The organism is Shewanella maritima, assembly GCF_004295345.1.
Taxonomy (GTDB): Bacteria; Pseudomonadota; Gammaproteobacteria; order Enterobacterales; family Shewanellaceae; genus Shewanella; species Shewanella maritima.
The window spans coordinates 2655001-2712671 of sequence record NZ_CP036200.1 but is presented as its reverse complement, the minus strand read 5'-3'; the positions used below and the strand labels follow the sequence as shown (position 1 = coordinate 2712671).

The window sequence follows — 57671 nt, the reverse complement described above, 5'->3', positions numbered from 1 at the left end:
CTGGCTATTTTCAGAAACAAATTCTTGCTTAAGTTGTTCGAGTGCAATATCTAAACGCGTTAACGGCGTACGTAGCTCATGGGACATATCAGCAATCAGCTGTCGCTGGCTAATAATTTGTTCGCTAATTCTCTCGGCCATTTGGTCAAAGCTAGTCGCAAGATCACCAAACTCATCACGACGCTGCCCCATTAGCTCGCGGGCACTTACGTCCAGCTGCCCACGGCTAAAGTTTCGCGTTGCTTTCTGTAATTGCGCCAGTGGCTTCATAATGTAGCGATACAAGAATATAGTGAGTAGGATCAGCAATATCGTCGGTACAATCACTTGCAGGGTTAACTCAACATAGCGCCAATAACCGCCAGGGCGCATACGCTCAGGTAACTGGATCAAAAAGCTGGCCTGCTTGTCTTTAAACGGCACTTCCATGGTTGGGTTTTCAGCAAAATACAGATGGATTTTCCAATCCACGCTGCGCCCCATGTTGTAACCATCGTAATAAGTGGCTCTCGTGGCATCACCGGCAATATGCTCGACCTCAAAGTCCACCACACTTACATAGGTGTCCTCTTGCTGCTTTAACTCGGCAAGCCACTGTTCAAGCTGCTCAATATCGCCAGCAAGATATAATTGCTCGGCGTGTTGCCCCCATTGTGTAATGGTATCGCGGTCAGCCTGAGCCAATAGGCTCATGCCCTCTTCCGTTTCAGAGGTGATCTGATCTATGAGATAAAACAAGGCCACCACGCCAGTGGCAATCACCAAACATAGCTTCCAAAACAGCTGCCGACTTAAATGGCTCATATAAAACAGTATCCTTTACCATGACTGGTTTGCAGTCGATCGCCTGGGCCGTCAACTTCGTTAAGTTTGCGCCGTACTCGGCTCAAATGCATATCAATACTGCGGTCATAAGCGCTAATACTGCGATTAAGTACACGTTGGTACAGATAGGCTTTACTGAGCACTTCACCTTGATTAGCCAGCAGCTCCCACAGTAATTTAAATTGGGTTGGAGTAAATTCCAGCGCTTGCCCAGCAACTGTCACCTGATGAGTCTTGCTGTTTAGTGTCAGCTCACCAAAACAAAGCTCGTCGCGATTAGACTCTTGGTTGGTTTGACTGCGCCTTAAAATGGCTTCAATACGCAACAATAGTTCGGTGGTATTAAATGGCTTGGCAACGTAATCATCTGCGCCCTGGCAAAAGCCAGCAATGCGTTCTTGCTCGGCATCTTTAGCGGTAACCATTACCACTGGGGTTTGGCAGGATTTTCTCAGCACTTTGAGCATGCTTAGTCCATCCATGACTGGCAGCATCACATCGAGCAAAATTAGCTGAAACTCTTTGCTAACGGCCTTAAGAAGTCCCGCTTCGCCGTCATAACTTTGCTCGACTTGATAACCTTGATTGGTTAACAGTTGTGATAGTTGCTCGTTTAATTCTTGATCGTCTTCAACAATAAGTACTCTTGTATTAGTGGCCAACATAGCTGTGACTCTCTTGTTATGGGTCGGTAGGTCGGGGTTAGCTCAGGAGTTGTTATTATGAAAAAGGTGCCACGAATGGCACCTCTATAATTTGCTGCTTAAAACGCCGCGCTTAAGGTCACGCTAAATTGGCGCGAACGACCAATCTGGTGCTGACCATAGCTGGTGCCTTTACCTAAATCATCAGCTTCAGAGAAGTAGTTTGAAATGTATTCCACATCAAACAGGTTCTTCACATCTGCGCGAATAGTGTAGGTGTCGTCCCAGGTGTATGAAGCGTTAGCGTTGACTAGTACGCGGGCATCGTTTTTAGGATCGCTATCAATGGCATATTTGTCTACATCCAATGATGTTTCCGGATCAAGGTAGGCATAGCTCTCGCCCTTGTAATTGGCATTAACGCCCACTTTGATACCATTATCAAAGTCATAGTTGGCTGCAATATTGGCTGTCCACTCAGGTGAATCAGCGAATGAACGACCAGCAAGATCCTTAACTTCACCCGTTCTTTGTACTACGTAATCGAATTTGTCGAACTCTGTCTTAGCTAAGCCCACACCTGCAATAATCGACAGCTGCTTGGTTGGGTAGTAAAACAGCTCAGTTTCAAAGCCTTTGATATTCGATTCACCTGCATTAACCGTTTGCGTATCAAACGATGCTTGTGACAATTGAATGGCGATTTGCTGATCTTGCCACTTGGTGTAGAACAAGTTGGCGTTAAGCATTAAGTCACCACCTTGCCACACTGAGCGATAAGATAGCTCGAAGTTATCTGTGTATTCAGGGTCATAGGTAAACACTTGCTGCTGCGCAATATTGGTGCCCACACCGCCAGAGCGATAACCACGCTGATAGATAAAGCTGGTAGTGACATCGTCACTAAAGTGGTAACTCAAACCCAGTTTTGGCAACCAAGCACTAAAGTCTGCCGACGCTTGAGGTTCAACTCCAGAGGCACTGGCTGCCATGCCATTTAGCGTGCCATTAATACCGGCAACGATTTGATCAAGTGGCGCGGGTACACTGGCAGGATCAGGCATGTTATTTAGAATTGAGTAATTGGCGTACGAGGCATTTTGTTGATCTTCACGGTCGTAACGCAGGCCAGCAAGCAGGTCAAACTGATCGGTTAGCTTCCACTTCAAATCTGCGAAAAGCGCCATCGTTTCAACTTTTTGCTCCATGCTGGAATCAAGGCCTAACATCACAGGGTCGATGTCTGGATACATAGGCACAATCATCGCGGCATATTCTGCTGGCAAACCAAAACCACCCAGCTCTGCTGGCGCAGTTAGTAATACTTCAAGCGGCGGTAGACCAAGGTCGGCGAACGATAAAAAGCGCTCACCAGCGGCTTTATCATCCACATCTAGTTTTGAGAAATATGCACCTGAAACCAACTGAATGTCGCTAGTTTGGTAAGTAAAGCGCAGCTCCTGGCTTAGCGTTTTGTCGTTGCGTACATATTGGCTATCAGCAACAACTTGAACTGGGGTCATATCGCCATCCCAGTTATAGCGGTACTCAGAATCGCTGTAGGTAGTGATGGAGTCAAACGTCCATTCATCGTTTATATCCCAGCTGATCTCTAGGTTATAAATATCAGTGTCGTTTTTCTCAAAAATGTGCGAGTTGTTCCAAACCGTGCGCTGAAACGGATCTTGACCGTAATCAAACAGCACCCACTGAGGGCCAAACTCAGATTTAGCGCGACTTGCAGTTAACAGCGCATCGACATTGTCAGTCGGTTCAAACAGCAATTTAGCGCGAAGGGTCTGGCTATCGGCATAGTTAGAGCCTTCATTACGAGTAATATTGTCGATATCACCATCGTATGCTGTATCTTCCACAGCAACACGAAATGCCAACATATCCTCGACAATCGCGCCGCCACCAGCAAACGCATATTCACGCTGACCATGCTCACCAAAACCGACTTTGGCTTTCGCACTGTACTCATAAGTTGGGTCTTGAGTGCGCATCATAATTGCGCCAGCTAACGCATTGCGACCTTGCAAGGTCGATTGCGGGCCACGGAACACCTCTACCTGTGATAAATCCCAAACGGATGTGGTACCACTGCGCACAACACGAAACGGCAGTGGTGCGCCGTCAAGATACACACTGGTTAAATATGAATTACCACCACCTGAAACGTTATCGTACGTAATGCCACGAATGGTAAAACCCTGATTAAAGTCACCAGAAAGGTTTGGCACCATGTTGTAAACGTCAGCCATATTCTGCACGTTTAGCTTATTCATCTCTTGTGCAGTGAGCACAGATACACTGTTAGGTGTTTCTTTAAGCGAGCGATCAATCTTTTGCCCTGTCACCACGATTTTTTCGATGTTTTCATTTACTTGTTCATCATCTGCCACCGCAGCATTGGCAACAAATCCCATCGCTAGCGCCAGGCTAATTGTAATTTTATTAAGTTCCATTTGAGTCACTTTTGGTAAAAGGTCCTAATCAAAGCCCACAGTCAATCAAAGCTACAGGCTCATAATTACTGCCTAGGACACCCATAGCAGCGATTGCAAATGTTAATCATTATCATTACACCTGTAAATAGAGATAAGCCTGGATGAAATAATTTTGTGAAAACACGCTAAAAATAGAAGTAAACCTAAACACCGCTTCGCTAGCTTTAAGCTCGGCACTCAGATGTAGCCTTTGCACTTAATGCTGCACCAAACCAAAAGCGTTAGAGGGAGTTGAGAGTAAAACAACTTTACATTGAGAATGATAATGATTATCGTTACAACTTTAACTAATACGGATATTAAACATGTTGGCTAAATTATTTACTGCTGGTGCACTTGCCCTAACCCTTTCAACTAACGCTTTTGCCGCTGAACACGAAGTTAAACTACTCACCGCTGATGCTGCTGGGCAAACCATGATTATGGAGCCTGGCTACCTAAAGATTGCCAAAGGCGACACGATAAAATTTACCCCTGCAGACCCAACCCACAATGTGGAGTCAATGGTTATTCCAGAGGGTGCTGAAGCGTTTAACGGGCCAATGGGACAACCATTTAGCGTAACTTTCAACAACGAAGGTGTTTATTTGTATAAGTGTACTCCGCACTTTGTCATGGGCATGCTTGGTGTCATTCAGGTTGATAATGCGGTCAACATTGATGATGTGAAGCAGCAGTGGACCACCATTGAACCAGGCGTAATGATGAATAAAGAGCGCATCGCACAATACCTTGAGCAAGCTCAATAGCCCGAGTTTAGGTTAAGTAACTTAGAGCTAAACTCGCAACTGCAATCCAAGCTAATTACTGTTAAGGAGTCTTTATGACGCAGTCATGTTCAGGATGCTTTCACAAAGACACAAGTCACGATTACCAATGGCAACTGTTGCTGATACAAGGCAATGAGTATTTTCAAAACCAGCAATGGCAACAAGCTGAGCAGCAATATAGTGAAGCATTTGACCTACTCGCCGCTCAGTTTGACGCACAACTAGGTAATGGCGACATCATGATGGCATGGATATGTACCTGCCATAACTTGTCCTCACTGTATGAAGCTTGGGGTCGACAGGACGACGCTCTGCGTTTTTTGCTTGCTCCCCACGAGCATTTACGTCAACTGATTGAGACTCTTGATTCTTCTGAGCAAATCCGTTTGACGTTAATGCGTGGTATATCGATAACCATCCCCGCAATTCAAGCATTTGCCACCAAATACCCGATATGCGAGGGCTGTATCGCGCTTTACCCATCGCTAAAAACAATTGTTGAGCAAACTAAGCACGTTATTCACTAAGGAAAAGGAGTCACCAGTGAGAGTTTTTGTATTAATCGTTTTATCCTTCTTACCCACTTTGGCTAGCGCTCACCCAGGGCATGATCATTCAAGCCCATACGCTGGGTTAGTTCATTTACTTTGGTTGGCACCAGTGATCATTGCTGCTGCACTGCTCCACAGCAAATCACGCAATAGCAAAAACAATCATTCAAACGAGCAACAATAGGAGCAATACTATGATGTATAAACTATTGGCTAAATTGGATGCGAAAAAGCCATTTAACCGCGCGTCAGCGCACTGTGATATACCTTGTAAAATCTATGATCCCAGCGCCGCGCAAATTGCTGTGTTGAGCATGATAAGAATGGTTGACCTATTGGATGAATTAACCGCTGCAGAAACACTTACCACTAAACAGCAAGCCACTTTCGCGCGCTTAGTTAACGAGAAAGAAGCCGAAGGCAAAAAGGTCAAAGAAGAAGTACTCGTCATCTGGGGCGACTACTTCAAAAAGCCTCAACTTGAGGCTTTTCCTGAGATCCACCAGCTAACTCACGAGATTATGCTTGCCACTTCATTCGCCAAGCAACATATCGACCGCGCCGCAACAGTTGAACTGCTTAACAAGGTTAATCGCTTCGCGGATATCTTTTGGCAAACTAAAGGGGTCAACACCTATACAGCGACTTGCCCATACCCACCAGCAGAGCAAGTTATCTACCCAGACCTAAAAGGCTAGCATTGTGTTTGGCTTTCGAATCTGGCGAGTAGACGGACAGAGCATGCTGCCGGCAATCCCTCCTGGCAGCTTTGCTTTGGTGCGCACCTGGTTCAACAAAGCCAAATTGAAACCGCAACAAAAGCTGCTAATCAAACATCGCCGCTTTGGTTACATAGTAAAGACCCTGGTCGACATTGATGCCGACGGCCAACTTTGGTGTCGCGGTGAAAACGATGCGAGTGTCACTATGGAGCAAATAGGTCACGTCAATCCCTCCCAAGTTTTAGGCCAAATTGTTTATATATTTAAGCCGAACTAATCTACTGACGCCTATTGCTACCTCCCCTCCCTCCTAGCATAACTAAATCACTAATTTTGATAACAATTATCATTTTTACATTAGAGGTTCAGGCTGCATTAAACCAATAAACTGAGAGTAAAATCACAGTAATTTTCAGCCTTCCACCTGTGCAACTTTTATTCAACACTGAGATCACAATCTGCTTAATAACTGCTCTACATCCACTATCAAAGGCGCATTATTAAATAGCCATAAAAAATATAAGGCTATTAAGGGTGATGAGTATGAAAAAGATATTCAAATATGCCATTCCAGCAATGCTTGGATTCAGCTGTTTTGCCAGCCAAGCCGCCTGGGACGACGATAAAGGATGTATGAGCTGTCATGAGGGGATTGAACAATTCTCTGATGTCGACATGATGGCAGACTTAACCTGTGTGGATTGCCATAACGGTAATGGCAAAGCCACAGATCAAAAAAAGGCGCACACAAACATGTGGGCCAACCCGACTGACTTACGAGTTGTTGATGAAACCTGTGGCTCATGCCACGCCGACGAAGTAGAAAAAGCTAAGACCTCAATCCACGCGACCATGTCAGGGATGATCTCAGGCACTCGCTACAACTTCGGCTCGCAAACTCGCGACTCCATCTACGCTACATACGATGTTAAAGCGCTGAAAACCGGCCGAGAAGGCACGGTAGCGAGTCTGAAGCAATTACCGAGCTACCATCCCAACAAACCAGAATCTGACACTAACTCACCAGGTGATGACTACCTCAGAAACCAATGTTTACGTTGCCATTTATGGAGTGATGGCCACCAGCGTGATGGCGACTACCGCGCCTCTGGCTGTGCAGCTTGTCACGTAGAATACAGCAATGCGGCTACCTATGAAGGTGGCGATAAAGCAATCGATAAAACCCAAAAAGATCGCCCAAGAAAACACAAGATGACCACTAAGGTATCGGTTGATCAATGTCAGCATTGTCACAACCGCGGTGGACGCACGGGTGTGAGCTACAAGGGTATGATGGAGTCAGATGGCTACGGCACACCTTATACAGAAACTGGTGGTAAACAAGGTAAGTTACATGGCAAGCACTACAACTTCTTAGAAGCTGATTTGCACTTTGATGCGGGCATGAGCTGTATCGATTGTCACACCAAAGACGAAATGCATGGCGACGGTTACCTGTATACCAAAAAGCATCTAGCAGTGGAGATCCGCTGTGAATCCTGCCACGGTAGCACCAAGTCAGATGCGACACTAAAAACCGCACGCGATAATCCGCTCAACAATGTAAAACGCGAGGGCACTAAAGTCATTCTTACCACTAAGAATGACGGTAAGCAGCTAGAAGTACCTCAGCTATTTGCTAACCCAAACCTTTCTAAAGAAGGTCAGGTCGCGATGGTGAAAATTGCTGGCCACATGGAAAAACTTGAATGCTCTACCTGCCACGCAGCCTGGGCGCCACAATGTTACGGTTGTCACGCAACCCAAAACGTTGGCAAACCAAACGGCGACTGGTTAGATGGTTCAAGTATCGATGAGTCTGCAAAAGGTAAAAAATCTAACCTGAATAAGAAAGCCTACAGCTGGAGTGAGTCACGCTCATACGTGCGCTGGGAAATGCCGGCACTGGGCATTAACAGCCGCGGCAAGGTATCCACCTTTGTACCAGGCTGTCAGGTATTTTTAACTCAGGTTGACGGTGAAAAGGCGTTAGTGAATAACAAGACTTACACTACCAAAGACGGCACCAGTGGATTGTCTCACAACCCGATTCAGCCGCATACCATGAGCAAGCGCTCACGCACCTGTGAAGAGTGTCACACCAACCCTAAAGTACTCGGCCTTGGCAGTGGTGTATACGACATTGAGCGCAACTTCCCAGAGGGACAAGCTCCAGCATTTGAGCTAGAGCGGTTTGTAGATGAAGATGGCAAGCAACTACAATCTACCTCACATGAAGGCGCACGCCCATTCAACAAACAAGAAATGGACAACATCCGCCGCGTCGGCTCATGCCTCGCCTGCCACGGCAGCGATGAAATCAATGCCAACGGCAAAGCGCCAGATGACATCACCCACATGAAAGTCATTCAGCGCATGGTAGAAAAAGCCAACTAACTATTAGCTATACAAGCCACCGGTTATAAAAGCTACTAGTTATACAAATCACTAGTTAGGCAAGTCAGAAAGCAAGCACCGTCAATCGGCGGTGCTTTTATTTTCAAAGGCCAAATTGGGTCAGAGTAAACCTTTAAACTACTGTTATTTAATAGGTTAATTTTGTTGGTTTATTACAAGTAACTTAGAAATATGATCAAGCAACAAGGCCGGTACTGCACTGGAATCTTCACTGCCCACACCTTTGCACTACTTTACTTAAACCGCACACTGTTTGACCTTGAAACGCATAAACTCATAAATGTGTTTAGCTTTTAGCCGCCAAGGATGCCGTTATGCAATACGCCAATACACTCTATTCTATCCCGCTAAAAACTATGGTCTGCCTGCTGGCGACCATTACCCTAAGCGCCTGTGCTAGCCAAAACCAGGCAGAAAATACCAAAGCGGTTAAAACTGTAAAAACCGTTAAAGTGGTTAAGGCCGCGCCAGCGCAAACCAAGGTTGTCACCGCGAAAGTCGTTACAGTGAAGCCAGTTAAGAAGAAGCCGGTTAACAATAAAGTGGCCAAGACAGTCACGCTAGTTCCTAAAAAGTACACAGTAGTTGAATTAGCAGAGCAGCATAATCGTAAAGATATCATCATAGTTAATCGGGTGATATCGCCCGCCAAACATAACCGACGCAGCTGTTGGCAGCATGGCAATCACTTTCATTGCAGTGCGTAGAAATCAAGGTCTAAAGAATATAAGCCGCAAACCAAATGGCAATTTGTAGCCAAGCAAGACAAACAGAAAAGCGACAAACGATGTCTGTGACGTATTTCGTCTCTGACATCCGCTTGCCGCAGACAAACCGCACTAATACTATGCCTGACGGTACTAAAGTAAATTAAGTACCCATCCTAATACTGTAAATGACAGCAGCAGTAAGCTAAACAACAAAGCAAGCAACTTCCATTGCATCACTTGTTTTAACATGATGAATTCAGGGAAGCTTGCCGCTACCGTGCTCATGCAGAATGCCATAGTAGTGCCAAGAGGGACGCCTTGAAGCAATAAGCTCTCCATTACGGGGATCACTCCTGTAGCATTGGCGTAGAGTGGGATCCCCATTAACGTGGCAACAGGCACTGACCACCATTGCCCTTCCCCTAAGTGTGACTCAAGCCACCCCGCTGGAACAAAGCCATGCAAAGCAGCTCCTAGACCAACACCAACTATGACCCACTTCCATACCCGAGAAAATATTTCCGAGGTTTCGGACTTTGCAAACTGGTGACGTTGCAACCAAGTCAATGCTGGTGCATCGGTTAAATGAGCTTGCTGCACGGCTTGCTTTTGTCCCATCCCATATGCCTTAGCCGCTAAAGGTTGCAACCAACGCTCCGCTCTTAATAGATCAAGCACTGCTCCACCAATCATACCGATTGCCATACCTGTCGCCACATAAATGAGCGTAACTTCCCATCCTAGTAAACTAAAAAGAAGCAGTATGGCGACTTCGTTGATCAGTGGTGAAGTGAGTAAAAAAGCCATAGTAATGCCAATCGGTATCCCTGCCGAAGTAAACCCCAGAAACACTGGAATACTTGAACAAGAGCAAAATGGCGTAATAGCCCCAAAACCAGAGCCAAGGGTATAACCAACAAATTTAGGTTTTCCCGCGAGGTATCCTCTGACTCGCTCAACATTCAGTGACGCGCGCAGCCAACCGATCGCATAAATCATGACAATCAATAGCGTAAAAATCTTAGTCGTGTCTTCAACAAAGAAGTGCAGTGCGGTACCAAATTGCGTCTGATTGGATAGCCCTAAAACTTCATAAACCAACCAATCAGCAAAGATAGAAAACCATACAAACATTGCTCTACCCCAACAACATAGGAACAATATAAAGCCAGCAATAGAAGCCGCCAGCGAGCAGGAATACACCTCCTGATGCCATGCGCGCAAGCATTTCAACCTGAGTCACTTTCTGATAAAAACTGGCAACTTTTAAACTTCCAAATTGCAATAACAGAGCAACCATCAACACAGGGATTGCCGTACCAAAGCCGTAAATACTTGGGATAAGTAAGCTAGACTGCTGTGCAATGATTAATGGCAGCAATGAAGCAAAAAACAAAGCTGCAGATGTAGGACAAAACGACAAGGCAAAAAGACTACCTAGTGATAAAGCCCCCAGCTTACCTTGACCAGCTAGCGATTTTTGAAGTCTATGAGATATAGACCAATTGCTTGTTGGCAGACTTATCCAACCCAAAAGGCACCCTCCAACCACGATTAAGATAGGTCCGATTATCACGTTCATTTGAGTTTGAAGAAAGCTAGACAACCTTGGAGCAGAAGTTGCTGTATATAGTAATAGTGCTGCCAACAAAATGTAGCTAAGCATTCTGCCAACGCAATAAAATAACCCCATTGAAATCGACTGTGCAGGCGTATCGACTTGCTTACTTAAAAATGACACCGCAGCAATATTACTTGCAAGCGGACAAGGTGATATGGAAGTGAGCACACCAAACCACAACGCGCTACTTAGCACGATAAACCACTCAGCCATGGGTAGATTTCTCTAAGTTGTGAGCTTGGATTTTAGCGCTATTGGTCGTTACAGATAGCTGATCAATTTCTTGATAAATATACTGAGTAAACTGTTCAGGCTGACTAATAAGATCCCAAACGCGATCGAGGCGGCTATATGCAACTACACCTCCCTGCTGCTCAATGGCTACCACTACTGAGCGAGTTATTAATTGAAAATCATCAATATAATGATCGTTACCTTCCTGCTCTAAGTTGACAATATTCAGTATCACTTTTTGCTGTTTAAGCTGTGATGAATAACCTGAATTAATTGATTTGTTGGTTAACTCTTCGATTCGTTTGCAAGAATAACAACGTGCATTGCCATGAAAGTAATACACATTCAGCACCTGATCTTCTTGTAATAAAAGTTTAGGAGTTTGAGTTGGAGCTGGATGAAGCAAAGTATCTGCATTAGCCACGACAACAGGCACAGCCGTACAAACTACGACTATCACCGGCAATATCCAAGCCGTTATACGATGAGATAAATTCATTAGTATCACCTTTTATAAGACAAAGCTGTCCCTTGAGCCTTTATGAGTGAAAGGCTTGAGGTCGATTAATTCATGGGAAAAGTGCGTTAATGGTGTAACGTAAAGGGAGGAGTTAGCCCGTTTGATTGATTAGCGTTTTAATTTCGTCAGCAGAAGGGATAACACCTGAACATACCACTTTGCCATCAATAACTATTGCGGGTGTCGACATCACTTCATAACCTAAAATAACTGCCATATCAGTCACTTTAGTCAGCTCAAACGTGACGCCTAACTCAGTGGCTACACTCTCAACCTCAGTAGCCAAGTTGCTACATTTTTTACATCCACTGCCTAGAATTTCAATTTTCATTTTAATGCCTCAATAAGTCTTCATAAGTGCTTCGCGAGTGGCTATTTGCAAGACAACAGCTCTGCATGTTTTGTCGCATTTTTTTCAATAACAGTCTCGACACAAGAAAACAGTTTCATTAAACATGGCGTTTCTAAACGGTAATAAACTTGCTTACCCTCACGGCGGCTACTAACAATTCCGGCATGCTTAAGCACCGAAAGATGTTTTGAAACCGTTGAAATATCGGCATCTGCACCATCAGTTAAATCGCACACACAATGCTCTTGTTGTTGTAACTTTTCTAGCAGCCACAACCGCGTTGGATGAGCGAGCGCTTTTAAAATCGCGGCTCGAGAGTCGAGTCGTAGTTGCTCCTGTTGATTCATGAAACTGCCTTTGTATAAGTGTCCGATATAAACATTTTGTCATTTGGCAAAATGACCAAATGAATGATAGATAGGATTCTAGTGTTATTTTGAAACTGGTTTTTTGATCTAGTTAACAAGTATCGATTTTCATCTCAATATCAAACGAGTTGATAAAAACAAAGTTACCTTCATCAAGATGTTGCAGCTAAAGTCAGCATGCTGCCTAATTGTGTTAAAAAACTAGAAAGCATTGTTTCAACTTAAAAATTCAATCCAATTTCATCATATAAACTTGTTTATCGATTGAAAAATAATGACTTTTATTGAATCCTACTGACTTAACTTTTACTAGTATCGGGTATTAGGGATGAGCCGATTTATTACGACATTAATATGTTGCTTGATGTTTGCTGCCCAAGTTCAAGCCACATCTACACAGAAGACTCTACAGCAGGTCGATTTAGTTAAGGTCGACAAGTCCGATCGGATTATGCAACTAGTCTCAAACAATCAAGTCGTACGTGAGTACAGTATCTCGCTTGGTGGACAACCACAGGGTCACAAGCAGCAAGAAGGCGATCAACGCACACCTGAAGGAAGCTACATTCTAGATTACAAAAAAGAAGACTCATCTTATTACCGCTCAATGCACGTCAGTTACCCCAACGCTAGCGATAAAGCCCGTGCGAAAGCTTTAGGTGTTTCGCCCGGTGGATTTATCATGGTTCATGGGCAACGCAACTATTTAGGCTGGCTTGCACCAATTATGCAACAGTTCGACTGGACTGATGGCTGTATTGCCCTTACCAACGCTGAAATGGATGAATTCATGGCGCTTGTGTCAGTCGGTACTGAGGTCCAAATTCAATGGTAAGCTGTTCTAGTTGCAACACCCTCTATGCTCAAACAACAATAGCAAAAACAACAATCGAGGAAAAACGATGAAACAGCTATTAGCCACAATCATTAGCGCGCTAGTTTGCGTTGCATCTCTAGCAGGTACACCGGCAGCTGCAAACACCTTAACTGCCTATCAAAGTTTACCAAACGGCTGGCGCACTGAAGTTATCCCATTCCCACTCGATTTTGCGCCAAATATCGAGCTTGAAGGTGTTGAAGAGCTGGTGTTTGCACCAGGAATGTATGACGCCACTAAACAAGATTTTTTCAGCTATGCCTTTGTTTGGGCGATAAAGCCACAAGCACTTGAACAAACGCGCATGCATGATGAGCTACATCGATATTATCTCGGTTTATATCAGGCAGTATCTGGTCAAAAGCAGGCTAGTACCAACTCAGTCAAAATTAGCTTCTCCGTTTACGAGTCAGACAATCGCTATCATGGCCATATCGATTGGATTGAACCTTTCGTGACGAACAAGCCACAAAGAGTGCTATTTGAAGCGCATAAATTGGAGTGTCGCGACAAGGAAGAAACACGTTGGTATTTTGTGGCATCACCACAAGAGAAAGATCATCAGATTTGGCAGCAGCTTAGAGGGCTGAAAACAACAAAATGTTAGTTCTAAATGGCATTATCTACACATAAGGCCATTGATGGCATGGATGCCACCGTTGAGCATTCAGGGATGAACTGGCCGCGAGTCTTAGGTGTAGATATTGCGGCGATACACCAACCACCCATAAAAAATGCCAGCTTTCGCTGGCATTTTATTTCGATTAAAGAAAGTGCTTTGCAAAACAGTTTCAGCGAATTAAAAGTCATCTTATCAACTTTATACCTGCTCGACTCAAAAGGAATTTAAGTAAATCATACAGCCTCTAATTGCTTTGCCTTTTTTGCAATAAGTGTAGCGTAAGCATTTGATAACATAAGAGCAGGTACCTTCATAAAACTAACTGAAATAACAATCATCATCAGAGGATCTGCATAAACGCTTAGTTCAGCCCAAGGTGTTAACGATATTGACCAGGCCAGAGTAAACCCCACTAAAACCCCAAAACTGATAACGGCATCCATCTTCCACTGCACAATTTCAACACCAATGAGCTTTGAGCCTTTTGATTTATGCTGCCTAGATAAATATAACCAGGCAAGGCAACAACCAACTAGGTTAAGCACCCCGAATATAACTGCCACGGAAGCGTTTACCGGCCTTCCTCCTGCCAGCATTGCACTCACTGCAGAGTACAAAGATATCAGCAGCAGCCCCAATAAAACTGAAGCTTTTATAACAATAACCACTGCTTCAACTTTTGTCCGACCATGTTTAGCAAGCTGACTACTTGGCTTTTTCAACTGGCTTGCTGCGACTAGTGACAATAAAGTTAACAGTAAGCCTACTAAGGAATAAGCACCATCAAACATGATAACGGTAGACCCAACGATAATGCCAAATACAACACCTCCAACGGCAAAACCGGAAGAAACTACTGCAGAAACAGAAAGTAACCTGAATTCACTTGTATTTGATGAGTAAGACATACATAAACCTTATGTGAGAAAGCCGTTGGGACTGGTTGATAATTATCCAGTCCCTTACAAAAGCAGCAATCCATACATAAGGTCGTGCGATTAACCTACAACGACAAAAAGTAAAAAAGATCTAAATATCAAAAATTTACAAAGCAAACTAAGTGTCAACATTCTTGACGCTGACTGACGGTAGATATAATTGGAAGTGAGATATTGTCGGGGATTAGGTATCTTGAAAGCTCAAAATGAAAAAATATAGTCACTTAGCTCATCAGCAAGCCATACCATTGCAGGGTGCTTCGGCATACCCGCTACCGTAAACATGCAATAATCACTTTGTGTCAAACCATAAGTATGTTTGATTACATATAAAGATTGCTCTCGGAGCAGTTGACGGATAAGTGGCTCAGGTAGCACCCCCAAGCCCTTCCACCAGAAATGGTTTTCAGCATAAATTCGAAGGACGAATAACCAATATATTTAAGTGAGAATGGCTGTAACTCGGGGTTATCTTTCTCATTAAGATAAGTAAGCAATACTTGCATTTGCTCTCGAAGCATTTGATCAGAAACACGTGGGAATTTCGCTAATTGATGATCACTGCTACATACCGACATCATTCTGATCTTTCCAAGAGGCTGATAAGTCATGCTTGGCTCATCAATAGCTTCAAAATCAACGCCAAATGCATAATCAACCTGCCCACGCTCAACTAAGTCTGCGAGATCTCCTGAAGATGCAAGAACCACATTAAATGAGGTTGCAGGATAAGTTTTATCTAGCTTGAGTGTTAATTCTTGCCAGAGCTCATCGGGAAGGGAATCATCATGAGCAATCCATATTTCGCTAGCAAACTCACCATTAACCTGAGAACAAATCTGTCGAATACGCCCTGACGTGATCAGTAGGTACTCACAATCTTTGTAGATAGCTTTACCCGCTTCAGACACCACCACGTTGTTGCCGGCCCGCACAAATAAGGCTGTGCCTAAATCTTTCTCTAATGCTTTGATAGCCATACTCAACTTGGTTCGGTTACATTCAAGTTTTCTTGCCGCAGCTGAAACTGAGCCTGTATCGACAACCGCGCAAAATGCTTCAATTTGAGAGAGATTCATCGTTGAAATTTCATGGTCAGAACAAGAAAAAATCATAGCATGACGAATGATGGATACCCAAGTTTCGAAACGATTTCACATAAAAAAGGCCAGCTATTTAGCTGGCCTTTTAGTTGGTGTGTTAACCATTATCTTGGGTGATTACACCGCTGATTGGAAAATCACATTATCTGCTTTGTCTGTGTACGACTTAATCTCATCAAAGTTGAGGTAACGGTACGTGTCAGCTGCTGTCGCATCTAACTCTTTGGCGTACTCTTGATACTCTGCTGGTGATGGTAGGCGACCTAGCAGAGCAGCAACTGCAGCTAGTTCAGCCGATGCTAGATATACGTTAGCACCTGTACCTAGACGGTTCGGGAAGTTACGTGTAGATGTAGAAACTACGGTTGAGTTCTCTGCAACACGTGCCTGGTTACCCATACATAGTGAACAACCAGGGATCTCAATACGCGCACCGACACGGCCGAAGATTGCGTAGTAACCCTCTTCAGTTAGCTGGTCTTTATCCATCTTAGTTGGCGGCGCAATCCATAGACGCGTAGGCAGTGTCTTAGCGAACTTGTCTAGCATCTTACCTGTTGCACGGAAGTGACCGATGTTAGTCATACAAGAACCAACGAATACTTCGTCAATCTTAGTATCAACTACAGATGAAAGCAGTACTGCATCATCCGGATCGTTTGGTGCACATAGGATTGGTTCTTTGATTTCGTTCAAATCAATTTCAATCACTTCTGCGTACTCAGCGTCGCTGTCAGCTTCCATTAACTCTGGGTTAGCAATCCACTCTTGCATCGCTTTAATACGACGCTCAATAGTACGGCGGTCGCCATAACCTTCGCTGATCATCCACTTCAACATCACGATGTTAGAGTTTAGGTATTCGATGATTGGCTCTTTATCTAGCTTGATAGTACAACCTGCTGCACTACGCTCAGCTGATGCATCAGAAAGCTCGAATGCTTGCTCAACTTTCAGGTGCTCTAGACCTTCAATCTCTAGTACGCGACCAGAGAATGCGTTGATCTTACCTTTCTTCTCAACCGTTAGCAGACCTAACTCAATCGCTTTGTGCGGGATTGCATGTACTAGGTCACGTAGTGTGATACCAGGCTGCATTTCACCTTTAAAGCGAACAAGGATTGACTCAGGCATATCCAGTGGCATTACACCTGTCGCCGCTGCGAAAGCAACTAGACCAGAACCAGCTGGGAATGAGATACCTAATGGGAAACGAGTATGCGAGTCACCACCCGTACCTACGGTATCAGGTAGAAGCATACGATTTAACCAAGAGTGAATTACACCATCACCTGGGCGAAGTGATACACCGCCACGGTTCATGATGAAGTCAGGTAATGTTTGGTGAGTATTCACGTCAACAGGCTTAGGGTAAGCCGCTGTGTGACAGAATGACTGCATGGTTAAATCAGCACTAAAGCCTAGACATGCTAAGTCTTTTAACTCGTCACGTGTCATTGGGCCTGTGGTATCTTGCGAGCCAACAGAGGTCATCTTAGGCTCACAGTATTGACCAGGGCGAATACCTGTTACGCCACATGCTTTACCCACCATCTTCTGTGCAAGCGTGTAACCTTTGCCAGTATCAGCAACGTCACCTGAGCGGATAAATACTTCAGAAACACCAAGACCTAAGGTCTCGCGTGCACGGTCTGTTAAACCACGACCAATGATGAGTGGGATACGGCCACCAGCACGTACTTCATCAAGTAGCACGTCAGTTTTTAGCTCAAACGTAGAGATAACTTCGCCAGTGCTGTTTGACTTAACCACACCTTCGTATGGGTAGATGTCGATTACATCACCCATGTTCATTTTGCTTACGTCTAGCTCGATTGGCAGTGCACCAGCATCTTCCATGGTGTTGAAGAAGATAGGCGCGATTTTGCCACCTAAACAGAAACCACCCGCGCGCTTGTTAGGTACATTAGGGATATCATCACCCATGAACCAAAGCACTGAGTTAGTTGCTGATTTACGCGAAGAACCTGTACCCACTACGTCACCGACGTAAACCAGTGGGTGACCTTTTTCTTTCAGTGATTCAATTTCTTTAATTGGACCAACAACGCCTGCTTCATCTGGCACGATACCGTCACGGGCATTTTTTAGCATAGCCAATGCGTGCAGTGGGATATCTGGGCGAGACCATGCATCTGGTGCAGGAGATAAATCATCGGTGTTAGTTTCACCGGTAACCTTGAATACGGTTAAGGTGATTTTTTCAGCTAGTTTAGGGCGGTTTAGGAACCACTCAGCTTCTGCCCATGAAGTTACGATTTGCTTAGCAAAATCGTTACCCGCTTGCATTTTTTCAACCACATCGTGGTATGCATCAAACATCAGAAGAGTGTTTGATAGTGCTTTAACAGCAAGTGGGGCAAGTGCATCATTATCTAGTTGGGCAATAAGTGGCTCAATGTTGTAACCACCTTGCATAGTGCCAAGTAATTCAACTGCACGGTCTGCAGAAAGAATTGGTGAACTCACCTCACCTTTGGCAACGGCATCAAGGAATGCTGCTTTTACGTAAGCGGCTTCGTCAACACCAGGGGGAATACGATTTTCTAACAGATTAAGGATCTCTGCTTCTTCACCAGCAGGTGGATTCTTAACTAACTCTACTAAATCAGCCACTTGTTGGGCATCGAGTGGCTTAGGGACTACCCCTTCTGCAGCACGTTCTTCGACGTGTTTACGATATGCTTCTAGCACGGCAACATTCCTCTTTGTTTTGCGCCTTACGGCGAAACCCAGTGCGTCTTCAATGTCGCACCGACAATTCCACAGGTTCGGGCTTGAAATCCGAGCCACAGTATACTACAGCTTTACAAAAGTATGAATCAGATCACACTCCCGAGATACGTGATTTCAGCATGTTTTTTACATCGAAGCGGTAAATTAACATTGCCAAGGCTCTGCAAAAATTAGACGATAGTTTAAAACACATTAAAAACCATTTAAAAACAAAAGCCTAAATGGTTATTCAGATTTAAATTCATCCTGGCTAACATGGATGAATAAACATCATATTATTTTTAAAAAATGATCATTATTTTGCTCTAACATAGAACCTATCCGACCAAGGTCTACATTAGGGCCTGCTGACCTTTCAAGATTATTTTTGCAGCAGCTTGTTGGAAATTTATACAAGGCAACGGCTTTGATGTGTGGTTGTTCCACATGATAAGTCGTTAACACAGTAGAAATGACAACAAGCGCTGCCTGAAAGGTTCGTTTAAAAGCACTTTACTCTTTGTTGTGAGCGAATTTGTGTAGGTGACTAGACGTCATCGCTCACGCCGCGATTAAAGTGCTTTTAATTCGAACAAATTCTAATCAGCAAAGATCAACAGGCCCTGGCAACAGTGAATAAATATAGGAAAACCATGAATATTCAAGCAATCATATTCGATATGGATGGCGTCATTATTGACTCTGAACCTGCATGGCAAGCTGCCGAATTAGTTGTGTTTAATCAACTAGGGCTTAATCTGTCAGCCACAGATGTGGAGCAGACCATTGGCTTTCGAATTGATCAAGTGGTGGACTATTGGTTTCAGCGTAAACCCTGGCCAAATTACGACAACGCCAAAACTGCCAGAGATATTGCCAGTAAGGTGGTTGAGTTTATTGAGTCAGATGGCAAAGCGCTGCCGGGGATTGTTGATGCGATAAAATGGGGCCGAGAGCATGGCTTAAAAGTCGGTCTTGCCACCTCTTCCCCCAACTATATTATTGATGCCGTGTTAAGCAAACTTGAGCTAACCGATGCATTCGATGCCATTGAATCAGCCGAGCATTTAGCCCTTGGTAAACCACACCCAGAGGTTTACCTAAACTGTGCTAACGCTTTAGGCATTAAGCCAGAAGCTTGTGTCGCCATTGAAGACTCATTTAACGGGTTAATTGCCGCCACTTCAGCCAGAATGCAGACCGTAATTATTCCAGAGCCGCGTTTTGCTAACGACCCAAGATGGGTCATCGCCCATCACCAACTGACCGACGCCACTAGCATTGCTGCGACCTTGGGTGAAAATAGTAGAGATGAATAGCACAAGAAAAACTAACCTAGCTAAATCAAAAAGCTCGCTGAGCGATAACATAAAAAAGGGCATCAATCTGATGCCCTTTTATATTTGCAGTATTGGCGTTTTAGAAGTTCTTACCGACAAACAAGTAAACTGACCTTTCACCTGTATCGGTGAAACCGAAGCCAAGTGCAGCGGGGCCCCAATCGGTATCTGTTCCTAAATAGACACTGCCACCGAAGATCAAATCTTCAATATCGACACTCGATCGCTCTTGCCAAACGTTACCGGCCTCAATACTGGTACCTAGGTATAAAGGCACATTGGTAATAAGCAAGTCACCTGCTAGATCATATTGGTAAATTAATGCACCAAAGACTTTATGTGCGCCAGTGAGCGCCTGCTTGTGATAACCAGATAAATTTAGGAAGCCACCAAGCTCAGTTGGGTGAGCAGTAAATAAATTGTCAGTATCGACAGTTGAGAAAGCAGCTTTACCTACTACCACATGATTACCAATGTTAAATGCGCCCTTCCAGTCAGCCTCATACTGCCAGTTGACGCCATCCTCTACCGGAAACAAATTAGATGTATAGCTCTCATCACGCACACGGGTTACAAAGGTAAAACGATTTCCTTGAGTTGGAAAGCTAATCGAATCGAGTGTGTCATAGGCCAGCATCACATAGCCACCCCAGGATTCATACTTAAGCACTTCGGTAAAAAGGCGGTCGGCCTCAATGCGCCCCTTTTCATAGACACTGCCAATTTCCATTAAGCCTTTATTGGAGAAGTTCAACCCTAAACCAATATTAAATTGGCCGACATTGTTATCGAGATCTTCAATCTTTTGATTATTATCGTATAAGCTCCAGGTTTTCATGTCGTACTGGAAGCGAGCCAGACTATAAAAACGCTGATCATTGTCTAGTGGTTGGTAGAACTCACTGGCAATCATAGAGCGATAACCAAGCTCTAACTCGTTACGCCATTCGCCGCCATAATAGGTTAAGTCCGTCATGGTATAAGCCAGACTTAGGCTCATGGCAGACTGATGATTAAAGTCATCCTCCCAATTAAAGCCAGCTTGGAAGTAGTTCGGCCCCATGACTTAGCTTTGGTGGTAACCGTTAATACCCGCCCGTCAGCTACATCGGTAAATTCGGCATCAACGCGCTCAAACTTATTAAGCGAATATACCCGTTTTAGCGCCGCATCTAACTCTTCCTTAGTTACCACTTCGCCAATAGGTAGACCCAGCTTCTCCCTAAGCAAACTACCGCTCACTTTAGAGTTGTTATCGAATACTACATCGACTAAAGGTCTTGATAATGGGTCACTCCACAAGTTACGGCGGGCAGCTTTGCGCGCAAGATGTTGTTGATACTCTTCTTCATCTAACGACAATCCTTGTAGCGAAGCTAACTGTTCATTGGCCGCTTCGATACCCACTTGCAGCGCTTTAGGCATAACAGAAAAATCGGTGGTGCTCATGTCATCAATTGCTGGGCGGATCAAGATGTCTTCATCTGTCAGCAGGGCTTTTTGCTTTGCGGTACTTGCTTGAGTCAAAATAGTCGACAGCTGCTCGAGCACGCTAATGGCGCTGTTAAGCTTGTCTTTATTTGCTAGTGGCGAGCCAATATCCACGGCAATAACAATATCCGCACCCATGGCTTTAGCCACATCAATCGGGATGTTATTAGCAATACCGCCATCCACCAGCAGCCTGTCGTCAATCTCGCTTGGCTGTAGCGCACCCGGCACAGTTGCCGATGCTTGCATCGCCTCAACAATGCTACCCTTGCTCAATACGACCGCTTCACTGGTGGCTAAATCGGTGGCTACAGCGCGATAAGGAATAGATAGCGCATCAAAATCACCGTACTGCTCAACTAAGTCGGTGGATTGGCGCAATAACAACGACATGGTTTGCCCACGTAACAAGCCGCCGGGCATGGTGAGTTCGCCGTTGTTAAAACCGACGTTCAGCGGGATGTTATAGCGGTCACGCAATTGCTTATCGCGATAGGTAAGATCTTCACGAGGGATAGTATCTGAGTAGCCGTCTGCCCAACTGCTGTTGAGCATGATTTTCTCAATCTCAATTGAGTCATAACCCAAAGCATACATACCACCAACATAAGCACCAATACTGGTACCTGCGACATAGTCAACCGGGATACGGTTAGCCTCTAGCACTTTTAATACACCCACGTGCGCCGCACCTTTTGCACCACCACCACTTAACACAAGGCCAACGGTAGGCCGACTTAGTGGCTCATCAATGACTGGTTTTAGCTTGATGTCAGCTGAGTTTTGCTGATGAGCCGAACGGGTCTCTGCAAAGGTAGAAAACGAGGAGGCAATCCCCAAACCTAGAATAATTAGGCAACAAATGAATGGACGAGCGAATGTCATACGGGCTTCCAATGCACATAATATTAGCGTCATTCTAACAAAAAACGCCAATAATGAGATGTTTATCGGCGTTTTTATTGGCGCTTTTTTGCTCTTATCTATGACAAACTAGCTATCGAGTTTAAGGTACGCATCGAGCTCGTGGCGCGGCATGGGTTTGGCAAAATAGTAACCTTGAATAATGTAACAACCCCGTGCAAATACTTGCTCTAGTTGCTCTAAGGTTTCAACGCCTTCCGCAACCACATCTAAACGCAGGTTACGTGCAAGCTCAGTAATACTGCTCACAATCGCCTGATCGTTTTTGTTATTGGCAATATTGATCAGGAATGAGCGGTCAATTTTTAAGGTGTTCACTTCAAAATTACTTAAATATGCCAATGACGAATAGCCTGTGCCAAAGTCGTCAATGGCAACCTCAATACCCATTTTCTTCAACTGACTTAAATTCTCATTCGCCACCTGTAGCTCTTTCATCAACACGCCTTCGGTGATCTCCAGCGCGAGGCTTTCTGGTTCCATTCCTGTTTCAGCCAATATCTCAGCGAGGGTACTAATAAAGTCTGGTTGCCTGAAATGCACGGCAGAGATATTGACCGACAGCCTAAATGGCTCAGACAGTTTTTGCTGCCAGCGAGCGCCATCAATACAGGCTTGTTTTAACACCCAGCGGTCTATGTCGACCACCAAACCACAGGACTCGGCCACAGCAATGAAGATATCTGGGCGCACATAACCATCTTGCGGATGCTTCCAGCGGATCAGCGCCTCCATACCCACAAACTGATCATCGTGCAGTATATTAATTTGCGGTTGATAATGCAGTTCAAACTCATTTTGCTCAATCGCTTTACGAAGGTCAGCCTCAAGGCGTAAGTGATACAGTGCTTCTGCATTGCGCTCTGCCGAGTAATACCTAAATAAACCTCTGCCCTCTTCTTTGGCGTGATACATCGCAAGGTCGGCATTTTTAATCAGGGTTTCAGCATCGACACTATCATCGGGCCAAATGCTAATACCAATACTGGTGGAGATAAAGAACTCTCGCCCAAGTAGGTTAAATGGTGTTTCAATCTGGTGCAGTAACTGCTCTGCAATATGGTTAATTTGATCTACTCCTTCAACGTCGCGCAGCAAAATCACAAACTCATCTCCACCAAAGCGGCACAGAATATGTTGTTCAGTTAAGCACGACTGTAATCGCTTGGCTGCTTCAACTAACAAGGCATCACCCATGCTGTGGCCGTAGGAGTCATTAACATGCTTGAAGCGATCAAGGTCAAGGAACATCAACGCGAGCTTTTCATCGCTATTAGGCTGACTGGTAATATTCTTTAGCTGGCGGGAGAACATAGCCCGATTAGCCAGCCCTGTGAGGATGTCATTATTTGCTAAACGCTTAAGATTAGACTCATTTTGCTTTCGTTCAGTAATGTCAGAGAACACCACGACGTAATGTTGCGGCGCGCCCTGTTTATTGAGCATTTTAGAAATGTTGAGCCACACTGGGCAGTTGTCGCCATCAAAACGTTTAAATTCACGCTCACCGCTCCAGTAATTTTCGCTACCGAATAGTTTATCTATATTGAGTGGCACCCGGCTACTCACTACAAGGTCAGAGAACGCCCTACCCACTAGTTCTTCAGAGCTGGCCGACAAAATGACATTCGCAGCGGCATTACTGACCTTAACGCTTTTCTGGTCATCTAAAATCAGCATACCTTCTGAGGTATTCTCGAAGGCTTCAGCCAACAAGGTTATTTCACTTTCCAATTCCTTTTGCTGAGTCACATCGGTAAAAATACCCGCAGCTCGCTCAAGACGATTATTCACAGGGTTTATCGATACCGCACGGCCACGCACACGCAACCAACGCCACTGGTCGTCTTCACGGCGATAGCGGTATTCTACGTCAATCATTTCTTTGTTGGATTTAAGTAGCGCGTTCCAGGCTTTGGTAGCACGATTTAAGTCGTCTGGGTGAATAGGAATGTCACTTAAATGCCCAGATAAACGCTGCTGACTACCTAATATGCCACCGCGATTTTCCAAATAAATCTTCTTAGTGGTATCGCGCCATTCCCATAAGTCTGACTCACTGCCTTTCAGTGCCTGACGCAAACGGTCGTCACTTTCAGTTAGCGCATGGTTAATGCTTTTGAAACGACTAATTTGATTTTGGCGAAAAATGATAATCGCAACCATGGACACCAAAGCAAGCAGGATTATCAGGCCTTTGAACTGATTCGACTGCCACCAGAATTGCTTGACATGGAACGGGTACACAAACGGCTTTGTCGTCCACAAACCGTTGCGCATGTACTTCAGCTCTAAGGTGTAATCACCCGCTTTAAGGCCTGAAATATTGATTTGCGACTTACCGTCAAGCAAGAAATAGTTACCTTTGCGCTCACCTGAGCGATTTAAACGATACTGCAAGGTCAAAGGTTTAGGGTTGAGGTAATCAAACGAAGCAATTTGAAAACTAATTAAACTGGCACCAGGGTCAACAACAATATCTGGCTTAGGCACCAGACTTACGCTAGTTTTTTCGTCGTAATACACCACGACTGACTCTAGCAAAATCTTGTCATCAACGATGCGATTTTCCAGCAAGTCAGGGTCAATGAGCATGGCGCCATTTGGCGTGCCGACAAACAGGCCTAAATCATCACGATAAAAGGTTGCGGCCTCATTAAACTCATCAGAAATAAAGCCATCACGCTGAGGGTAACCCTCTACTAGCCCGGTTTCTCGATTTACCTTAAGAATTGAGTCTTCACAGCCAATGAAAACCTCTTCTTTAGTTTGCTCAATAAAGTAAATCACGCTGCAGTTCACCTGCCATAAACGGTCGAGCTTGATTAACTCATCGGTAACTGCGTTAAGTTGAAATAGGCCATTTTGGTTCGATGTCAGCCACAACACATTAGGCTCCACCTCGATAATTTGGCTAACCTGTATCTCCCTGTCTTCAAAAACAATTTGCGGCTCTTTAGAGTGAAAATTGAGCTTGTCATCAAAATAGCCAAAGTGACTACCACTCACCCATAGCCTTTGCTGTGAGTCGCGTATGATACTGCTAAACCATAACTCACCTGCTTCGTGCCCATGGTCAATGTGTACCTGAGTTAATTCTGTAGCACCAGGCTCCCAATAAAACAAACCGGCACTACCCGGAAACCAGACACGGCCAGCAACAGCAGGGTCGATAAATGAGGAGATAACGATGCTTCCTGCAAGCGAGGTATTAACACTGGCGTAATCTGCAAACCTTTGGCTTTGATTGGTGGTTTTATTAATGGCGTGAATACCGTTGGTAGACGTGACGATAAGAGTGTCATCGGTTAAAGCGATAATGTGATATATGCTGTCTGATGCAATAAAGCCTTCAAGCTCAATAAATGTCGAGCCTTTTATATTCATATCAATCACATTCACGCCACCGTCGGCGCCGAGCCACACCTTATCGCCTTCACTGTAAACGGACCAAATCACTTCAGACTGAATATCAAACGGCGGAAAACTGGTATAAGTTTGCTTGATAAACTGCGACGGCGGGCTCATAACAGCCAAACGCCCACCTGAGCCACCCAGCCAAATTAAGCCGTTGTCATCGAGTACCAAATCGAAGATATAATCAATGCGCGCAGATGACTTAATCTCTTGTTGGTAGTTAATGATGAGCTTAGATTCAGGATCCCACTTTATCAGCCCATCGTAGCCACCCAGCCAGAACACACCCTCTTCATCAACCACCGCTGTAACCAGGTGATAATTCATATCAGGTATTTGTGTCACCCGCTGCTGGGCAAAACTGATATGAAATAAGCCCTTGCTTGATAACACCCAAACTTTACCTTGCTCATATAGCAAAGCATTAATTTCACCGTACTCTTGTGCTGAAAAATCAAGCTGTACGCTGTTGCCATCGACATCAACTTTATGCAGTAAATGCTTAGCCGCGAAAATAAACTCGCCACTGTCTAGTGCAAGAAAGTCCTTCCACTTGTCTTGTTTAGGCAATACAAAGCGCTTATCCACTTGAAACTGACTGTTGTCGGTATCAAGCCAAAACACTCTTCCTGATTGAGTGAGCGCGATGAACCGGTCATGCTTAACGGCATGAGCTTGCTCTATACGTAGGATGGACGAGCTTCCCTCCTCACCCTTAACCTTGATTTTGGTGAATTGGTTCTCATTGATCTGATACAAATAGCTAGCTTTAAATCCATTAAGAAACAGCAGATTATCGCTGAGAGGCTCAACTTGGAATAGGGTTTCATCTTCAAGTATGGTCTCGAAACCGACTTTATCGATACGTCGCACCATAGAACTGCTGGCACGGTATAAGCCCTGCTCGGTTGCTAGCCAGGTAAAGCCATAATGATCAAAGGCAATGTCATGAATTGAGGCTGTGGTCAGGCCGTCACGCGCATCAAATACGCGCTGCGTTGGTGAGGCAAAACAAGCGGTGCTAACGGCATAGGCTAACAATATAGATATGCTGACAAGTCGGAAGAAATAGTTAATAACACACTCCAAACGTGACCGAATTCAATACGCTTTAGATGTCCATTTCTACTAAGTAACCTTAACTGGGGTCGATGCATTGAAATGATTTTCATCGCAAGGCTTCATTACAACGCTTTGCTTCTAACAGCCACTGTTAGAAAACGTTTTTATTCCCAACTTAGGTTACTCACACTCCATGATGTCATAGCGTTTTAGTGACAAAAATGCCGAACCTCAACAATAACATAAGGGTAACTAGTCGCACTCCAATATAACATCCATTGCAGAGTTTAGACCAAAAAAAAGCACCCATAAAAGGGTGCTTCATACATTTGTTTACGTTTGTTATCTTAACGCTCGAGCTAGTCGATTACTTCTTCTTTTTAACCGCTTTTGGGTTAGGTAAATCAGTAATTGAACCTTCGTAAACTTCAGCAGCTAGACCCACTGACTCATGCAGTGTTGGGTGAGCGTGAATAGTTAGCGCTAGGTCTTCAGCATCACAACCCATTTCGATTGCTAAGCCGATTTCACCCAGTAGCTCACCACCGTTAACACCAACAATTGCACCACCAATCACGCGGTGCGTTTCTTTGTCGAAGATTAACTTAGTCATACCGTCGCTTGCATCAGATGCAATCGCGCGGCCACTTGCAGCCCATGGGAAAGTTGCTGTTTCATAAGCAATACCTTGCTCTTTTGCTTCTTTCTCTGTTAGACCAACCCAAGCTACTTCTGGGTCTGTGTATGCGATTGAAGGGATCACTTTCGGGTCAAAGAAGTGCTTAAGACCTGAGATAACTTCAGCCGCTACGTGACCTTCATGCACACCTTTGTGCGCCAACATTGGTTGACCAACAATGTCACCAATCGCGAAGATGTTGTTCACGTTAGTACGCATTTGCTTATCAACGTTGATAAAGCCACGCTCATCAACCTTGATACCGGCTTTTTCAGCATCAAGCGACTTGCCATTTGGCGTACGACCAATGGCAACTAATACTGCATCGTAACGTACAGGCTCTGCAGGTGCTTTCTTGCCTTCCATCGTCACGTAAATGCCGTCATCTTTTGCTTCAACCGCGGTAACCTTGGTTTCAAGCATTAGATTGAACTTCTTCTTAATCTTCTTGGTGAAGATACGCACAACGTCTTTGTCAGCTGCTGGAATAACCTGGTCGAACATTTCAACTACGTCGATCTCGCTACCTAGTGATGAGTACACAGTACCCATTTCTAGACCAATGATACCGCCACCCATTACTAGCAACTTGCCTGGTACTTCTTTTAGTTCTAAGGCATCAGTTGAGTCCCAAATACGTGGGTCTTCATGTGGGATAAATGGTAGTTGAATTGGGCGAGAACCTGCCGCAATGATTGCGTGTTCAAAGTTCACGATAGTGGTGCCGTCTTTGCCTTCAACTGCAATTGAGTTAGGGCCAGTGAACTTACCAAAACCGTTTACTACGTCAACTTTACGCATTTTAGACATACCGCCTAAACCGCCAGTAAGTTGACCGATAACTTTTTCTTTGTAGCTACGTAGCTTATCTAAATCGATTTGTGGCTCACCAAAAGTGACACCGTGAGCAGCAACTGTTTTTGCTTCTTCAATCACTTTAGCTACGTGCAGTAATGCTTTTGAAGGAATACAACCCACGTTTAGACAAACACCACCAAGCGTGTCAAAGCGCTCGATGATTACAGTATCTAAACCTAAATCCGCAGCACGGAAAGCAGCAGAGTAACCCGCTGGGCCTGCGCCTAGTACGACAACTTGAGTGCTAATTTCTTTACTCATGACTTCCTCTAATTTTTCATTCCTTTAGGGAGACGGTTCGTGGAGAGGGATCGTGCCCTAAAGGTCGCTAACGCTAGCCAGAAACGTCTGTTTCACATCCAATTTTATTTATCGCACATTTCAAAAATTGGGATGGCGCATTTTAACCTTTGTTTGACCTTGATCACAATCTCACAGCATAAAAAAGGCCACTCAATAAGAGCGGCCTGTTCGGCTTAAAGTATTAGGGTGCGAATATCAGAAAGAATCGCTGATAACGTCACGCTAAAGCGTGCTGCCATCGCACCATCGATCACGCGGTGATCGTACGATAATGACAGTGGTAGCATAAGCTTAGGCTCAAACTCACTACCGTTCCATTTCGGCTTCATCTCTGACTTAGACACACCTAGAATTGCTACATCAGGGTAGTTAACAATTGGGGTAAACGCTGTACCGCCAATGCCACCTAAACTTGAAATAGTAAAGCAGCTACCCTGCATATCTGCAGCTTTTAGCTTGCCTTCACGAGCCTTAACAGAAATCTCCATTAGCTCGCGTGACAGCTCAATAATGCCTTTTTTGTCAACATCACGTACCACAGGTACCACTAATCCATTTGGTGTATCCACCGCCACGCCAATGTGGAAGTACTTCTTCTGGATCAGTGATTCACCGTCATGGCTCAAGCTTGAGTTAAACACAGGGAATTGCTGCAGTGTTTTGGCTACCGCTTTCATCATGAACACCAGTGGGGTGATCTTGTAATCCGCTTTTTGCTTCGCCGCTAGGGTGTTTTGCTCTTTACGGAAAGCTTCAAGCTCAGTGATGTCAGCTTCGTCGAACTGGGTCACATGCGGGATGGTTACCCAGTTACGGTGCAAGTTAGGACCGGAGATCTTCTGGATACGGCTTAGTGGTTTCTCTTCTACTTCACCAAACTTGCTGAAGTCGACCTTAGGTGCATCAATCACATTCAGACCACCAGCACCGCCAGCAACTGAGGTTGCCGCGCTTGCTTTAGGGCGTGATAGCTCGTACTTAACGTAAGCTTGAACGTCTTCTTTCAAAATACGCTTTTTACGACCAGTACCTGTCACCTTAGTCAAATCAACACCAAACTCACGCGCTAAACGGCGAACTGCTGGTGATGCATGTACAACTCCGGTTGCTGATGGCGCTGCAGCACTTGGGTGATGCGGTACAGGCGGAGTCGCACGACTCGCTGGCGCAGGTGCAACCTGCTGCGCTTGACTAGCAGGAGCTGCAGCAACTGGTGCTTCAACTTTTGGCGCAGCCGGAGCTTCGCCAGCAACTTCTAGCATAAGCACGAGTGTGCCTTCAGAAACAGTGTCACCTACTTTTACACTCACAGACTTAACCACACCCGCTTTTGGTGATGGCACATCCATGGTTGCTTTATCAGTTTCAAGGGTAATTAGGCCCGCTTCTGCTTCAATGGTTTCGCCTTCACTTACCAATACTTCGATCACAGGTACGTCAGTGTCGCCACCAATGTCTGGTACTTTCACTTCCACAACTTGTGCTGCTGCAGGGGCTGCTGGTGCTGGAGTCTCTGCTGGAGCTTCAACAGGAGCGCTTGCTTCACTGGCAACTTCTAGCGTCAGTACTAGCGTGCCTTCAGAAACAGTATCACCTGTCTTGATGCTAATTGACTTAACCACACCGGCTTGCGGCGCAGGTACATCCATGGTCGCTTTGTCAGTTTCAAGGGTAATTAGGCCAGCTTCAGCTTCAATGGTTTCGCCTTCGCTCACTAATACTTCAATTACAGGTACGTCAGTATCACCACCAATATCTGGCACTTTAACCTCTACCACTTGTGATGAAGCTGCAGGAGCGGCAACCGGCGCAGATTGTTCAACTGCAGGTGCGCTTGCTTGTGCAGGCTCTGCTGCAGGCGCAGACGCTTGTTCACTTGCAGCCTCTTCACTTGCACCTTCAGCAGAAAGAAGGGCAATTAGTGTACCTTCAGAAACACTGTCGCCAACAGCCACTTTTAGCTCAGCGATTTTACCTGCAAACGGCGCCGGAATATCCATGGTCGCTTTGTCGGTTTCGACGGTAATGATTGAGGTTTCTTTTTCTACCACCTCACCCACTTCAACACAGACTTCAATAACCTGAACGGCATCAGCGTCGACATTAGGAACCAAAATCTCTTTTAAATCAGCCATTTTGAATTCCTCTTACGCGAACTGTGGGTTAGCTTTGTCTACGTCAATGCCGTATTCGTTGATGGCTTTAGTTAGCACATCAACTGGCATTTCATCACGCTCTACCAGCGACTTAAGCGCTGCAAGTACGATGAACTTAGCATCAACTTCAAAATGGTGACGTAGGTTTGCGCGGCTGTCTGAGCGACCAAAACCGTCTGTACCGAGTACCTTGTAGTCAGTTGGCACGTATGCACGTAACTGCTCGCCGTAAACCTTCATGTAGTCAGTTGCTACAATCGCAGGTGAGTCTGACGCAAGTACTTCACTGATGTACGCTTTCTTCGGCGTTTCAGTTGGGTGCAACAGGTTCCAACGCTCGGCAGCTTGGCCATCACGTGTTAGCTCGTTGAAGCTAGTCACGCTAAATACGTCAGCAGATACGCCAAAGTCTTTCGCTAGTGCTTGCGCAGCTTTACGGACTTCTTCAAGGATGGTGCCACAACCCATAAGTTGTACTTTACCTTTACCGCTACCTGCTACCGATTCAAGCTTGTAGATACCTTTAACAATGCCTTCTTCTGCGCCTTTTGGCATTTCAGGCTGAACATAGTTCTCGTTCATTGTAGTTAGGTAGTAGAACACGTCTTCTTGCTTGTCGCCGTACATGCGCTCGATACCATCTTGAACGATTACTGCAATCTCATAACCGTAAGTTGGGTCATAAGACACACAGTTAGGAATAGTGTTTGCAAGAATATGGCTGTGACCATCTTGGTGCTGCAGACCTTCACCGTTAAGTGTTGTACGACCTGAGGTACCACCAACAAGGAAACCACGTGCACGCATATCACCTGCTGCCCATGCCATGTCACCAATACGTTGGAAACCAAACATTGAGTAGTAGATGTAGAACGGAATGGTTGGCATGTCGTTCACTGAGTAGCTAGTTGCAGCAGATACCCAAGATGACATTGCACCTAACTCGTTAATACCTTCTTGAAGAACCTGACCTGACTTGTCTTCACGGTAGTAAGCAACTTGGTCTGAGTCTTGTGGCTCGTACTTTTGACCTTCGTGAGCGTAAATACCAACCTGACGGAATAGACCTTCCATACCGAAAGTACGCGCTTCATCAGGAATAATTGGCACAATACGCTTACCGATCTTCTTATCTTTAAGCAGCGCGGTAAGTACACGTACAAACGCCATAGTTGAAGAGATTTCACGGCCATTTGAACCTTTAAGCACGGCATCAAAAATCTTCAATGACGGTACTTCTAGCTCTTCAGTGAAGTTTTCGCGACGCTGTGGCAAGTAACCTTTCAGGGCTTCACGGCGCTCTTTTAGGTACTTCACTTCTTCTGAATCAGGACCTGGGTGATAGAAAGGAATATCTTCTAACTTGTCATCAGGAATTGGGATATTGAAACGATCGCGGAAGTAACGGATAGAGTCGACATCCATCTTCTTGACGTTATGGGCAATGTTCTTACCTTCACCAGCAGAACCTAGACCATAACCCTTAACGGTTTTAGCCAGGATTACTGTTGGGCGACCTTTAGTCTTCTTAGCATGATCTAATGCCGCGTAAATTTTAACAGGGTCATGACCACCACGGTTTAGACGCCAAATGTCATCATCTGACATGTTAGCAACCATTTCAGCAGTTTCTGGGTACTTACCAAAGAAGTGCTCACGCGTATAAGCGCCGCCTTTTGCTTTACAGTTTTGGTATTCACCGTCTACGGTTTCTTCCATTAGCTGTAGCAGTTTGCCGCTGGTGTCACGTGCAAGTAACGCATCCCAGTAGCGACCCCAAATCACTTTAACCACTTCCCAGCCAGCGCCGCGGAATTCACCTTCAAGCTCTTGAATAATCTTACCGTTACCACGTACCGGACCGTCAAGACGCTGCAGGTTACAGTTAATAATAAATACTAGGTTGTCTAGACCTTCACGGGCAGCTAGGCCAATCGCACCTAGAGATTCAGGCTCGTCACACTCACCGTCACCGAGGAAACAGTATACCGTTTGCTCCGAGCAGTCTTTTAAGCCGCGGTCAGTTAAGTATTTTAAGTAACGCGCTTGGTAAATAGCTTGGATAGGACCAAGGCCCATAGAAACCGTAGGGAACTGCCAGTAGTCAGGCATTAACTTAGGGTGTGGGTATGAAGACAGACCTTGACCATCAACTTCTTGACGGAAGTTAGCAAGTTGGTCTTCAGTTAAGCGACCTTCAAGGAACGAGCGCGCGTAAATACCCGGAGCAATGTGACCCTGGAAGTAAACTAAATCGCCACCGTCTTTTTCATTTGGGGCGCGGAAGAAGTGGTTGAAACACACATCATAAATAGTAGCACTTGAAGAGAAGCTTGAGATATGGCCGCCAAGCTCTAGGTCTTTCTTAGAACCACGAAGTACCATAGCCAGCGCGTTCCAACGAATGATAGCGCGAATACGACGCTCCATTTCTTGGTTGCCAGGCATGTTCGGTTCTTGGCCCGCTGGGATCGTGTTCAGATAAGCGGTCGTGGCGTCGTAAGGTAAGTGAGTACCATTGCGACGGGCTTTATCGATTAACTTTTCTAATAAAAAGTGCGCTCTTTCAGGCCCTTCTTGCTCTAATACAGCTTGCAGAGCATCAACCCATTCCTGAGTTTCTGATGGGTCCAAATCTTTTAGCATATCTTCAGACATCTCGCAGTCCTTCCTACTATATGATTGTTATGATTAATTGATATACCAATCAGCATAAGTACGTGATCATTTTTACTGGTTAAAAGCGCTTATAACTTCGTTAGGAATCTTGTAGGTAAAGCAATAGCTAGCTGTAATTCCCGCTTTGTTTTAAGCGATTTTTCCTAAGTAATTTCAGGTCACTTATTTATCCTGATTGGTATTACTAGGGAGTGAACCCTAGTAAAGTCTTGTATTTGTATTAATGCTTATTAAACGCTGCCTTTTAAGCGGCGTAGGCTTCGTTGAAGTCGGCTGTCTTCTTCACGTACCGACAGCATGACTTCTTCGATGTAACTTAAGTGTTCGTTCGAGGCTTCACGTGCAGCTTCAGGGTCGCGTCGCACAATCGCAGCCAATAAATCGCGGCGATGCTCATTAGCCATTTTTGATGCGTCTTCGCGGCGGTTAAGCAACTCTAGGTTTTGCGCCACGTTCTTGTGTAGCACTGGCGTTAGGCTTAATACTAGGTGCAGCATAGCCACGTTGTGTGATGCTTCAGCTACCGCACGGTAAAAACGCACAATGGCATCGGCCTGGTTCTCAATACCTACAGCCTGCTCTACTTCGTTAATGCATTGTTTAATGTTTTTCATATCTGCATCCGTACCACGAAGCGCGGCAAAATAAGCCATCATGCCTTCTGTGGCATGACGAAACTCCAGTAAGTCATACTGACTTTCTGAATCTTCATGCATTAATTCAACGATAGGGTCGGCAAGGCTCTGCCAAAGCTGCTCTTTCACATAGGTGCCACCACCTTGACGGCGCATTAGCAAACCTTTTGCTTCAAGCTTTTGAATTGCTTCACGTAATGACGGGCGCGACACTTCAAATTGCACAGCAAGTTCACGCTCAGGAGGTAATTTCTGACCCGGCTGCAAACTGCCTTCAAGGATCATGCGCTCGAGTTGCTCCATGATCACATCAGAAATTTTTGGCTGACTAATCTTACTATAAGCCATTAACTATGCCGCTCCATTCATATTTAGGATTGTCAATTGGTCTTACCAATTTTTATGATAGAGCGCACTTTATCAAATCATACGTGACATGTCTAGTTAATGCAGGGTTAGATGATCGTTAACTCAGAGTTTTAAACGCGCGCTGCGAAAAGCATAACGTAAAATCTAAGTGAGGGGGTCAGACCATTTGACAACGGGTGTTAAATGGTTAAGCCAATTGTTTAGGATATTTTATTAAAACAATAATTTAAATTAGCTAAAAATAAATTAGGTAAGTCAGCAGTTGGGTAAACTCAACGGCTTAAATTGCTAACTTACCACACCAAAAATAGTCAACACTGAGAGCATTGTCACTAACAATAATAAATTTCTTTTACTCAAAGCTAATAGCGCTAGCGTAGACCTTACACAAACGGGCGCATCTGATTGCTCAGGTAACTCTTCTGCCGCCATGGCCGTTTTACTGACCACATCTTTCGCATTAGCGTGCAGTGTCAGTGCTGTTCGTCGCCAAGCGCCAAACCCTTGCGAGAATTGACCGCTAAGCACATAGCCAAAACTAAAGATACGCGACGGCAACCAATCAAGTGCTAGCAGTAGTAATTCAACCCAAGTATTTTCAACTTTATGCATGGCAAGCAAATCATGGTAGTAGCGCACACTACAGTAAAGCACCGCGCCCACAGGGCCAAACACCACAAAATATAGCGCGACGGCACCATAGTAACGATAGTTAATCCAGGCCACGGTTTCACCCACTCGCTTACCCAGCTCGTTCTCATTAACGGCCTTTAAGCACTCATGGCAATCAAGTTTTCCCGCATAAATAAAGCAAGCTTGCACATCACCACGACACGCCGCTTGAATGTACTTTTTAAAGATATGACGAATAGATTGGTGACTTAAACAAATTACCGCGATGAATACCGAAAATGCCAGGCTAAATACATCGAAAAACAGACCATCTAATAAATAACGAATGGCAAATACACAAACGGCAGGGATCGCAATTGCAATCAGCGCAATGTGAGTATGTGTTAAGGAATCGACGCGCCAGAAGCTCTGCTGATATTGGCGCATAAGCTCATCGAACTGCAAAAAAGCGGGCAAGAACTTTAATCGTTCGACAAACATTGCGACTAAAAAAGAAAATAGAGCCATACACCCTCGGCGTTTTCAAGGTAAAGGTAGTTTTCGTGATGAGCAATTCACTCTTAAGCTCGGAATAACTCTAAGTAAAAACCAACCTAACTTAAGTATCAATCATACGCTAACCAAATGACAAATATAGCGATTTAACTCGAAAAGTCAGTTTTAGCTATTCGTCAAATCTTGCCTATATCGCTGCCAGTCAAAGCTATCACCAGGATCTGTTTTACGCCCTGGTGCGATATCACAGTGACCAACAATTCTGTCTAATGAAATCATAGGATACTGCAGCTGGATCTGCTGAGTTAAACTCACCAACTGCTGATATTGCTTATCGGTGTAGGCAACATCATCTGTCCCCTCAAGCTCAATACCAATAGCAAAGTCATTGCAGTTTTCACGCCCATGAAAGTTAGACACACCAGCATGCCAGGCTCTGTCGTCACAACTCACATATTGGGTCAAGCTACCATCGCGGCGAATAAGGAAGTGAGCAGAAACTGTCAGCCCTTGAAGATCTTTAAACGAAGGATCAGCGCTCACATCAATGCAACCTTTAAACAGATCATCAATATAAGGCAGACCAAAGCACCCTGCTGGTAAGCTGATATTGTGAATAACCAGTAAGCTCACTTCAGCTTGAGGGCGCTGATTAAAATGGGGAGATAAACACTGCAGAGCATTGCAATGCCAGCCCTGGTTGAAAACTGTTGAAGTTAGTTTGGATGTCATAGTTACTTACAATAGTTACTTACGATGGCTACTCTATTCGTCACTCACAGTGATGCTGGGAATTAATGCACTAACTAATGCGGCAACTAATGCGGCAACTAATGCGGCAACTAATGCGGTAAATGAAGCCAAAATTCCCACGCCTTTCTATAGGTTCAACCTTAGCAACTATGTTAGTCTAAAACCATAATTTTAAGTGCTGAAACAGGCGGTTTGCCAAAGGTAAACTTGTCTGTATATCTCCAACATTTTCAGCACTAAGTACGACAGACCAGTAAGCAAGGATCCGGCATTATGCTAGAAAATGATATTCGCCACGCCGTAAAAACCGCATTATATGAAGATCTCGGTTATACCGAACAACAAAGTGTTGAATGTTTATTAGCGGCAGACATTACCGCACAATTAATTCCGGCTGATAAATACGTAGAGAGCAGCCTTATTACCCGTGAAGAAGGAGTTTTCTGCGGCAAAGCCTGGGCTGAGCAAGTATTCAATCAATTAGGTGGCGAAGTAGCGCTGCATTGGCATGTTGATGATGGCGACCTAGTCGTTCCCAATCAGGTGCTATGTGAGCTATCGGGCCCTGCACGCGCGATCCTAACTGGTGAGCGCACGGCAATGAACTTTATTCAAACTCTATCTGGTGTAGCGAGTTTAACCAAAATCTATGTCGACCAACTTGCAGGCACTCACACCCAATTACTGGACACTCGCAAAACCATTCCTGGTCTGCGCACCGCACAAAAATACGCAGTCACTTGTGGTGGTGGCAAAAACCACCGCATCGGCTTATTCGATGCTTTCTTAATTAAAGAGAATCACATCATGGCTTGTGGCGGTATCGCCAATGCCATTGAAGCTGCGCGCAAGCTTCATCAAGATAAGCCAGTAGAAGTTGAAGTTGAGTCAATCGACGAGCTAACCCAGGCTCTCGATGGCGGAGCTGACATCATTATGTTGGACAACTTTGACGTGACCATGATGACCCAGGCAGTAGAGCTCAACCATCAATATAAAGAGAAAGGTCAAAACACCAAACTGGAAGTCTCGGGCAACGTTACCCTCGATACAATCGCAGGCTTTGCTAAAACTGGCGTTGACTATATTTCAGTGGGCGCTCTAACCAAGCATGTTAAAGCGCTAGATTTGTCGTTAAGGGTGAAAGCTTAATTTCAGTCGTTCCCGTAACGCTTTCTTATTCAGTCGTTCCCGCAACGCTTCTGAGCGGGAACCTCTCAAATCAACCAAAAAAGACCCTCGATAAAAGATCTCGAGGGTGACGGTGGAAGTATCGTTCCCCTTTAAACCAAAAGTAGTGCGCCAATTTTCAAGCCAACCAAGATACCTATTACTTAATCAAAATTTCCGAATCAAGCTTGACCAACTCTTTGCGGCCCTAATTACAGTTCAAAAAAACAGCAGTTAGACAAAATTATTTCTGCTCATTTCAATAGCAAATCTGGCCAAAACAATGAAGCAGAGAAACACCTTATTTAATGCCAGTTGCGACACTAGCCACACCTGTTGTAACTAGCTTGCCAGAGTACAAATGTAACACTTAACTCTAGTTTTGCTCGTAACAGGCAAACTATACGTCGCTCTAAAGTGCTACGGAGCAAAGGGTTTGTAACACTTTAGCCGACTAAACAGGTGTCAATTTTTTTCTTTGGCAATCAATTTGTCAAAAAAATTACTACCAACAAAAGAATGTCAACAAAATGTTAGATCGAAATAGATCGAAAACGATAACACTAAGAATTTTTTGGCTTTATTTGCCATTTTTCTGGGATTGGCTATTCCATTTGGGTTAACTTTATACTAACTTTTAAGCAGGCGAGATGGCCTTTCGGCCAAGAATTGCTAGGATTACAGAAATATGGCAATTGAATTGGATCAAGTAAAAGTTCAAGAAATTGTAACAATTACCCTCTAACTCAGTGTAAATACTCTAGTTCCTGCGGTGCTCAGCCGAAAAGTCATACTAGGTTGATAGCTTTTTGTTTCAGTATGGTGCCAACATGCCGATACAATAACTGCAATCGAGTGTAAAGGTTTGAACCCCCAAACCTAACCTATACCTAACTTTGGGGTGATTCAGGCTGATATTTTAAGTTGTTATGGTGCACCTACTTCGTTGTAGAATGTCATCGCTAACAATAATTTATACTGTCGACATTGGCATTGAAGCCGATCACTACTCGTAACAAGGATTGGATAGTCGCGGTAATTTTTGACGGAGAGAGAAAATGAAAGGTATCAACCAAGTTAAAAACGCTAAGGGTTTTACTCTTATTGAATTAATGATCGTAGTTGCGATCATCGGTATTCTTGCTGCAATCGCACTGCCTGCGTATCAAGACTTCACTAAACGTGGTCATGTTTCTGAAGGTCTTAGTCTTGCTGCAGGAGCAAAAGCTGCAGTGACTGAATATTACTCTTCACAAGGCTCTGCACCAACAACCAATGCTCTTGCTGGGCTAGCAGCAGCATCTTCAATTACTGGTAACTCAGTTAAGTCTGTAGCGGTTGGTACAGGCGGTGGCATTACAGTAACATACAACGCCAAAGTAACAGATGACGCAACTCTTATTCTGGCTCCAACTTTTACCTCTTCAGGTAACGTTACATGGGCATGTACTGGTGGTTCTCTTGACGACAAATATAAACCATCTAACTGCCGTTAATACTTAACTAGCTTAGTTTTATAAAATAGCATGCTAACGCATGCTATTTTTTTATTGTTGGACTATTAAATGCGCATTCATATCGCTATTAGTTTTTTACTCACTACCGCCTTAATCCTCTTCACTAAAACCCAAATTAACCACCAGCTAAGTGATGCATTTACTGAGTTAGCACCAATGATAAGCTCAGCAATAACTAGCGTCCCTTTTGTCACAACATTACTAACCGCAACTTTTATCGCTGTGGCAATTGTTTTCTATATCGCTTTTTTGGCTAAAGCTATGGAGAACGTGATCTCGTTGTCTAGTATTCAATCAAAGTTTATTCACGTTGCACTTGCCTGGACATTAATCTTTGTAGCCATTATTAGCATAAATAGTCTGTTATATCCGTTTTCGCCCACCAGTCATGAGCACTTTAGCAGTCATTATATTCCACTGATTTCTTCATTGAGCATTGTTGCGATAATCTTGTTGGGATGCGTAAAAAAAAATCGATATAGCATCCTTACACTTGCTTCCTCAGCATTGCTTTTTGGACCATTACTCATAACGATTAAACCGATAGCCCATAACAGTGACCAACCAAATATTATTCTGATTGGTATTGACTCCCTAAGACCTGACTATTTGGGTGAACAAGCGGCAGAACATCTGTTACTCCCAATATTGATCAATTCTTATCTGAAGCTACAAATATTCCAAACACCTACACACCCGCAGGAAGAACATTTGTCTCGTGGACTTCAACCCTTACGGGAACGTATCCCATTACCCACAACGCACGATTTAATCTAACGGAAATGTCCAAAGTGGATCGTAGCTTGGCGTTTCCACAGCAACTATCATCAATTGGCTATCAAAACATATGGGCACAGGACGAGCGCAGATTTAACAATATCGATGAATCTTTTGGTTTTGATATAATTGTTGGTCCACCTGCTGATGCAGCAGAATTTATTGTATCTGGACTAAACAACATTCCATTGTTTTCACTGTTTTTAAATCAAACTTCAATAAGGTCTTTTTTCCCTTATATCTATAACAACAGATCAGCGTGGTGGACTTACCAACCCTACGCCTTTATCGAGCAACTACTTGGTACCATAGACTCTGTAAATAGTGAAAAGCCTATATTTCTTGCAACACACCTGACTCTGCCTCATTGGCCTTTCAAAAGTGCTAAGCTGACATATTTAGAAGACCATGAGTTTATCAAAGATAGAGCAGAAGAATACTTGTACCTTACAATGCTCAAACAGTCTGATGAGCAATTCGCTCAACTACTGAATGGCCTTGCTGATAGGGGTATTTTGCAAAACTCCGTTGTCGTACTTCTCTCTGATCATGGAGAAAGTTTTGGAGGGAAAGACGATGGTCCCCAAGGGCGAATAAGCTCTGCTACGTTTGAAACCAACTCTTTGGGGCATGGCACAAATGTACTAAGTCATAGCCAGTTTAAAGTTGTTGCTGCTGTGAGGTCTTTTTCAAATGGTGTTGTCATACCTGCTATTGATCCAAAAAGCACATACTCTCTCGTTGATATTATTCCCTCCCTGGCAAATATTCTAGAAATCAAAGTAGATCATACTTTTGATGGAAAACCTTTCCACCAAGTATCTGAGGACCGAGCCATATTTTTAGAAAGCTCTCTAAATCCATTGGTTTTATCAGCCGGAAAACTAGAAGTTATTCAAACACTAGCAAAGGGGTTGAACTTCTATACTGTCGATGAAAGCGGAAAGGTTATCATAAAGCCGGAAATATTTGACTCAAGCATCGCAGCTAAACAAAGGTCGATAATTAAGGGAAATTATCAACTCGCAGCATTCCCAGATATGGAAGACGAACTTATCTTTGTCGATCTTGAGACTAACTATTGGCAACCTGCAAGTACTGTTAAAGACAAAGTTAAAATTAGGACTCTATTTTTCGCCCTGTGTGACTTTTATGAAACAGATGTATCGTCAGGGCTATTCGAAAGCTGCCAGGAACCAGAAATATTTCTTGAGCGAATCTATGACAAATGGAACTAATACTTTGTCTAATTCTATAGACTCGCTATCTGGCAAGCTCTACAGATGCAACGTGCTAATTTATTTGGTACTTTAGGACACAATTACGTTTTCTAGTTGGAAACCACTCATGCCATCGACAGCTATAAACTTAGGCTTATCAAATCTTTTCCTGAGAAAAGGGCTTTTGACTGAAGAAACGCTTTCAAGCGCAATATCAGAATCAAGAAAAACAAAGCGTACTCTTGTCTCGACTTTAGTTGCGACAAAGAAGCTGTCTGCTAGAGAAATTGCTGAGCTTTGTTACGAAGAGTATGGTACTCCATTACTAGACTTAAGCGAGTATGATGTTAAAAACATCCCTGAAGACTTACTCAACAAAAAGCTAATCGATAAGCATAAGTGTCTTCCATTGTTCAAAAGGGGAAATCGCTTATACATCGCAAGCTCAGATCCAACCAATATTTCCGCATTAGAAGACTTTCAATTTAGCTTGGGTCTTCACGCTGAAGCGATTCTAGTTGAAGATGACAAACTGTCCCAAGCAGTAGAAAAAGTGCTTGAAGATGATCTATCTAGCCTAGATCTCTCTGGAGTCGACGAGGAAGCCCTTGCTGGGATGGAGGTGGCAGAAACCGAACGTAATGATGAGCCCGAAGGCGACAGCAGTGACGATGCCCCAATTGTTATTTACATCAACAAGATTCTAACCGACGCCATCCGTAAAGGCGCTTCTGACTTGCACTTCGAGCCATATGAAAAACGCTACCGCATTCGTTTTCGCATCGATGGGATTTTACACGAGGTTTCAGAACCACCTGTAAACCTGGCAGGTCGAATCTCAGCACGATTAAAGGTGATGTCAAAGCTGGATATTGCTGAGCGCCGCGTGCCTCAAGATGGCCGCATTAAGATGAAGCTGTCACGTACTAAATCAATTGATTTTCGTGTCAGTACTCTACCTACAATCTGGGGCGAGAAGATTGTAATGCGTATTCTGGATTCATCTTCCGCTCAGCTTGGTATCGAAAAACTCGGTTATGAAGATGAGCAGCGCCTGCTTTATGAAGAAATGCTAGCCAAACCCCAAGGCATGATATTAGTGACCGGCCCAACTGGCTCCGGTAAAACTGTATCCCTTTATACTGGCCTTAATATCCTTAATACGGAAGAGCGTAATATTTCAACTGCTGAAGATCCGGTTGAGATTAACTTAGAAGGTGTTAACCAAGTTCATATTAACTTGAAAGCAGGTTTAACCTTCGCTTCAGCTCTTCGCTCGTTCTTACGTCAAGATCCAGACGTGGTAATGGTCGGTGAGATCCGTGACTTAGAAACCGCTGAGATAGCCATTAAAGCGGCACAAACCGGTCACTTGGTTTTATCAACTCTCCATACAAACTCAGCAGCAGAGACCTTAACCCGTTTGGTTAACATGGGCGTACCTGGCTACAACATTGCCAGCTCAGTCAACCTAATTATTGCACAGCGTCTTGCAAGGCGTTTATGCCCTGAGTGTAAAGAGCCTGAAGACGTGCCTCAAGCAGAGCTAGTAAAGCTTGGTTTTACTGAACAAGATATCGCAACAGGGTTCACCGTATACAAGCCTGTTGGTTGTGAATTCTGTTCTGGAGGTTACAAAGGCCGTGTAGGTGTCTATGAGGTAATGAAAATGAGTGATGAAATCGCCCGAACTATTATGGAAGGCGGTAATTCACTGCAAATAGCTAATCAAGCAAAAGAACAAGGCATGAATGACTTACGTCAATCAGGGCTGCTAAAGGTCGTTCAAGGTGTGACGAGTATTGCTGAGATTAACCGCGTAACTAGTTTCAATTAACCAAAAAACTATCTAAGCTTAGCATTAAGCTCTAGTTTTTAAACGAATAATACATAAGGACATGCCAATGGCTACTGCAAGAGCCAACAAAAAAGCAGGCAGCAATGTAAAACACCAGCCGAAAGTTTTTACCTTTGAGTGGAAAGGTACCAACAAGGACGGTCAACGTACATCTGGCGAATTACGCGGAAGTTCTATTGCAGAAATCCGCAGTGTTTTAAAAGCACAGGGGATTTCTCCAAAAGGAGTACGTAAAAAGGCTGCCCCATTATTTAAGACTGAGAAAAAGATCTCTGCAATGGACATTGCAATGATCACTCGTCAAATTGCAACTATGCTTGCCGCTGGTGTTCCCTTGGTAACAACAATCGAACTATTAGGCAAAGGGCACGAAAAAGCTAAAATGCGAGAGCTCTTAGCGACTATTCTTTCTGATGTGCAAGCAGGTATTCCTCTTTCTGACTCTCTTAAGCCTCACAGGCAGTATTTTGACGACCTTTATGTCGACTTAGTTGCAGCAGGTGAGCATTCAGGTTCTTTGGATGCAGTCTTTGATCGAATAGCGATCTATAAAGAGAAAGCTGAAGCCCTAAAATCAAAAATTAAGAAAGCTATGTTTTACCCTGCAGCGGTTGTTGTTGTGGCAGTCGCTGTTACAACATTACTGCTTTTATTTGTAGTGCCACAATTTGAGGATATTTTTAACGGCTTTGGTGCGGAGTTACCCGCTTTCACCCAAATGATCATTAATATCTCACGTTGGCTGCAAGGGTCTTGGTACTTCTTTGTCATTGGGATTGCAGCTGCAATATTTTTGTTTAGGCGAAGCCATAGAAATTCTCAGGTATTCCGAGATCAAGTTGATACCTACATATTAAAAATACCTGCTGTTGGCGACATTTTACATAAAGCCGCTATGGCTCGCTTTGCCCGAACGCTAGCAACCACCTTCGCAGCAGGTGTTCCACTAATTGATGGCTTAGAATCTGCGGCGGGCGCATCCGGCAATGCTGTCTACCGAAATGCACTGAACAAAGTGCGTACCGAGGTCATGGCCGGTATGCAAATGAATGTAGCTATGCGAACCACGCGTTTATTCCCTGATATGCTAATTCAAATGGTAATGATTGGTGAAGAGTCTGGTGGATTAGACGACATGCTCAACAAAATCGCCAATATTTATGAAATGCAGGTAGATGACGCGGTGGATGGCCTTTCAAGCCTGATCGAGCCAATTATGATGGTAGTAATTGGTACGCTAGTCGGCGGTTTGATCGTCGGCATGTACCTGCCAATCTTCCAAATGGGTAATGTGGTTTAAACCTTCGCTCTCACAACAAGGTCAACCATAAGAGAACAATAACAAGATGACCGAATTTTTATCTTCTTTTACTTCTAGTTTTGTATCCACAATGAGCCAGACTCCCTGGCTTTTTGTGGTTATTAGCTTTATTTTCGCTGCCACTATCGGCAGTTTTTTAAATGTGGTGATTCACCGTCTGCCAGTTATGATGAAGCGTGAATGGCAAAGCGAGTGCAACTTCTATCTAGATGAATATCATCCAGATATCGTTAAACAAGTTGGTAAAGGCAAGCTTGAAAAGCCAATTGATGAATACCCGCAAAAGTACAATCTAATTGTACCTACATCAGCTTGCCCTAAGTGCAAAGCCAAAATAAAACCTTGGCACAATTTGCCTATCTTTGGTTGGTTACTACTTAAAGGCAAGTGCGCAAATTGCCAAACCAGCATTTCACCACGTTACCCAATTTTTGAGTTTATCACCGGCGCTTTGGTTGCCACGCTGGCATATTATTTAGGCCCAACGACACAATTTGCTCTAGCAACACTACTCACCTTTGCTTTAATCGCACTAACAGGCATCGATTTGGACGAAATGCTGCTGCCAGATCAAATTACCCTGCCGCTATTGTGGCTAGGCCTAATCATTAACTATCAAGGGGTGTTCGTCAGCCTAGAGGATGCGGTGATTGGTGCAGCCGCCGGTTACCTAAGTTTATGGAGTGTATTCTGGGGCTTCAAGCTGTTAACAGGTAAAGAAGGCATGGGCTACGGCGATTTCAAATTGATGGCAGTATTTGGTGCCTGGCTCGGCTGGCAAATGCTACCTTTGATTATCCTGCTATCTTCATTAGTCGGCGCGGTGATTGGTATAGCAATGATTGCCACCAAGAAACTACATTCAGGTAAGCCAATTCCATTTGGCCCTTATATCGCAATTGCTGGTTGGATAGCGTTAATTTGGGGGCACGATATTATCAATTGGTACCTAGGCTCATTTGTCTAGCCAAGAGTAATTGAGAATTATGTCTTCCACATACATAGTCGGTCTATCTGGTGGCATTGGCAGCGGTAAAACAACCGTTGCCAATTTATTTGCCGCCAAAGGCATTGAATTGGTTGATGCAGATATTGTTGCGCGGGAAGTCGTTGAGCCAAATACTCCGGGATTAAATGCAATAGCGCAGCACTTTGGTGCTGAAGTACTAAATCCAAACGGTGAACTCAACCGTCAAGCACTGCGTGACAGAGTGTTTAATAACGAAAGTGAGCGCCTTTGGCTCAACAAATTACTGCATCCACTAATTAGAAAAACCATGTTAGAGCAAGTACATAGTGCACAAAGTGACTATGTTATTTTGGTTGTGCCCTTGCTATTTGAGAATGGGTTAGATAGCTTAGTCAATACCACTTTAGTTGTTGATATTTCACCCGCATTGCAGAGAAAACGTTCAGCGACTAGAGACAACACGTCTCAAAAGGCTATTCAGAAAATCATGGATAGCCAAATGAGTCGCGAACAGCGCTTAACTAAAGCTGAGCATATTATTGATAATCAAGGCGACATCGCCTCACTTAATCAACAGGTGGACAATCTTCACCAGTACTTTTTAGCTCAAGCAAGGCGACAACAATAACCACGAGCTGTAATGACTAAACAATAATAAGATTAGCTAATCATGACCAATTTGATTTATGAGCAACCCCTAAATGAAAAAACGCGCAGCTATCTGCGTTTAGAGCATTTAGCGACGCACATAAAACAAGTTACTGAGTCAGATCACCAACATCATTGTTTTGAGCCGATCTTCTCTCTCGCAGACTTAACTGAACGCTGCGACTTTTCTTCAGACGTATTAAAAGATATTGATAAGCAGGTGTTGCTGTTAGATAAATGGCAAGCATTTCCACATGTCGATACCGAGCAAGTCTGCGCACTTATTAAAGAGCTCACTCAAGCCAAAGCACAGCTGTATTCTAGCGGCCGCTTAGGTGCAAAGCTTAAACAAGATAAATTCATCTCGGCCCTAAAACACAGATTTAGTATGCCTGGCGCTTGCTGTAGTTTCGACTTACCACAGCTACATTACTGGTTAAGCTTACCCTGGCAACAACGCCAGCAAGATATCATTAATTGGACCGAAGAATTTCAGCCACTACTCAAAGCCATCACACTTATTCTAAAGCTCATTCGCGACTCTTCTGAATTCATCAACGCCTCTGCCAATGCAGGCTTTTACCAAGCGAACGCGGATAAAGCATTATCGCTTATTAGAGTCCGAATCAATGCCGATCAAGCTTGTTACCCTACAATAAGTGGTAGTCGCAATCGTTACGCCATTCACTTCGTGGATTTCGACCGTCAGAAACATACCGACAAACAAATCACATTCTCACTGGCAGCTTGCGAATAAAGCCTTTAAAATTTAGCCAAACTTTATTGCAAGACGATTTCATGCCAACAACTGTAAATTGCCCTATTTGTAAGACCCCTGTCGTGTGGGAACCACAATCTAAGTTCAAACCATTTTGCTCTGAGCGCTGTAAAATGATTGACCTTGGAGATTGGGCCGACGAGAAGCACGCCATTCCAGTAAAAACACCTATTGACCCAGAAATGTTTGCCGACATCGATCTCGATGAAGCAGGCTTTGATGAAGGCGATTTTTTCAAAAAGGATTAATTCTAGATGCTAAAACGAGTGCATGTTGCGGTTGGCGTAATTGTTAATCCAAACGACCAAATTTTACTGGCATTGCGCCACGGTCACTTACATCAAGGTGGCAAGTGGGAGTTTCCCGGCGGTAAAGTCGAACAAGATGAAACAGTCACACAGGCGCTAATTCGTGAACTAGCGGAAGAAGTGAACCTAGAGGTTGCTGACTCAACGCCATTTATGGAGATAAGCCATGATTATCCAGATAAGCATGTGCTACTTGATATTCATCTAGTGACTAACTTCTCAGGTGAAGCAAAGGGGCTTGAGCAACAGCAAATAGCCTGGGTTGATGTCAACGAACTTGAGAACTACCAGTTCCCTGAAGCCAACAAGCCAATTTTAGATAAGTTGTTGGCCGAGTTTCCTAAGTCACTCTAGATTTCGACATGAGACCCTCGATTAAAAGCTCTTCGAGGGTGACAGTGTTATTAAACGAGGAGCATGGTTGGTAAGCCATACTCTAGACATTCCAACGCAGTCATCCCCAAAATGTTTATTTCAGTCACTCCCGTGACGCTTCAACGCCGTCATTCCCGCGATGCTTTTTCAGTCGTTCCAACATCGTCATTCCCGCAATGCTTTTAAGCGGGAATCTGCTTTACAAGGACGTCAACCTAAACCATTAACGATACCAACTCGGTATCTCGGTTTCATAATCTGCAATTGGTTGCTCAAACGACAGGGTTAGTCCAATCGCATCTAGGCCATTAAGAAGCTTGTGTCTTGCTGATTCTGCAATAGTAAATGCAAATGACTCTCCAGATGGTGACGTCACAGTCAGCGCTTGCAAATCCACAGTGATCTCCCCGCCTTCTGTGGCCTCAACTTCATCAATCAACTGCTGAACTTGAGCTGCGTCAAGCTTTACAGGCAACAAGCCGTTGTTGATGGAGTTACCGTAAAAAATATCGGCAAATGTAGGTGCTATGACCGCCCGTAAACCAAAGTCTGCCAACGCCCAAGGAGCATGCTCCCGACTTGAGCCACAACCAAAATTTTCCTGAGCTATTAAAATCGATGCGCCTTTATAGCGTGGCTTGTTGAGTGCAAACTCAGGGTTAGGTTTGTCGCCAGCATCATCTAAATAACGCCAGTCGTGAAACAGGTGCACGCCAAAACCGTCGCGGGTCACCTTAGATAAAAACTGTTTAGGGATAATCTGGTCGGTATCGATATTGGCACTATCAATCGCAACCGCTAGCCCCGTGTGGCTGGTAAATGCTTGCATTCAAGACTCCTTATTAGTTGCAATAGTTACGATTAGTACGGCTTACGAATATCAACAAAGTGGCCTGCTACAGCGGCTGCGGCTGCCATAGCTGGGCTTACCAAATGAGTGCGACTGCCACGCCCCTGGCGACCTTCAAAGTTACGATTGCTGGTCGATGCGCAGCGATCGCCCGCTTCCAACCTGTCATCATTCATTGCAAGACACATAGAGCAGCCTGGCAAGCGCCACTCAAAGCCAGCATCTACAAAGATTTTGTCTAAGCCTTCTGCTTCAGCCTGTAGTTTTACCTGCCCAGAGCCCGGCACCACAATCGCGGTGACACCTTCGGCCACTTGTCGACCTTTGGCATGACTTGCCGCTGCACGTAAATCTTCAATACGCGAATTAGTGCATGAGCCAATAAACACCTTGTTGATAGCGATATCTGTCATGTTGGTGCCCGGAGTTAAACCAATGTACTGCAGAGCTTTTTCCATGCTGGCCTTAACGGTGGAGTTAGCTTCATCTGCTGGATTTGGCACGCTTGAGTCAATAGCCACTACCTGACCCGGATTTGTCCCCCAAGTTAGCTGCGGCGCAATATCTTTAGCTTCTAGCACGACTTCACTGTCGTACTCAGCACCTTCATCGCTCGCCATCGCCTTCCAGGCAGCAACTGCTTGGTCCCAGTCTTGACCTTTAGGCGCAAATTCACGACCTTCAAGATAATCAAAGGTGGTTTGATCCGGCGCAACCATGCCAGCCTTTGCACCCATTTCAATTGCCATGTTGCATAAGGTCATGCGTCCTTCCATTGAAAGGTCGCGAATGGCCTCCCCGCAAAACTCAACCACATGCCCGGTGCCGCCATCCATACCAAGGCGGCCGATAATCGCTAGCACTATATCTTTAGCGGTGATGCCTGTTGCAACTTTACCGCGCACTTCAATCTTCATGGTTTTGGCTTTTAACTGACGTAAGGTTTGCGTTGCCAGCACATGCTCAACTTCTGAGGTGCCAATACCAAATGCCAGTGCGCCAAATGCGCCATGGGTCGCGGTATGAGAGTCACCACAAACAATAACCGCACCAGGTAAGGTAATACCCAGCTCTGGCCCCATAACATGCACAATGCCTTGGTTAGGGTGATGAATATCGTATAGGCGAATACCAAAGTCTTTGCAGTTTTGCGCTAAGGTTTCTACCTGAGTGCGCGCCATAGGGCTTAATGCATCAAGGCTAGCACTCTTTGTGGACGTGTTATGGTCCATAGTGGCGAAAGTTTTTTCTGGCGCTCTTAGCTTACGCCCCGCGACTTTAAGGCCGCTAAACGCCTGTGGCGATGTCACTTCGTGTACAAGATGACGGTCAACATAGATAATTGGTGCTTCGCCCTCAGGCTCGGCTACCACATGAGCATCCCACACTTTCTCATATAAAGTTCTTGCTGCCATTACGCACCCTCCCTAACAGCTTGAGCAATGTAATCACCCATTTGCGCAGTTGTTTTGGCATTGCCGCGCTCTGACTCATCTAACAACTCGCCAGTTAAGTAACCATTGGCTAAGGCTTTACTTACCGCGCGCTCAATAGCATCAGCCGCTTCATCTAACTTCAAACTATGGCGAAGCAATAAGGCTGCCGACAATATCTGCGCCACTGGGTTAGCAATACCCTTACCTGCTATATCCGGCGCGCTGCCGCCTGCTGGCTCATACATGCCAAAGCCTGAGCTATTTAAACTTGCTGATGACAACAGCCCCATCGAGCCAGTTAACATAGCAATTTCATCAGAAATGATGTCACCAAACAGGTTCGAACACAGCATCACATCGAACTCATTTGGGCGGCGCAGTAGCTGCATAGTGGCGTTATCGATATAGATATGCTCTAGCTCAACATCAGGGAAGTCTTTCGCGACCAGCTCAACAACTTCACGCCACAAAACTGAGCAAGCTAAAACATTAGCCTTATCAACCGAGGTGACTTTTTTATTTCGACCTTGGGCTGCAGTAAATGCGATTCTAGCAATTCGCTCAATCTCTCGGCGGCTATAACGCATAGTATCGAAAGCTTCTTCGTTTTCGCCCTCACCCTGGCGACCTTTTGGTTTGCCAAAGTAAATACCGCCTGTTAGCTCACGCACACAAAGCACATCAAAACCACGGGAAGATATATCACTGCGAAGTGGTGACATGTGCTCAAGTCCAGTGTGCAACTTTGCTGGGCGCAAATTGCAGAACAAATCAAAGTGACCACGAAGCGGTAATAGCGCGCCACGTTCTGGTTGCTCATTTGGCGGCAAATGCTCCCACTTTGGGCCACCGACGCTACCAAATAAAATTGCATCAGCAGCCTCACAACCTTTTAATGTCGCCCCAGGTAGCGGGCTACCATGATTATCAATAGCGATACCGCCAACGTCATACTCGCTATACTCAATATTTAAATCAAAGCGGCGTTCAACTTCAGTCAGTACTTTTCTGGCCTCGGCCATCACTTCTGGACCAATACCGTCACCGGCTAAAACAGCTATTTGATAACTCATACGCCACCTAACTCCTTTTGTTTTGATTTCTGTTGTTTATAGTCTGCAACCTTGTCAGCTCGATAGGTTAAATTCATGACATTAATCAGTGCTTGTGCAGATGCCTCTACTACGTCAGTTGCCAAGCCGACACCATGAAAACGCTGACCTTTATAACTTGCAGTAATATCTACCTGGCCCAGTGCATTTTGCCCTTCGCCTTTAGCGCCTAACTGATAGCTAGTGATGTCGATATCGCGCTTAGTCGTCCGCTCAATGGCATTGTAAGCTGCATCAACTGGGCCATTTCCTGTCGCAGCCTCAGTTAGCACCTGATCACCAACCATCACCTTAGCTGTCGCGGTAGCTATACCTTCGGTCGAGTCTGAGTGCACCATAAGATGCTGCAGCTGATATTGATCATCGTCTTGCGACTGTGACTCAATGAATACCAAAGCCTCTAGGTCATAATCAAATACCTGACCTTTCTTATCAGCAAGCTTTAAAAACTGCTCGTAAAGTGAATCCAAGTCATAATCCGACTCTTTGTAGCCCATCTCTTCCATGCGATGCTTAATCACATGTCGACCTGAGCGGGAGGTCATATTTAAGTTATTGCGGTTTAATCCGATACTTTCTGGCGTCATGATCTCATAGGTATTTTTTGCTTTTAGCATGCCATCTTGGTGAATACCTGATGAGTGAGAAAACGCATTGCTGCCAACGATGGCTTTATTAGCCTGAATCGGCATATTACAAAGCTGACTAACTAGTGAAGAGGTGCGATGGATCTCTTTCGCATTGATGTTACTTTCAATATTCATCAAGCCTTTACGCGTCGCTAAGATCATCGCGATTTCTTCTAATGAGCAGTTACCCGCGCGCTCACCGATACCATTGATAGTACATTCAATCTGCCGCGCCCCTTGCTCGACCGCGGCAATCGAGTTAGCAACAGACAAACCTAAATCGTCATGGCAATGCACAGAGATCACCGCTTGATCGATATTTGGCACGCGATTAAACAAGGTTTGAATAATGCCACCAAACTCACTTGGCACTGTATAGCCAACCGTATCAGGAATATTAATCGTACTCGCGCCAGCTTTAATTGCATGCTCAACCATGCGACATAGATTATCGATAGGCGTGCGCCCAGCATCTTCACAAGAAAACTCAACGTCATCGGTAAACTGCCGCGCATATTGCACTGCGCCAACAGCCATATCTAGCACATCATCAAATGAACGCTTTAGTTTGCTTTCAACATGAATGGTTGAGGTAGAAATAAAGGTGTGAATACGAAACTGCTCTGCGACCGACAACGCCTGCGCCGCAGCATCAATATCTTTTTGTAAGGCGCGAGATAACGCACAAACGCGACTATTTTTAATCGTCTTAGCAATGGTTTGCACTGATTCAAAGTCGCCAGGCGATGAAACAGGAAAGCCCACTTCCATCACATCAACTCCTAAACGCTCAAGTGCTAGGGCAATTTGGAGTTTTTCTTTCACCGTTAAACTGGCAGCAAGCGCTTGCTCACCATCGCGAAGTGTCGTGTCAAAAATGATCACTCTATCAGACATACCTATTCTCCAAATAACATCGCATCTATCACGCTATCGGTTACGTTTTGTAACCTCTAAACTAGTCACAAAAATTAGTCGCACTGGGCAAATAAAAAACCCCGCTACTACTGTGCGGGGTTTATCTATGTGCCAATACTTATTTACCTAGTTGCACACAGGACTCCGCACTCTCTCTAGTTAAGAGAATGAGGTTGCTAGAGAGCATAATCAGTCCTAATCGCAACGGCTGTTTATTCATAAAACTTAAATAAGTATTCTAAAATCTGCTTGTTGTTGACTAATATTTATCGCGCAATGGGGGTCGCTGTCAACCGCTTATTGGTCAACTTGAGGAAATTGACGACTTTATTTTGATCGCATTAAATTTTTGTTACCCCAACCCAAAACAATCGCAATTTAATCTCAAAATATGGCAATTGGCGAGATTTTATTGCGAGATGTACTTGTAAGGATTTGTCACCTTTTAGTACCGATAACTGACTAAATCGAGTGGCTCAGCTCTCCAATTCAATAGCGCATAAAAACCATAGTTTACTCAAAACAAATCCATTAGGTTTTATGGAGAACTGCGCTGGCAGAGTGCCACAGAGCGAGATTAAACAGGTAAGCTTATTGTGGAGTAGCGAATATTGAATTGCTGGATATATACGCAGCAAGCAACAGCCAGGGGTAAATGAGCTTTGGGTAAGCAAGCCTCTTTAGCATGGACGCAAAAGTGGAGCCATCAGGGATGATCTCACAGCGTTTTGCGCCAACAAAGTTCATTTACCTTTAGCACATAGATGATGCTCAATGACTCATACTGTCGCCATTAAGCAACAGGGCACATTCGTTAGGCTTGTTTTACAAAACAATTAGTTAAAGTTATTTAGGATCTGAAATCTCAAAATAGATGATTAAATCAGCCTTGCGCTAAGTAGTCACCTATCTCATCAAGGAAGTCACCACCGAAGCGCTCTAACTTAACTGCGCCGACACCGTTCACTGCGAGCATTTCTGCCTCAGACGTTGGCACCATAGCAGCCATTTCAGCAAGGGTTGCATCATTGAAGACCAAATAAGGTGGGATATCGTTCTCTTCAGCAATCTCACGGCGCAGTAGTTTCAAGCGAGCAAACAACTTGCGGTCATATTGTTGTGGTGCGCGTGAGCGGCGTTTTTCCACCACTGGCGTTAATTGAATACGCGGCTCGGCAAGCATCAACGCTAGTTCACCTTTGAGCACAGCACGTGCGGATGGATTAAGCTTCAGCGATGAGCCTCGAGTAATATCCTGACTGGCATGACCTAAATGAATAAGCTGGCGAGTCACGCTAATCCAGTGCTCAGTAGATTTATCTTTACCTATTCCCCAGGTGGTTAGCTTGTCATGGCCGCGATCGAGCACATTAGCCGCTTTAGAGCCGCGCAGCACGTCAATCGTATAGTGAATGCCAAACTGCTGATTCAGACGATAGATACAAGACAGTACTTTTTGCGCATCCTGAGTGCCATCATATTGTTTAGGTGGGTCCAGACAAATATCGCAGTTACCACAAGGCTCAGAAGCACTCTCGTCAAAATAATGCAGCAATACCTGCCTTCTGCATGTTTGTGCCTCAGCAAATGCAGCCATGCTATTAAGCTTGTGAAACTCGACTTGCTGCTGTGGCCCTGGCTCAGATTGCTCAATAAGATGTCTGACGCGGCCAATATCGGCTGGGTCAAACAGCATATAAGCTTCGGCATCCAAACCATCACGTCCGGCGCGCCCCGTTTCTTGATAATAAGCTTCAATGCTTTTTGGAATGTCATAGTGCACCACAAAGCGCACATTCGACTTATTGATCCCCATACCAAAGGCCACTGTGGCGACCACGATTTCAATCTGATCTTTAATAAACCTATCTTGTACATCTGCACGAACTTCTTGGGTCAAACCTGCATGGTATGCCTCAGCTTTAAACCCTTGCAGACGCAAGCGCTCAGCGACCTCATCAACACGCCGGCGGCTGGAGCAATACACAATGCCGCTGCTACCATTTTGCGCTTTTAAAAACTGGCGCAGCTGGTTAGCCGCGTTGAGTTTCTCAGCAACGGTGTAGCGAATATTTGGCCTGTCAAAGCTAGATAATAGTACGTGAGGGTTAATAGTCAGTCGCTGACAGATACTATCGCGGGTTGCTTGGTCGGCAGTAGCGGTCAACGCCATCATAGGAATATGAGGGTAGCGCTGTTTTAGCTGACCAAGTGCGGCGTATTCAGGTCTAAAGTCATGCCCCCACTGACTAATACAATGGGCTTCATCCACAGCAAACATGGATATATTGAGGTTAGACAAACGCTCCATAAAGTCATAACTCAACAAGCGCTCAGGTGAGATATAAAGCAGTTTAATCTTACCGTTATGTAACCCGCGCAATACCTGCATGGCCTCCTCGCGTGGCTGCGATGAATTGATATAAGCCGCTGCGACGCCTGACTGAGTTAGGCTATCAACCTGATCTTTCATCAATGAAATAAGTGGCGATACCACAATGGTAACGCCTGGCATTAACAAGGCTGGCAGCTGGTAACACATACTCTTACCACCACCTGTAGGCATGATCACTAAGGTGTCATGACCACTCAAAGCCTGTTCTATCACATCTCTCTGACCACGACGAAAATCCCGATAACCAAACACATTTTGTAGTGTTTCAGCTAAAGGGTCGGCAGTTATTGCAGTAGCAGAATTTACAGAAGAGATAGGTAAACCTTAATCAAGATGACTCAAAAACAGCCGTATTTTAATTCACACTAATCCGATTGTCTCGGCAAATTATTTAAACAAGTGTTTGAACATTGCCAAAACTCGCGCTAGCTTTGTAGTGTCGACTCATATCAAGGACAGAAGAATGACAACCAGTGTACAAAACATCGCCCTACAACAAGTCGCTGAAATTTTTGACCAACATATCCCTTTTCATAATCACCTTGGACTTAATATCAAGCACTACGATATTAGCGGTGTTGAAGTCGAAATCATCATGAAGCAAGAGCTAATAGGCAATATTCATCACAGCATACTCCACGGCGGCGTGACTGCTACTGTGCTCGATGTAGTAGGCGGACTGACCGCATTTGCAGGCTTGGTTGCATCACGAGACGACTGGTCGGTAGAAGAGCTACAACAGCGGCTAACAACGTTAGGTACGATTGATTTGCGAGTAGACTATTTACGCCCTGGTCGAGGTCAGATATTTACTGGTACGGGTAGCGTCATTCGTGCAGGTAATCGCGTGTCGGTATGCCGCATGGAGCTTCATAATGAACAAGGAACCCATATCGCATTTGGCACTGGCACCTATATGGTTGGTTAACGTCAGTGAGCCTCGATTTCGAGACCAAAATTTTTTACATCAACTGATGTATGAAACTTAGTATTTAACCTGAGCGTGGAATAAGAAATTGTCGATAACTATATAATCGAATGAATCACCAAATTAGTATTTCTGGCGAGATAGTTTTGACTAGTTCAAGGCGAAGCCACGCGTCAATAGCTAGCCTATTGCAAGTGCCTTCAACGCAGAAATAGGCGAAAATAGCCGTCAGTAATCGGTTGATTTTTCCAGGTTCAGGTTAAGTAATACTTGTGCTATGACTGGGTGAGACCTACAATCCATGCCTGTTTTCTAGCCTAGTAAATTTAAGTAGTTCTCATGCCTCATCTTGATTATCGAAAAGGAGTCATCCTTGCCATATGTGCTTACACCCTTTGGGGAGTAACACCGCTTTATTTTAAGTTACTACATGAGATCTCAGCTACCGAAATCCTAATCCACAGGGTACTTTGGTCATTTGTATTTCTGCTCGGGCTAATGAGCTTTATTGGTGGGTTCGGTAATCTCAGAAATGTACTTAAACAACCAAAGCAGCTATGGATACTACTGATAACCTCAGTGCTTATCGCCACCAACTGGTTGATATTTATTTGGGCCGTGAATACTGATCAAATGCTCGACGCCAGCCTGGGGTATTTCATCAATCCGTTAGTGAATGTTGTATTAGGAATGTTGTTCCTGTCAGAGCGCCTGCGTAAACTACAATGGGCAGCGGTTGCTCTAGCAGGCTCTGGTGTCGTCATCCAGCTCATCTCATTTGGCTCGATTCCGTTAATTTCACTAGCGCTAGCAGGCACCTTTGGATGCTACGGACTGTTACGTAAAAAAGTAAATATTGATGCCAAAACGGGTTTGTTAGTAGAAACCGCAATTTTGCTTCCAGCAGCTTTGGGTTACCTAATGTTTGCGGTAGAGCCAAGTGAGATCAGCGTATTCACTAACTCAACTAACATGAACTTACTGTTGTTAGCTGCAGGCATTTTCACCACTGTGCCTTTACTCTGCTTTGCTGGCGCCGCGATACGCATACCACTTTCGACACTAGGTTTTTTCCAATACATAGGTCCAAGTATTATGTTCATCATGGCTGTCAGCCTATACAACGAACCTTTTAATATGGAAAAGGCTACTACCTTTGGTTTTATCTGGTCTGCGCTCGCTATTTTTGTGCTCGATATGCTACTTCATCAACGCAGTAAGAAGCGTATCAAATAAGTGTCAGTGTAGCTCTAATACTCAGTAGAGCATCTTTCATTAAAGCCAAGTAAACCAGATTGTTTTACTTTGCTTTAACCACAGCATCTAGCTGACAGCTAACCCCCTGATTCGCAGCGACTCTAAACTTGATATTCACTGTTATTCTCTATAGTAACAAGCGTGTCAGCTACAACATGCTAGGACTCCCTGTGTTGATTTAGATATTACAATTGCCTCTACAGCCCCCATTGCAGAAGCCATAGAGCTGTTCTCGCCTTGGATAGCTAACAAATATTGTTGAGCAATGTCCTAGTGTAAAGTACACATACATTGTGTGTCGGAATAAAGTCTGAAAGTTGCGCCTTAGGGACTGTTCTAAGTTGGGAAGTCTTTAATAGTAATTGGTATTAGGGTTCTGGAAATGGTCAGCTTCGAACAAGCTATCCGCGCTACATAAGCGCATGAAGCAGTGCTTCATAAACGCACTCACTTCGCCCTACGGCCGCCAAGGATGGCAGAAGTGTCGATTATGCAGGATACAATCATCGACCTATCACATCTGCGCATGCCCTGTTTGTTCCCCATGTTCGAATAGCCTTTCAAAAGCTGAACATACAAAAAAGCCCCAACACGTCGTGCTGGGGCTATTTCGTAAATTAGGCGTCTGGAAATGACCTACTCTCACATGGGGAAACCCCACACTACCATCGGCGCGATTGCGTTTCACTGCTGAGTTCGGAATGGATTCAGGTGGGACCACAATGCTATTGTCTCCAGACAAATTTGTTATCTAACCGCTACTTTATTCTCTGTAGCCATTAGATTAATTCGGAAAGCTGTTATTGCTTTTTGTAATTGAGTCACACTATCTAAGTGCTCTATCTAAAATCTAAGGTTATAACCACCTAGCAAAACCCATCTGGGTTGT

47 protein-coding genes, 1 rRNA gene and 1 pseudogene (1 of these 49 running past the window's edge) are annotated in these 57671 nt (G+C 44.5%); 24 read left to right on the top strand and 25 right to left on the bottom strand.

What is annotated here, in order from left to right:
* From EXU30_RS11645 to EXU30_RS11635, 3 genes are all read right to left on the bottom strand, one after another.
* Positions 1-804 carry the 5' portion of a sensor histidine kinase gene (locus tag EXU30_RS11645; RefSeq protein WP_130600234.1) on the bottom strand. The gene continues 552 nt to the left of window position 1, outside the view, so 804 of the gene's 1356 nt are visible here — the first part of the coding sequence; the start codon lies at positions 802-804; the stop codon falls past the left edge of the window.
* On the bottom strand, positions 801-1490 hold the full coding sequence (locus tag EXU30_RS11640) for a response regulator transcription factor (protein ID WP_130600232.1): 690 nt from the start codon (positions 1488-1490) through the stop codon (positions 801-803). Before EXU30_RS11640 ends, EXU30_RS11645 begins: the two co-directional genes overlap by 4 nt.
* 98 nt (positions 1491-1588) lie before the next feature.
* Positions 1589-3937 carry a TonB-dependent receptor gene (locus EXU30_RS11635; RefSeq protein ID WP_130600230.1) on the bottom strand — a complete coding sequence of 783 codons (2349 nt, stop codon included), beginning with the start codon at positions 3935-3937 and terminating at the stop codon, positions 1589-1591.
* Between the two features lie 347 nt (positions 3938-4284).
* Here EXU30_RS11635 and EXU30_RS11630 point away from each other — a divergent pair, with 347 nt between their 5' ends.
* The 7 genes from EXU30_RS11630 (at position 4285) to EXU30_RS11600 (ending at position 9147) form a co-directional block, all read left to right on the top strand.
* Positions 4285-4728, top strand: a complete 444-nt coding sequence (locus tag EXU30_RS11630) for a pseudoazurin (RefSeq protein WP_130600228.1) — start codon at positions 4285-4287, stop codon at positions 4726-4728.
* Between the two features lie 74 nt (positions 4729-4802).
* Complete coding sequence (locus EXU30_RS11625) at positions 4803-5276, top strand: hypothetical protein (protein WP_130600226.1); 474 nt, start codon at positions 4803-4805, stop codon at positions 5274-5276.
* A 16-nt stretch (positions 5277-5292) separates the two neighbouring features.
* Entirely contained in the window at positions 5293-5484 is a 192-nt protein-coding gene (locus EXU30_RS11620; RefSeq protein ID WP_130600224.1) for a hypothetical protein, read from the top strand.
* Between the two features lie 10 nt (positions 5485-5494).
* Positions 5495-5998, top strand: coding sequence for a superoxide dismutase, Ni (sodN, locus tag EXU30_RS11615; protein WP_130600222.1), 504 nt, complete (start codon positions 5495-5497; stop codon positions 5996-5998).
* A gap of 4 nt (positions 5999-6002) precedes the next feature.
* Positions 6003-6299: a S24/S26 family peptidase gene (locus EXU30_RS11610; RefSeq protein WP_130600220.1), complete on the top strand. Its 297-nt coding sequence runs from the start codon at positions 6003-6005 to the stop codon at positions 6297-6299.
* Positions 6300-6565: 266 nt separating this feature from the next.
* Positions 6566-8419: a multiheme c-type cytochrome gene (locus tag EXU30_RS11605; RefSeq protein ID WP_130600218.1), complete on the top strand. Its 1854-nt coding sequence runs from the start codon at positions 6566-6568 to the stop codon at positions 8417-8419.
* 335 nt (positions 8420-8754) lie between these two features.
* On the top strand, positions 8755-9147 hold the full coding sequence (locus tag EXU30_RS11600; RefSeq protein ID WP_130600216.1) for a hypothetical protein: 393 nt from the start codon (positions 8755-8757) through the stop codon (positions 9145-9147).
* Between the two features lie 153 nt (positions 9148-9300).
* Here the strand turns inward: EXU30_RS11600 and EXU30_RS11595 are convergent, their stop codons facing one another.
* The 5 genes from EXU30_RS11595 to EXU30_RS11575 all read right to left on the bottom strand — a co-directional run bounded on the left by EXU30_RS11595 (position 9301) and on the right by EXU30_RS11575 (position 12224).
* A complete protein-coding gene (locus EXU30_RS11595; RefSeq protein ID WP_130600214.1) occupies positions 9301-10284 on the bottom strand; it encodes a permease in 984 nt (327 codons plus the stop codon).
* Between the two features lie 4 nt (positions 10285-10288).
* A complete protein-coding gene (locus tag EXU30_RS11590; RefSeq protein ID WP_130600212.1) occupies positions 10289-10984 on the bottom strand; it encodes an aromatic aminobenezylarsenical efflux permease ArsG family transporter in 696 nt (231 codons plus the stop codon).
* The gene (locus EXU30_RS11585) at positions 10977-11504 is read right to left on the bottom strand and encodes a nitrophenyl compound nitroreductase subunit ArsF family protein (RefSeq protein WP_130600210.1); all 528 of its coding nucleotides are present in this window, start codon (positions 11502-11504) and stop codon (positions 10977-10979) included. Before EXU30_RS11585 ends, EXU30_RS11590 begins: the two co-directional genes overlap by 8 nt.
* 112 nt (positions 11505-11616) lie before the next feature.
* Positions 11617-11856 (bottom strand): thioredoxin family protein, encoded by a 240-nt coding sequence (locus EXU30_RS11580; RefSeq protein WP_130600208.1) that lies wholly within the window; start codon positions 11854-11856, stop codon positions 11617-11619.
* 41 nt (positions 11857-11897) lie between these two features.
* The gene (locus EXU30_RS11575; RefSeq protein WP_130600206.1) at positions 11898-12224 is read right to left on the bottom strand and encodes an ArsR/SmtB family transcription factor; all 327 of its coding nucleotides are present in this window, start codon (positions 12222-12224) and stop codon (positions 11898-11900) included.
* A gap of 472 nt (positions 12225-12696) precedes the next feature.
* Here EXU30_RS11575 and EXU30_RS11570 point away from each other — a divergent pair, with 472 nt between their 5' ends.
* The 3 genes from EXU30_RS11570 (at position 12697) to EXU30_RS11560 (ending at position 13972) form a co-directional block, all read left to right on the top strand.
* Positions 12697-13080: a L,D-transpeptidase family protein gene (locus EXU30_RS11570; protein WP_341274625.1), complete on the top strand. Its 384-nt coding sequence runs from the start codon at positions 12697-12699 to the stop codon at positions 13078-13080.
* A 67-nt stretch (positions 13081-13147) separates the two neighbouring features.
* Positions 13148-13729, top strand: coding sequence for a hypothetical protein (locus EXU30_RS11565; protein ID WP_130600202.1), 582 nt, complete (start codon positions 13148-13150; stop codon positions 13727-13729).
* Positions 13730-13735: 6 nt separating this feature from the next.
* Positions 13736-13972, top strand: coding sequence for a hypothetical protein (locus EXU30_RS11560; protein WP_130600200.1), 237 nt, complete (start codon positions 13736-13738; stop codon positions 13970-13972).
* 5 nt (positions 13973-13977) lie between these two features.
* Here EXU30_RS11560 and EXU30_RS11555 read toward each other — a convergent pair whose 3' ends face one another.
* The 3 genes from EXU30_RS11555 to acnB all read right to left on the bottom strand — a co-directional run bounded on the left by EXU30_RS11555 (position 13978) and on the right by acnB (position 18500).
* Positions 13978-14652: a cation efflux transmembrane domain-containing protein gene (locus tag EXU30_RS11555; RefSeq protein ID WP_130600198.1), complete on the bottom strand. Its 675-nt coding sequence runs from the start codon at positions 14650-14652 to the stop codon at positions 13978-13980.
* 353 nt (positions 14653-15005) lie between these two features.
* Positions 15006-15797 carry a LysR family transcriptional regulator gene (locus EXU30_RS11550; protein WP_207234064.1) on the bottom strand — a complete coding sequence of 264 codons (792 nt, stop codon included), beginning with the start codon at positions 15795-15797 and terminating at the stop codon, positions 15006-15008.
* 105 nt (positions 15798-15902) lie between these two features.
* Complete coding sequence (gene acnB / locus EXU30_RS11545; protein WP_130600196.1) at positions 15903-18500, bottom strand: bifunctional aconitate hydratase 2/2-methylisocitrate dehydratase; 2598 nt, start codon at positions 18498-18500, stop codon at positions 15903-15905.
* 674 nt (positions 18501-19174) lie between these two features.
* Between acnB and hxpB the strand changes: the two genes are divergently transcribed.
* Positions 19175-19840: a hexitol phosphatase HxpB gene (gene hxpB / locus EXU30_RS11535; RefSeq protein ID WP_130600194.1), complete on the top strand. Its 666-nt coding sequence runs from the start codon at positions 19175-19177 to the stop codon at positions 19838-19840.
* A gap of 100 nt (positions 19841-19940) precedes the next feature.
* Here hxpB and EXU30_RS11530 read toward each other — a convergent pair.
* The 8 genes and pseudogenes from EXU30_RS11530 to ampD all read right to left on the bottom strand — a co-directional run bounded on the left by EXU30_RS11530 (position 19941) and on the right by ampD (position 36294).
* Positions 19941-22237 (bottom strand): annotated as a pseudogene (locus tag EXU30_RS11530) (patatin-like phospholipase family protein).
* Positions 22238-22345: 108 nt separating this feature from the next.
* Complete coding sequence (locus tag EXU30_RS11525; RefSeq protein WP_130600192.1) at positions 22346-26734, bottom strand: EAL domain-containing protein; 4389 nt, start codon at positions 26732-26734, stop codon at positions 22346-22348.
* Positions 26735-27122: 388 nt separating this feature from the next.
* Positions 27123-28553 carry a dihydrolipoyl dehydrogenase gene (gene lpdA, locus EXU30_RS11520; RefSeq protein ID WP_130600190.1) on the bottom strand — a complete coding sequence of 477 codons (1431 nt, stop codon included), beginning with the start codon at positions 28551-28553 and terminating at the stop codon, positions 27123-27125.
* A 215-nt stretch (positions 28554-28768) separates the two neighbouring features.
* On the bottom strand, positions 28769-30730 hold the full coding sequence (gene aceF, locus EXU30_RS11515; RefSeq protein ID WP_130600188.1) for a dihydrolipoyllysine-residue acetyltransferase: 1962 nt from the start codon (positions 30728-30730) through the stop codon (positions 28769-28771).
* A gap of 12 nt (positions 30731-30742) precedes the next feature.
* Positions 30743-33409, bottom strand: coding sequence for a pyruvate dehydrogenase (acetyl-transferring), homodimeric type (aceE, locus tag EXU30_RS11510; protein ID WP_130600186.1), 2667 nt, complete (start codon positions 33407-33409; stop codon positions 30743-30745).
* 251 nt (positions 33410-33660) lie between these two features.
* Positions 33661-34413 (bottom strand): pyruvate dehydrogenase complex transcriptional repressor PdhR, encoded by a 753-nt coding sequence (pdhR, locus tag EXU30_RS11505; RefSeq protein ID WP_130600184.1) that lies wholly within the window; start codon positions 34411-34413, stop codon positions 33661-33663.
* A gap of 309 nt (positions 34414-34722) precedes the next feature.
* A complete protein-coding gene (gene ampE / locus EXU30_RS11500; protein WP_130600182.1) occupies positions 34723-35574 on the bottom strand; it encodes a beta-lactamase regulator AmpE in 852 nt (283 codons plus the stop codon).
* Between the two features lie 153 nt (positions 35575-35727).
* The gene (ampD, locus tag EXU30_RS11495) at positions 35728-36294 is read right to left on the bottom strand and encodes a 1,6-anhydro-N-acetylmuramyl-L-alanine amidase AmpD (RefSeq protein ID WP_130600180.1); all 567 of its coding nucleotides are present in this window, start codon (positions 36292-36294) and stop codon (positions 35728-35730) included.
* Between the two features lie 294 nt (positions 36295-36588).
* On the opposite strand from ampD, the gene nadC reads away from it, so the two are divergent.
* The 11 genes from nadC to mutT all read left to right on the top strand — a co-directional run bounded on the left by nadC (position 36589) and on the right by mutT (position 47236).
* Positions 36589-37467 (top strand): carboxylating nicotinate-nucleotide diphosphorylase, encoded by an 879-nt coding sequence (gene nadC, locus EXU30_RS11490; RefSeq protein ID WP_130600178.1) that lies wholly within the window; start codon positions 36589-36591, stop codon positions 37465-37467.
* A 1076-nt stretch (positions 37468-38543) separates the two neighbouring features.
* Positions 38544-38981: a pilin gene (locus EXU30_RS20790; RefSeq protein ID WP_130600176.1), complete on the top strand. Its 438-nt coding sequence runs from the start codon at positions 38544-38546 to the stop codon at positions 38979-38981.
* 69 nt (positions 38982-39050) lie between these two features.
* Positions 39051-39779 (top strand): hypothetical protein, encoded by a 729-nt coding sequence (locus EXU30_RS20610; RefSeq protein WP_242620197.1) that lies wholly within the window; start codon positions 39051-39053, stop codon positions 39777-39779.
* A complete protein-coding gene (locus tag EXU30_RS11480) occupies positions 39680-41017 on the top strand; it encodes a sulfatase-like hydrolase/transferase (protein ID WP_242620407.1) in 1338 nt (445 codons plus the stop codon). Before EXU30_RS20610 ends, EXU30_RS11480 begins: the two co-directional genes overlap by 100 nt.
* Positions 41018-41126: 109 nt before the next feature.
* Complete coding sequence (gene pilB, locus EXU30_RS11475) at positions 41127-42836, top strand: type IV-A pilus assembly ATPase PilB (RefSeq protein WP_130600172.1); 1710 nt, start codon at positions 41127-41129, stop codon at positions 42834-42836.
* Between the two features lie 67 nt (positions 42837-42903).
* Positions 42904-44157, top strand: coding sequence for a type II secretion system F family protein (locus tag EXU30_RS11470; RefSeq protein ID WP_130600170.1), 1254 nt, complete (start codon positions 42904-42906; stop codon positions 44155-44157).
* 46 nt (positions 44158-44203) lie between these two features.
* Positions 44204-45145, top strand: a complete 942-nt coding sequence (locus EXU30_RS11465) for a prepilin peptidase (RefSeq protein WP_130600168.1) — start codon at positions 44204-44206, stop codon at positions 45143-45145.
* A 19-nt stretch (positions 45146-45164) separates the two neighbouring features.
* Positions 45165-45776 (top strand): dephospho-CoA kinase, encoded by a 612-nt coding sequence (coaE, locus tag EXU30_RS11460; protein WP_130600166.1) that lies wholly within the window; start codon positions 45165-45167, stop codon positions 45774-45776.
* Positions 45777-45818: 42 nt separating this feature from the next.
* The gene (zapD, locus tag EXU30_RS11455) at positions 45819-46553 is read left to right on the top strand and encodes a cell division protein ZapD (RefSeq protein ID WP_130600164.1); all 735 of its coding nucleotides are present in this window, start codon (positions 45819-45821) and stop codon (positions 46551-46553) included.
* Between the two features lie 41 nt (positions 46554-46594).
* Positions 46595-46822, top strand: a complete 228-nt coding sequence (yacG, locus tag EXU30_RS11450) for a DNA gyrase inhibitor YacG (RefSeq protein WP_130600162.1) — start codon at positions 46595-46597, stop codon at positions 46820-46822.
* A 6-nt stretch (positions 46823-46828) separates the two neighbouring features.
* Complete coding sequence (gene mutT / locus EXU30_RS11445; RefSeq protein ID WP_130600160.1) at positions 46829-47236, top strand: 8-oxo-dGTP diphosphatase MutT; 408 nt, start codon at positions 46829-46831, stop codon at positions 47234-47236.
* Positions 47237-47480: 244 nt separating this feature from the next.
* Here the strand turns inward: mutT and leuD are convergent, their stop codons facing one another.
* From leuD to recQ, 5 genes are all read right to left on the bottom strand, one after another.
* Entirely contained in the window at positions 47481-48086 is a 606-nt protein-coding gene (gene leuD, locus EXU30_RS11440; RefSeq protein ID WP_130600158.1) for a 3-isopropylmalate dehydratase small subunit, read from the bottom strand.
* A gap of 32 nt (positions 48087-48118) precedes the next feature.
* Positions 48119-49522 (bottom strand): 3-isopropylmalate dehydratase large subunit, encoded by a 1404-nt coding sequence (gene leuC / locus EXU30_RS11435; RefSeq protein WP_130600156.1) that lies wholly within the window; start codon positions 49520-49522, stop codon positions 48119-48121.
* A complete protein-coding gene (gene leuB, locus EXU30_RS11430; protein WP_130600154.1) occupies positions 49522-50616 on the bottom strand; it encodes a 3-isopropylmalate dehydrogenase in 1095 nt (364 codons plus the stop codon). The genes leuC and leuB overlap by 1 nt, the downstream gene beginning before the upstream one ends.
* Positions 50613-52181, bottom strand: coding sequence for a 2-isopropylmalate synthase (gene leuA, locus EXU30_RS11425; RefSeq protein ID WP_130600152.1), 1569 nt, complete (start codon positions 52179-52181; stop codon positions 50613-50615). The genes leuB and leuA overlap by 4 nt, the downstream gene beginning before the upstream one ends.
* Before the next feature lie 904 nt (positions 52182-53085).
* Positions 53086-54885 carry a DNA helicase RecQ gene (recQ, locus tag EXU30_RS11420; RefSeq protein ID WP_130600150.1) on the bottom strand — a complete coding sequence of 600 codons (1800 nt, stop codon included), beginning with the start codon at positions 54883-54885 and terminating at the stop codon, positions 53086-53088.
* 175 nt (positions 54886-55060) lie between these two features.
* On the opposite strand from recQ, the gene EXU30_RS11415 reads away from it, so the two are divergent.
* Positions 55061-55525, top strand: coding sequence for a thioesterase family protein (locus EXU30_RS11415; RefSeq protein ID WP_130600148.1), 465 nt, complete (start codon positions 55061-55063; stop codon positions 55523-55525).
* Positions 55526-55864: 339 nt separating this feature from the next.
* Positions 55865-56761 carry an EamA family transporter RarD gene (gene rarD, locus EXU30_RS11410; RefSeq protein ID WP_130600146.1) on the top strand — a complete coding sequence of 299 codons (897 nt, stop codon included), beginning with the start codon at positions 55865-55867 and terminating at the stop codon, positions 56759-56761.
* Positions 56762-57405: 644 nt separating this feature from the next.
* Here rarD and rrf read toward each other — a convergent pair.
* Positions 57406-57521 (bottom strand): 5S ribosomal RNA (rrf, locus tag EXU30_RS11405).
* Positions 57522-57671 lie beyond the last annotated feature (150 nt).

What these genes read in the sequence shown, in the direction of transcription:
- EXU30_RS11640 (WP_130600232.1), bottom strand. Translation starts at nt 1,490, where the DNA reads ATGTTGGCCACTAATACAAGAGTACTTATTGTTGAAGACGATCAAGAA.
- EXU30_RS11635 (WP_130600230.1), bottom strand. Translation starts at nt 3,937, where the DNA reads ATGGAACTTAATAAAATTACAATTAGCCTGGCGCTAGCGATGGGATTT.
- EXU30_RS11630 (WP_130600228.1), top strand. Translation starts at nt 4,285, where the DNA reads ATGTTGGCTAAATTATTTACTGCTGGTGCACTTGCCCTAACCCTTTCA.
- EXU30_RS11625 (WP_130600226.1), top strand. Translation starts at nt 4,803, where the DNA reads ATGACGCAGTCATGTTCAGGATGCTTTCACAAAGACACAAGTCACGAT.
- sodN (WP_130600222.1), top strand. Translation starts at nt 5,495, where the DNA reads ATGATGTATAAACTATTGGCTAAATTGGATGCGAAAAAGCCATTTAAC.
- EXU30_RS11605 (WP_130600218.1), top strand. Translation starts at nt 6,566, where the DNA reads ATGAAAAAGATATTCAAATATGCCATTCCAGCAATGCTTGGATTCAGC.
- EXU30_RS11600 (WP_130600216.1), top strand. Translation starts at nt 8,755, where the DNA reads ATGCAATACGCCAATACACTCTATTCTATCCCGCTAAAAACTATGGTC.
- EXU30_RS11595 (WP_130600214.1), bottom strand. Translation starts at nt 10,284, where the DNA reads ATGTTTGTATGGTTTTCTATCTTTGCTGATTGGTTGGTTTATGAAGTT.
- EXU30_RS11590 (WP_130600212.1), bottom strand. Translation starts at nt 10,984, where the DNA reads ATGGCTGAGTGGTTTATCGTGCTAAGTAGCGCGTTGTGGTTTGGTGTG.
- EXU30_RS11585 (WP_130600210.1), bottom strand. Translation starts at nt 11,504, where the DNA reads ATGAATTTATCTCATCGTATAACGGCTTGGATATTGCCGGTGATAGTC.
- EXU30_RS11580 (WP_130600208.1), bottom strand. Translation starts at nt 11,856, where the DNA reads ATGAAAATTGAAATTCTAGGCAGTGGATGTAAAAAATGTAGCAACTTG.
- EXU30_RS11575 (WP_130600206.1), bottom strand. Translation starts at nt 12,224, where the DNA reads ATGAATCAACAGGAGCAACTACGACTCGACTCTCGAGCCGCGATTTTA.
- EXU30_RS11570 (WP_341274625.1), top strand. Translation starts at nt 12,697, where the DNA reads ATGCAACTAGTCTCAAACAATCAAGTCGTACGTGAGTACAGTATCTCG.
- EXU30_RS11565 (WP_130600202.1), top strand. Translation starts at nt 13,148, where the DNA reads ATGAAACAGCTATTAGCCACAATCATTAGCGCGCTAGTTTGCGTTGCA.
- EXU30_RS11560 (WP_130600200.1), top strand. Translation starts at nt 13,736, where the DNA reads ATGGCATTATCTACACATAAGGCCATTGATGGCATGGATGCCACCGTT.
- EXU30_RS11555 (WP_130600198.1), bottom strand. Translation starts at nt 14,652, where the DNA reads ATGTCTTACTCATCAAATACAAGTGAATTCAGGTTACTTTCTGTTTCT.
- EXU30_RS11550 (WP_207234064.1), bottom strand. Translation starts at nt 15,797, where the DNA reads ATGATTTTTTCTTGTTCTGACCATGAAATTTCAACGATGAATCTCTCT.
- hxpB (WP_130600194.1), top strand. Translation starts at nt 19,175, where the DNA reads ATGAATATTCAAGCAATCATATTCGATATGGATGGCGTCATTATTGAC.
- lpdA (WP_130600190.1), bottom strand. Translation starts at nt 28,553, where the DNA reads ATGAGTAAAGAAATTAGCACTCAAGTTGTCGTACTAGGCGCAGGCCCA.
- aceF (WP_130600188.1), bottom strand. Translation starts at nt 30,730, where the DNA reads ATGGCTGATTTAAAAGAGATTTTGGTTCCTAATGTCGACGCTGATGCC.
- aceE (WP_130600186.1), bottom strand. Translation starts at nt 33,409, where the DNA reads ATGTCTGAAGATATGCTAAAAGATTTGGACCCATCAGAAACTCAGGAA.
- pdhR (WP_130600184.1), bottom strand. Translation starts at nt 34,413, where the DNA reads ATGGCTTATAGTAAGATTAGTCAGCCAAAAATTTCTGATGTGATCATG.
- ampE (WP_130600182.1), bottom strand. Translation starts at nt 35,574, where the DNA reads ATGGCTCTATTTTCTTTTTTAGTCGCAATGTTTGTCGAACGATTAAAG.
- ampD (WP_130600180.1), bottom strand. Translation starts at nt 36,294, where the DNA reads ATGACATCCAAACTAACTTCAACAGTTTTCAACCAGGGCTGGCATTGC.
- nadC (WP_130600178.1), top strand. Translation starts at nt 36,589, where the DNA reads ATGCTAGAAAATGATATTCGCCACGCCGTAAAAACCGCATTATATGAA.
- EXU30_RS20790 (WP_130600176.1), top strand. Translation starts at nt 38,544, where the DNA reads ATGAAAGGTATCAACCAAGTTAAAAACGCTAAGGGTTTTACTCTTATT.
- EXU30_RS20610 (WP_242620197.1), top strand. Translation starts at nt 39,051, where the DNA reads ATGCGCATTCATATCGCTATTAGTTTTTTACTCACTACCGCCTTAATC.
- pilB (WP_130600172.1), top strand. Translation starts at nt 41,127, where the DNA reads ATGCCATCGACAGCTATAAACTTAGGCTTATCAAATCTTTTCCTGAGA.
- EXU30_RS11470 (WP_130600170.1), top strand. Translation starts at nt 42,904, where the DNA reads ATGGCTACTGCAAGAGCCAACAAAAAAGCAGGCAGCAATGTAAAACAC.
- EXU30_RS11465 (WP_130600168.1), top strand. Translation starts at nt 44,204, where the DNA reads ATGACCGAATTTTTATCTTCTTTTACTTCTAGTTTTGTATCCACAATG.
- coaE (WP_130600166.1), top strand. Translation starts at nt 45,165, where the DNA reads ATGTCTTCCACATACATAGTCGGTCTATCTGGTGGCATTGGCAGCGGT.
- zapD (WP_130600164.1), top strand. Translation starts at nt 45,819, where the DNA reads ATGACCAATTTGATTTATGAGCAACCCCTAAATGAAAAAACGCGCAGC.
- yacG (WP_130600162.1), top strand. Translation starts at nt 46,595, where the DNA reads ATGCCAACAACTGTAAATTGCCCTATTTGTAAGACCCCTGTCGTGTGG.
- mutT (WP_130600160.1), top strand. Translation starts at nt 46,829, where the DNA reads ATGCTAAAACGAGTGCATGTTGCGGTTGGCGTAATTGTTAATCCAAAC.
- leuD (WP_130600158.1), bottom strand. Translation starts at nt 48,086, where the DNA reads ATGCAAGCATTTACCAGCCACACGGGGCTAGCGGTTGCGATTGATAGT.
- leuC (WP_130600156.1), bottom strand. Translation starts at nt 49,522, where the DNA reads ATGGCAGCAAGAACTTTATATGAGAAAGTGTGGGATGCTCATGTGGTA.
- leuB (WP_130600154.1), bottom strand. Translation starts at nt 50,616, where the DNA reads ATGAGTTATCAAATAGCTGTTTTAGCCGGTGACGGTATTGGTCCAGAA.
- leuA (WP_130600152.1), bottom strand. Translation starts at nt 52,181, where the DNA reads ATGTCTGATAGAGTGATCATTTTTGACACGACACTTCGCGATGGTGAG.
- EXU30_RS11415 (WP_130600148.1), top strand. Translation starts at nt 55,061, where the DNA reads ATGACAACCAGTGTACAAAACATCGCCCTACAACAAGTCGCTGAAATT.
- rarD (WP_130600146.1), top strand. Translation starts at nt 55,865, where the DNA reads ATGCCTCATCTTGATTATCGAAAAGGAGTCATCCTTGCCATATGTGCT.